The 57,118-nt window shown below is 30.2% G+C and carries 64 protein-coding genes, 1 tRNA gene and 3 pseudogenes (2 of these 68 cut by a window edge); 60 read left to right on the top strand and 8 right to left on the bottom strand.

The window, feature by feature from the left end; translation table 11 throughout:
* The 14 genes from FYJ26_RS03050 to FYJ26_RS11225 all read left to right on the top strand — a co-directional run.
* Positions 1–613: the 3' portion of a phage replisome organizer N-terminal domain-containing protein gene (locus FYJ26_RS03050; RefSeq protein ID WP_154539488.1), read on the top strand. The gene continues 239 nt to the left of window position 1, outside the view; 613 of the gene's 852 nt are visible here — the last part of the coding sequence; the start codon falls outside the window, past its left edge; the stop codon is at positions 611–613.
* Between the two features lie 89 nt (positions 614–702).
* Complete coding sequence (locus FYJ26_RS10790; RefSeq protein WP_229771202.1) at positions 703–894, top strand: hypothetical protein; 192 nt, start codon at positions 703–705, stop codon at positions 892–894.
* A 3-nt stretch (positions 895–897) separates the two neighbouring features.
* Positions 898–1,269, top strand: coding sequence for a RusA family crossover junction endodeoxyribonuclease (locus tag FYJ26_RS03040; RefSeq protein WP_326831229.1), 372 nt, complete (start codon positions 898–900; stop codon positions 1,267–1,269).
* Positions 1,270–1,516: 247 nt separating this feature from the next.
* Complete coding sequence (locus tag FYJ26_RS03035; protein ID WP_154539484.1) at positions 1,517–2,056, top strand: hypothetical protein; 540 nt, start codon at positions 1,517–1,519, stop codon at positions 2,054–2,056.
* 349 nt (positions 2,057–2,405) lie between these two features.
* Positions 2,406–2,591: a hypothetical protein gene (locus FYJ26_RS03030; RefSeq protein WP_154539482.1), complete on the top strand. Its 186-nt coding sequence runs from the start codon at positions 2,406–2,408 to the stop codon at positions 2,589–2,591.
* 153 nt (positions 2,592–2,744) lie between these two features.
* Positions 2,745–2,972 carry a type II toxin-antitoxin system RelB family antitoxin gene (gene relB / locus FYJ26_RS03025; RefSeq protein ID WP_154539480.1) on the top strand — a complete coding sequence of 76 codons (228 nt, stop codon included), beginning with the start codon at positions 2,745–2,747 and terminating at the stop codon, positions 2,970–2,972.
* Complete coding sequence (locus FYJ26_RS03020; protein WP_154539478.1) at positions 2,962–3,228, top strand: type II toxin-antitoxin system RelE family toxin; 267 nt, start codon at positions 2,962–2,964, stop codon at positions 3,226–3,228. Before relB (FYJ26_RS03025) ends, FYJ26_RS03020 begins: the two co-directional genes overlap by 11 nt.
* 225 nt (positions 3,229–3,453) lie before the next feature.
* Entirely contained in the window at positions 3,454–3,960 is a 507-nt protein-coding gene (locus tag FYJ26_RS03015; RefSeq protein ID WP_154539476.1) for a terminase small subunit, read from the top strand.
* A complete protein-coding gene (locus tag FYJ26_RS03010) occupies positions 3,947–5,266 on the top strand; it encodes a PBSX family phage terminase large subunit (protein WP_154539474.1) in 1,320 nt (439 codons plus the stop codon). Before FYJ26_RS03015 ends, FYJ26_RS03010 begins: the two co-directional genes overlap by 14 nt.
* A gap of 8 nt (positions 5,267–5,274) precedes the next feature.
* Positions 5,275–6,630 carry a phage portal protein gene (locus tag FYJ26_RS03005; protein WP_154539472.1) on the top strand — a complete coding sequence of 452 codons (1,356 nt, stop codon included), beginning with the start codon at positions 5,275–5,277 and terminating at the stop codon, positions 6,628–6,630.
* Positions 6,630–8,231, top strand: a complete 1,602-nt coding sequence (locus FYJ26_RS03000) for a phage minor capsid protein (RefSeq protein WP_154539470.1) — start codon at positions 6,630–6,632, stop codon at positions 8,229–8,231. The genes FYJ26_RS03005 and FYJ26_RS03000 overlap by 1 nt, the downstream gene beginning before the upstream one ends.
* Entirely contained in the window at positions 8,228–8,443 is a 216-nt protein-coding gene (locus tag FYJ26_RS02995; protein ID WP_154539468.1) for a hypothetical protein, read from the top strand. Before FYJ26_RS03000 ends, FYJ26_RS02995 begins: the two co-directional genes overlap by 4 nt.
* 1 nt (position 8,444) lies before the next feature.
* A complete protein-coding gene (locus FYJ26_RS02990) occupies positions 8,445–8,771 on the top strand; it encodes a YjcQ family protein (protein ID WP_154539466.1) in 327 nt (108 codons plus the stop codon).
* 62 nt (positions 8,772–8,833) lie between these two features.
* Positions 8,834–8,959 carry a hypothetical protein gene (locus FYJ26_RS11225; protein ID WP_268234515.1) on the top strand — a complete coding sequence of 42 codons (126 nt, stop codon included), beginning with the start codon at positions 8,834–8,836 and terminating at the stop codon, positions 8,957–8,959.
* On the opposite strand, the gene FYJ26_RS02985 is transcribed toward FYJ26_RS11225, so the two are convergent.
* Positions 8,925–9,284 (bottom strand): hypothetical protein, encoded by a 360-nt coding sequence (locus FYJ26_RS02985; protein WP_154539464.1) that lies wholly within the window; start codon positions 9,282–9,284, stop codon positions 8,925–8,927. The genes FYJ26_RS11225 and FYJ26_RS02985 overlap by 35 nt on opposite strands.
* Positions 9,285–9,427: 143 nt before the next feature.
* On the opposite strand from FYJ26_RS02985, the gene FYJ26_RS02980 reads away from it, so the two are divergent.
* The 32 genes and pseudogenes from FYJ26_RS02980 (at position 9,428) to FYJ26_RS02825 (ending at position 33,390) form a co-directional block, all read left to right on the top strand.
* On the top strand, positions 9,428–9,568 hold the full coding sequence (locus FYJ26_RS02980; RefSeq protein WP_154539462.1) for a protein phosphatase: 141 nt from the start codon (positions 9,428–9,430) through the stop codon (positions 9,566–9,568).
* Positions 9,569–9,660: 92 nt separating this feature from the next.
* A complete protein-coding gene (locus FYJ26_RS02975) occupies positions 9,661–9,858 on the top strand; it encodes a hypothetical protein (protein WP_154539460.1) in 198 nt (65 codons plus the stop codon).
* A 97-nt stretch (positions 9,859–9,955) separates the two neighbouring features.
* Positions 9,956–10,882: a BRO-N domain-containing protein gene (locus FYJ26_RS02970; RefSeq protein ID WP_154539458.1), complete on the top strand. Its 927-nt coding sequence runs from the start codon at positions 9,956–9,958 to the stop codon at positions 10,880–10,882.
* A gap of 45 nt (positions 10,883–10,927) precedes the next feature.
* Positions 10,928–11,011, top strand: a tRNA-Tyr gene (locus FYJ26_RS02965).
* Between the two features lie 81 nt (positions 11,012–11,092).
* The gene (locus tag FYJ26_RS02960; protein ID WP_154539052.1) at positions 11,093–11,659 is read left to right on the top strand and encodes a phage scaffolding protein; all 567 of its coding nucleotides are present in this window, start codon (positions 11,093–11,095) and stop codon (positions 11,657–11,659) included.
* A gap of 10 nt (positions 11,660–11,669) precedes the next feature.
* Positions 11,670–12,719, top strand: coding sequence for a phage coat protein (locus FYJ26_RS02955; protein ID WP_154539456.1), 1,050 nt, complete (start codon positions 11,670–11,672; stop codon positions 12,717–12,719).
* Between the two features lie 19 nt (positions 12,720–12,738).
* Positions 12,739–13,140, top strand: a complete 402-nt coding sequence (locus FYJ26_RS02950) for a head-tail connector protein (RefSeq protein ID WP_154539454.1) — start codon at positions 12,739–12,741, stop codon at positions 13,138–13,140.
* Positions 13,130–13,486 (top strand): hypothetical protein, encoded by a 357-nt coding sequence (locus tag FYJ26_RS02945; protein ID WP_154539452.1) that lies wholly within the window; start codon positions 13,130–13,132, stop codon positions 13,484–13,486. Before FYJ26_RS02950 ends, FYJ26_RS02945 begins: the two co-directional genes overlap by 11 nt.
* Positions 13,486–13,836 carry a minor capsid protein gene (locus FYJ26_RS02940; protein WP_154539450.1) on the top strand — a complete coding sequence of 117 codons (351 nt, stop codon included), beginning with the start codon at positions 13,486–13,488 and terminating at the stop codon, positions 13,834–13,836. Before FYJ26_RS02945 ends, FYJ26_RS02940 begins: the two co-directional genes overlap by 1 nt.
* Complete coding sequence (locus FYJ26_RS02935; RefSeq protein WP_154539448.1) at positions 13,833–14,258, top strand: hypothetical protein; 426 nt, start codon at positions 13,833–13,835, stop codon at positions 14,256–14,258. Before FYJ26_RS02940 ends, FYJ26_RS02935 begins: the two co-directional genes overlap by 4 nt.
* A complete protein-coding gene (locus tag FYJ26_RS02930) occupies positions 14,258–14,818 on the top strand; it encodes a hypothetical protein (protein ID WP_154539446.1) in 561 nt (186 codons plus the stop codon). The genes FYJ26_RS02935 and FYJ26_RS02930 overlap by 1 nt, the downstream gene beginning before the upstream one ends.
* 78 nt (positions 14,819–14,896) lie before the next feature.
* Positions 14,897–15,274 carry a hypothetical protein gene (locus FYJ26_RS02925; RefSeq protein ID WP_154539444.1) on the top strand — a complete coding sequence of 126 codons (378 nt, stop codon included), beginning with the start codon at positions 14,897–14,899 and terminating at the stop codon, positions 15,272–15,274.
* Positions 15,258–15,872: a Gp15 family bacteriophage protein gene (locus tag FYJ26_RS02920; protein WP_154539442.1), complete on the top strand. Its 615-nt coding sequence runs from the start codon at positions 15,258–15,260 to the stop codon at positions 15,870–15,872. Before FYJ26_RS02925 ends, FYJ26_RS02920 begins: the two co-directional genes overlap by 17 nt.
* A gap of 17 nt (positions 15,873–15,889) precedes the next feature.
* Positions 15,890–16,582 carry a phage tail tape measure protein gene (locus FYJ26_RS02915; protein ID WP_229771201.1) on the top strand — a complete coding sequence of 231 codons (693 nt, stop codon included), beginning with the start codon at positions 15,890–15,892 and terminating at the stop codon, positions 16,580–16,582.
* 496 nt (positions 16,583–17,078) lie between these two features.
* Positions 17,079–21,047 (top strand): annotated as a pseudogene (locus FYJ26_RS02910) (phage tail tape measure protein); the annotation flags it as partial.
* Entirely contained in the window at positions 21,044–21,712 is a 669-nt protein-coding gene (locus tag FYJ26_RS02905; protein ID WP_154539440.1) for a hypothetical protein, read from the top strand. The pseudogene FYJ26_RS02910 and the gene FYJ26_RS02905, both read left to right, overlap by 4 nt.
* Positions 21,706–25,560 (top strand): phage tail spike protein, encoded by a 3,855-nt coding sequence (locus FYJ26_RS02900; RefSeq protein ID WP_154539438.1) that lies wholly within the window; start codon positions 21,706–21,708, stop codon positions 25,558–25,560. The genes FYJ26_RS02905 and FYJ26_RS02900 overlap by 7 nt, the downstream gene beginning before the upstream one ends.
* Positions 25,560–25,775, top strand: coding sequence for a hypothetical protein (locus FYJ26_RS02895; RefSeq protein WP_154539436.1), 216 nt, complete (start codon positions 25,560–25,562; stop codon positions 25,773–25,775). The genes FYJ26_RS02900 and FYJ26_RS02895 overlap by 1 nt, the downstream gene beginning before the upstream one ends.
* Positions 25,768–26,190 carry a hypothetical protein gene (locus FYJ26_RS02890; RefSeq protein ID WP_154539434.1) on the top strand — a complete coding sequence of 141 codons (423 nt, stop codon included), beginning with the start codon at positions 25,768–25,770 and terminating at the stop codon, positions 26,188–26,190. Before FYJ26_RS02895 ends, FYJ26_RS02890 begins: the two co-directional genes overlap by 8 nt.
* A complete protein-coding gene (locus tag FYJ26_RS02885) occupies positions 26,187–26,408 on the top strand; it encodes a hypothetical protein (protein WP_154539432.1) in 222 nt (73 codons plus the stop codon). Before FYJ26_RS02890 ends, FYJ26_RS02885 begins: the two co-directional genes overlap by 4 nt.
* A 134-nt stretch (positions 26,409–26,542) precedes the next feature.
* A complete protein-coding gene (gene relB / locus FYJ26_RS02880; protein ID WP_154539430.1) occupies positions 26,543–26,767 on the top strand; it encodes a type II toxin-antitoxin system RelB family antitoxin in 225 nt (74 codons plus the stop codon).
* Positions 26,760–27,023 (top strand): type II toxin-antitoxin system RelE family toxin, encoded by a 264-nt coding sequence (locus FYJ26_RS02875; protein WP_326831228.1) that lies wholly within the window; start codon positions 26,760–26,762, stop codon positions 27,021–27,023. The genes relB (FYJ26_RS02880) and FYJ26_RS02875 overlap by 8 nt, the downstream gene beginning before the upstream one ends.
* Positions 27,024–27,092: 69 nt before the next feature.
* Positions 27,093–27,605: a hypothetical protein gene (locus FYJ26_RS02870; RefSeq protein WP_154539428.1), complete on the top strand. Its 513-nt coding sequence runs from the start codon at positions 27,093–27,095 to the stop codon at positions 27,603–27,605.
* Positions 27,606–27,662: 57 nt separating this feature from the next.
* The gene (locus FYJ26_RS02865) at positions 27,663–28,418 is read left to right on the top strand and encodes a peptidoglycan amidohydrolase family protein (protein ID WP_154539426.1); all 756 of its coding nucleotides are present in this window, start codon (positions 27,663–27,665) and stop codon (positions 28,416–28,418) included.
* A gap of 198 nt (positions 28,419–28,616) precedes the next feature.
* Entirely contained in the window at positions 28,617–28,964 is a 348-nt protein-coding gene (locus FYJ26_RS02860; protein ID WP_154539424.1) for a toxin-antitoxin system HicB family antitoxin, read from the top strand.
* 119 nt (positions 28,965–29,083) lie between these two features.
* A complete protein-coding gene (locus FYJ26_RS02855; protein WP_154539422.1) occupies positions 29,084–29,278 on the top strand; it encodes a type II toxin-antitoxin system HicA family toxin in 195 nt (64 codons plus the stop codon).
* 32 nt (positions 29,279–29,310) lie between these two features.
* A complete protein-coding gene (locus FYJ26_RS02850) occupies positions 29,311–29,748 on the top strand; it encodes a type II toxin-antitoxin system HicB family antitoxin (protein WP_154539420.1) in 438 nt (145 codons plus the stop codon).
* Between the two features lie 77 nt (positions 29,749–29,825).
* The gene (locus FYJ26_RS02845; RefSeq protein ID WP_154539418.1) at positions 29,826–30,206 is read left to right on the top strand and encodes a hypothetical protein; all 381 of its coding nucleotides are present in this window, start codon (positions 29,826–29,828) and stop codon (positions 30,204–30,206) included.
* 697 nt (positions 30,207–30,903) lie between these two features.
* Positions 30,904–31,086 (top strand): hypothetical protein, encoded by a 183-nt coding sequence (locus tag FYJ26_RS02840; protein WP_154539416.1) that lies wholly within the window; start codon positions 30,904–30,906, stop codon positions 31,084–31,086.
* A 111-nt stretch (positions 31,087–31,197) separates the two neighbouring features.
* On the top strand, positions 31,198–32,112 hold the full coding sequence (locus tag FYJ26_RS02835) for an ORF6N domain-containing protein (protein ID WP_154539414.1): 915 nt from the start codon (positions 31,198–31,200) through the stop codon (positions 32,110–32,112).
* A 367-nt stretch (positions 32,113–32,479) separates the two neighbouring features.
* On the top strand, positions 32,480–32,665 hold the full coding sequence (locus tag FYJ26_RS02830; RefSeq protein ID WP_154539412.1) for a hypothetical protein: 186 nt from the start codon (positions 32,480–32,482) through the stop codon (positions 32,663–32,665).
* Positions 32,666–33,198: 533 nt separating this feature from the next.
* Positions 33,199–33,390, top strand: a complete 192-nt coding sequence (locus FYJ26_RS02825; protein ID WP_154539410.1) for a hypothetical protein — start codon at positions 33,199–33,201, stop codon at positions 33,388–33,390.
* Between the two features lie 485 nt (positions 33,391–33,875).
* Here the strand turns inward: FYJ26_RS02825 and FYJ26_RS02820 are convergent, their stop codons facing one another.
* Positions 33,876–34,148 (bottom strand): hypothetical protein, encoded by a 273-nt coding sequence (locus FYJ26_RS02820; protein ID WP_154539408.1) that lies wholly within the window; start codon positions 34,146–34,148, stop codon positions 33,876–33,878.
* Positions 34,141–34,428, bottom strand: coding sequence for a DUF2089 family protein (locus FYJ26_RS02815; protein ID WP_154539406.1), 288 nt, complete (start codon positions 34,426–34,428; stop codon positions 34,141–34,143). Before FYJ26_RS02815 ends, FYJ26_RS02820 begins: the two co-directional genes overlap by 8 nt.
* A 554-nt stretch (positions 34,429–34,982) precedes the next feature.
* On the opposite strand from FYJ26_RS02815, the gene ispE reads away from it, so the two are divergent.
* The 6 genes from ispE to murJ all read left to right on the top strand — a co-directional run bounded on the left by ispE (position 34,983) and on the right by murJ (position 42,571).
* Positions 34,983–35,819 carry a 4-(cytidine 5'-diphospho)-2-C-methyl-D-erythritol kinase gene (gene ispE / locus FYJ26_RS02810; RefSeq protein WP_154539404.1) on the top strand — a complete coding sequence of 279 codons (837 nt, stop codon included), beginning with the start codon at positions 34,983–34,985 and terminating at the stop codon, positions 35,817–35,819.
* Positions 35,812–36,561, top strand: a complete 750-nt coding sequence (gene murI, locus FYJ26_RS02805) for a glutamate racemase (protein ID WP_154539402.1) — start codon at positions 35,812–35,814, stop codon at positions 36,559–36,561. The genes ispE and murI overlap by 8 nt, the downstream gene beginning before the upstream one ends.
* 54 nt (positions 36,562–36,615) lie before the next feature.
* Positions 36,616–37,521, top strand: a complete 906-nt coding sequence (locus FYJ26_RS02800; RefSeq protein WP_154539400.1) for a Ppx/GppA phosphatase family protein — start codon at positions 36,616–36,618, stop codon at positions 37,519–37,521.
* A 4-nt stretch (positions 37,522–37,525) separates the two neighbouring features.
* Positions 37,526–39,697 carry an RNA degradosome polyphosphate kinase gene (locus FYJ26_RS02795; protein ID WP_154539398.1) on the top strand — a complete coding sequence of 724 codons (2,172 nt, stop codon included), beginning with the start codon at positions 37,526–37,528 and terminating at the stop codon, positions 39,695–39,697.
* Positions 39,698–39,930: 233 nt separating this feature from the next.
* A complete protein-coding gene (locus tag FYJ26_RS02790) occupies positions 39,931–40,929 on the top strand; it encodes a M15 family metallopeptidase (RefSeq protein ID WP_154539396.1) in 999 nt (332 codons plus the stop codon).
* Between the two features lie 115 nt (positions 40,930–41,044).
* Positions 41,045–42,571 carry a murein biosynthesis integral membrane protein MurJ gene (murJ, locus tag FYJ26_RS02785; protein ID WP_154539394.1) on the top strand — a complete coding sequence of 509 codons (1,527 nt, stop codon included), beginning with the start codon at positions 41,045–41,047 and terminating at the stop codon, positions 42,569–42,571.
* A gap of 118 nt (positions 42,572–42,689) precedes the next feature.
* On the opposite strand, the pseudogene FYJ26_RS02775 reads toward murJ, so the two are convergent.
* The 4 genes and pseudogenes from FYJ26_RS02775 to FYJ26_RS02760 all read right to left on the bottom strand — a co-directional run.
* Positions 42,690–42,931, bottom strand: a pseudogene (locus FYJ26_RS02775) (transposase); the annotation flags it as partial.
* 12 nt (positions 42,932–42,943) lie between these two features.
* Positions 42,944–43,402: pseudogene (locus FYJ26_RS02770) on the bottom strand (DDE-type integrase/transposase/recombinase); the annotation flags it as partial.
* Between the two features lie 333 nt (positions 43,403–43,735).
* On the bottom strand, positions 43,736–45,475 hold the full coding sequence (locus FYJ26_RS02765) for a VWA domain-containing protein (RefSeq protein ID WP_229771200.1): 1,740 nt from the start codon (positions 45,473–45,475) through the stop codon (positions 43,736–43,738).
* Entirely contained in the window at positions 45,453–46,364 is a 912-nt protein-coding gene (locus tag FYJ26_RS02760) for an AAA family ATPase (RefSeq protein ID WP_154539388.1), read from the bottom strand. The genes FYJ26_RS02765 and FYJ26_RS02760 overlap by 23 nt, the downstream gene beginning before the upstream one ends.
* A gap of 101 nt (positions 46,365–46,465) precedes the next feature.
* On the opposite strand from FYJ26_RS02760, the gene FYJ26_RS02755 reads away from it, so the two are divergent.
* The 3 genes from FYJ26_RS02755 to FYJ26_RS02745 are packed head-to-tail and all read left to right on the top strand — an operon-like array spanning position 46,466 to position 50,521.
* Positions 46,466–46,909, top strand: a complete 444-nt coding sequence (locus FYJ26_RS02755) for a MarR family winged helix-turn-helix transcriptional regulator (protein ID WP_154539386.1) — start codon at positions 46,466–46,468, stop codon at positions 46,907–46,909.
* Complete coding sequence (locus FYJ26_RS02750) at positions 46,906–48,669, top strand: ABC transporter ATP-binding protein (RefSeq protein WP_154539384.1); 1,764 nt, start codon at positions 46,906–46,908, stop codon at positions 48,667–48,669. The genes FYJ26_RS02755 and FYJ26_RS02750 overlap by 4 nt, the downstream gene beginning before the upstream one ends.
* On the top strand, positions 48,662–50,521 hold the full coding sequence (locus FYJ26_RS02745) for an ABC transporter ATP-binding protein (protein ID WP_154539382.1): 1,860 nt from the start codon (positions 48,662–48,664) through the stop codon (positions 50,519–50,521). The genes FYJ26_RS02750 and FYJ26_RS02745 overlap by 8 nt, the downstream gene beginning before the upstream one ends.
* A 44-nt stretch (positions 50,522–50,565) precedes the next feature.
* On the opposite strand, the gene FYJ26_RS02740 is transcribed toward FYJ26_RS02745, so the two are convergent.
* Complete coding sequence (locus tag FYJ26_RS02740) at positions 50,566–52,398, bottom strand: acyltransferase family protein (protein WP_154539380.1); 1,833 nt, start codon at positions 52,396–52,398, stop codon at positions 50,566–50,568.
* A gap of 352 nt (positions 52,399–52,750) precedes the next feature.
* Here FYJ26_RS02740 and FYJ26_RS02735 point away from each other — a divergent pair, with 352 nt between their 5' ends.
* The 5 genes in view from FYJ26_RS02735 to FYJ26_RS02715 are tightly spaced (at most 54 nt apart) and all read left to right on the top strand, a layout consistent with a single transcriptional unit that may run on beyond the window.
* Positions 52,751–53,920, top strand: a complete 1,170-nt coding sequence (locus FYJ26_RS02735) for an ABC transporter substrate-binding protein (RefSeq protein WP_154539378.1) — start codon at positions 52,751–52,753, stop codon at positions 53,918–53,920.
* Between the two features lie 54 nt (positions 53,921–53,974).
* Positions 53,975–54,862, top strand: coding sequence for a branched-chain amino acid ABC transporter permease (locus FYJ26_RS02730; protein ID WP_154539376.1), 888 nt, complete (start codon positions 53,975–53,977; stop codon positions 54,860–54,862).
* A gap of 1 nt (position 54,863) precedes the next feature.
* Positions 54,864–55,850, top strand: a complete 987-nt coding sequence (locus FYJ26_RS02725) for a branched-chain amino acid ABC transporter permease (protein ID WP_154539374.1) — start codon at positions 54,864–54,866, stop codon at positions 55,848–55,850.
* Positions 55,840–56,631, top strand: coding sequence for an ABC transporter ATP-binding protein (locus FYJ26_RS02720; RefSeq protein WP_154539372.1), 792 nt, complete (start codon positions 55,840–55,842; stop codon positions 56,629–56,631). The genes FYJ26_RS02725 and FYJ26_RS02720 overlap by 11 nt, the downstream gene beginning before the upstream one ends.
* Positions 56,624–57,118, top strand: the 5' portion of a protein-coding gene (locus tag FYJ26_RS02715; protein WP_154539370.1) for an ABC transporter ATP-binding protein. The gene runs 213 nt beyond the window's last position; only the first 495 of its 708 coding nucleotides appear in the window; it begins with the start codon at positions 56,624–56,626; the stop codon falls past the right edge of the window. Before FYJ26_RS02720 ends, FYJ26_RS02715 begins: the two co-directional genes overlap by 8 nt.

Raw genomic sequence — 57,118 nt, 5'->3', positions numbered from 1 at the left:
AACATTTGAACAGTTTGAGATGATAAATCTTGGCGATGATGGTCTTATAAGTATTGCTAATTGGGAGAAACACCAAAATATAGATGGTATGGAAAGGGTTAAAACTGGAAATGCTGAAAGACAAAAGCTTTATTATTGGAGAAAAAAACTTTTAAGTGTTGGTATTAACGCATATCAAGATGGTTTTACAGAAGATATAGATGAACTTAAGAAGATGTATGAGGATAAAAACCTAACGTTAGGTCTAACATCATCTCACAGACCAGATATAGATAAGAATAGAATAGATATAGATAAGATAAGAATAGATAAAGAATTAGACAATAATAATATAACTGGTTTATCCGAAGAGGAGAAGAGGACTATTATTTATTATTATCGTTTTATTAAAAATAATACTAGCACTAATGATTTAGGTATGATTGTAAACTCTGTTAAAGAGTATGGTTGGCAGGAGGTTATATATATTCTTTGGTATCTGAAAGAGGAGCAGAAGGCTAATATTACAAGTTTTAAGTATGTGAATACTGTTCTTAGGAGAAAAAAAGATTTAGATGAAGGAATAGTTGAGTTTATTTCTAAGAGAGAGCTTAAAATTGTTGAAGGGATATGATGAAGATGTTGTTTTAGAAAGTTATAGTAACTGTCAACTAATACTTGACTGTTACTATAATTATGATGGTGATTTAAGGGCTGATTGTGATGATAAAACAAAAATTTGACGTGAAGCTAGCAGTAGAAGATATAGATATAATTTTAGAATTGATTGATTGGATATATAAGCCTAATCAAAGTGATGTAAAATACAGCGATAAAAAAGCAAGGGCTTTGAATTTATACAAGTATTTAATGTGGACTAAGAACGAAATAAAAAGGGGTCAAGGAGGATGTTGAGAAGTGCAGCTGGTTTTGTATGGCAATCCTGCCACTAAGAAAAACTCTATGCAAATTTTTAGGAATAAAAAGACGGGGCAATCTTTTTTGTCTCAGTCTGCTAGGTACAAGGAATATGCAGAAGATTGTGGCAGACAAATTACGGGGAAATATAAGAAAGGGATTGATTATCCTATTAATCTTAAGTGTGTTTATTACAGGAAAACAAAACATAGGGTTGATCTTATAAATCTTTTGGCTGCTACTTGTGATATTTTGGCAGATTATGGGGTTATCAAGGATGATAATTGTAAAATTGTTGTTGGGCATGATGGTTCTAGGGTTTTGTATGATAAGAATAATCCTAGGGTGGAAATTGAAATAAAGAGGGTTTGAAGGCGAGGATAAGAAGGATTGAAGGAGGTGTTAGGTGAGGTTATGTTGTGTTTGTTTAAGTTTTGTTATATAGGTTTGCTTTTGTCTTTTGTAGGTTTGCTTTTAGCAAAGCTGGAGGAGAATAGGTATGTTGATTTTATGGCGGGGGTTGTTTTAGGTTTTGTTTTATCGATTTTTTTGATGTATGTAAGTGTTTATTCTTATTTGGGTTGATTTTGGAGGTATTTAAGGGGTAGGTGACATTTATATGGTTTTGGCGATTGATTGGTCATCTATCTTTTTGATTCGCTTAGAGCTTGATTTAGGAGGTTTAATGGATTATAGAGGTAATTTTGAGAAGAGGAAGAATCGTTTTAGGGTTGATTTTGTAAAGGCGTTTTTGAAAGGGTATGGGTGGTCTTTGGAGGTTAGGGAGGAGATTAAGCAAGAGCTTGGTTGTAAGAAGGACAGGCTGGATATGCTTAGGACTGGTTGGTCTAGTTCTGTGCCGGTTCATGGTGGTGGGTCTAGTCAGGAGGATGCTATTTGTTTTATTCTCGATGAGGTTGGTGATTTGGAGGATGTTATGGAGGAGATTAAGGAGGTTTATAGACCGATAAGGCTTGCTATTAGGTCGCTTGATGATTGTATGCTTATTAATATTGTGCTTCGCTTGTGGGTGTATAAGGATGAGTCTTGTAGGTCTTTGGCTAAGAAGTATAAGGTTTCTAAGAGTGCTATATGGAACAAGAGTAATGTTGCTTTGTTGTGTATTTGGAGGTTTTTGGTTAATTATGATGAAGATTAGGGTGGTTTTTTCCGCTCTTTTTTTATTTGATTTTTTTCAAAAAAAGTGTTGATTATTATATAAGTTGGTAGTATAATATAAGTATGAAAGGAGGAAAGTATAATGGTTAAGAAAAATAAAAAGAGCCTTAACGTCAAAGAATTCGAACTTGAGATAAGATTCTTTGGGTTAAGGCTCATAATCAAAATAGTTAGGGGTTAAGCCCCTAGCTTTTGATACCATTATACTAATAAAATTATGAAAATCAAAGTAGATTTATCTTGGGAAAAACCAAGCATTAGAGAAGTCTTTGAATCCTTAGCTATGATTGGAGCCATCGGATTAATAATTTATTTATTAAGGAGGTAGTATGACTGAGAACAAGACAAGTGATGCTCAACTTAGGGCTAGCAGAAAATGGGATGCTAAAAATCCTGATGTTAAGAAAAAGTCTAGAAACAAATCGGGTTGTAAGGCTTATATTAGGGATTGGGCAAATGAAGAGGATTTGCTTGAAGTTGAAGAATGGATTAGGCTAAGAAGAGAAAATTTATAAAAGGTGGACAAAAAAGGTTTTTTGTGGTATACTTTTTGTAGGATTAGAAGTGTATATTTTTTTTAAGGCGAACGAATGGGTTCGTCTTTTTTATAGCTTATTGACTTTCTTATCATGATGTATTACAATGTAAACAAAGATAAGGAGGATTTTATGAGTGTTGTATCATTAAGGTTAAATGAAGAAGAAAATAAGCTTTTTAAAACTTATTCTAAGCATACTGGTAAAAGTTTATCTGAACTTTTCAAGTCAGCTTTGGCTGAACAAATTGAAGATGAACTTGATTATGAAACGGGGATAAAGGCTTTAGAAAATTTCAAAGAAAATCCAAAGACTTATTCTATTGATGATTTGATTTCGGAACTTGAAAATGACTTATAGGCTTTTGATTTCTGATGATGTAAGGAAAAAGATTAAGAAGATGGATAAGCATTTAGGTCTTATGTTAGCTAGGGATATGAAGGCTAAACTAGATGGTCTTGAAAATCCTAGAAGTATTGGTAAGGCTCTTGTTGGTCAATATAATGGACTTTGGCGATATAGGATTGGTGCTTATAGGGTTATTTGCGATATTAGAGATGATGAACTTATTGTTGTTGCTATTGATATTGGACACAGAAAAAATATATACAAGTAAGGCGAGTTTAGGCTCGTCTTTTTTTATATAAATTTATGAGCTAAGCTGCCAAATGTTTCTCCTAAAATTATTATATTATTTTTTTAAAATGTGCGTTTGTATGTTTTTTTCATTTGTTTTTTGGCAGCCTAGTTGATGGATTTAAGAAATATTTAAATAACATTTTTAAGACAAGTTGTAAAAGGCTTGTCTTTTTTTGTACATAAAAGAAAGAGGTGATGTACTTTGAAGAAATTGACAATTAAACAAAAGAAGTTTGCTGATGAGTACATCAAGACTGGGAATGCTACTGAAGCATATAAGAAAGCTGGTTATAAGTATAGTAGCGATAATATGGCTAGCGTTGAGGCTCATAAATTACTAAGAAATCCTAAGGTAAAAGCTTATGTTGATAAAAAATTATCAGAGTTAGAAGCTGAGACCATCGCTGAATCAAAAGAAGTCCTGCAGTACCTAACTTCTGTTTTAAGAGGTGAAACCCACGATGAAGTTTATTATAAGACTGAGTTTGGAGGAGAAGCCTTGGGGCAAGTAAAGGTTCAGAACAAAGATAGGCTTAAAGCTGCTGAACTTCTAATGAGAAGATTTGGGCTTAATGATTCTGATCTTGAAAAAGAAAAACAAGAAATCCAAATTCAAAAGACTAAGACAGAAATTGAAATCATGAAAGGTATATCAGAAGAAGTTGAAGATTTAGACGATATAGATGGGATGATTTATGGAAAATATTAGAAAAAGAAAAACAATCCCTTTTAATTTTTCTGATAAGCATATTGATTATATAAGAAAGTGTGCAAGTAACACTTATAACATAGCAGAGGGGGCTGTAAGAGCGGGTAAGACTGTAGATAATATCTATGCTTTTGCACACGAATTACGAACTACAAAGGATAGAATCCACCTTGCCACAGGTTCTACTGGGGCTAATGCTAAGCTTAATATTGGTGATGCTAATGGTTTTGGTTTGGAGTATATTTTCCGAGGTCAGTGTAGATGGGGAAAGTATAAGGGGAATGAGGCTTTAATTGTTAAAGGACTTTTTACTAATTTTAGGGAAAGGGTAGTGATATTTGCGGGGGCAGCTAAGGCTGATTCATACAAGAAGATTCGTGGTAATTCGTTTGGTATGTGGATTGCTACGGAGATAAATTTACATCACAAAGATAGTATCAAGGAAGCTTTTAACCGTACTGCTGCAGCTAAAAAGCGTAAGTTTTTTTGGGATTTGAACCCGTCAAGTCCTAATCATTATATATATTTAGATTATATTGATAAATATCAAAATATGTTTGATGAAGGGGTTGATTTTGGTGGATATAATTATAAACATTTTACAATCGATGATAACATCAATATTTCAGACCAAAGAAAGAAGGAAATAAAGCTACAATATGACCCTAATTCTGTTTGGTACAAAAGAGATATATTGGGACTTAGGGTTGTAGCTGAAGGTCTAATTTATAAGCAGTTTGCTGATAGTCCTGATGATTATTTAATTGAAGAAAAACCTCACGAACTACAGATGATACAAATTGGAGTGGACTTTGGTGGTAATAATTCGAAGCACGCTTTTGTATGTACAGGTATAAGTCGAGGATTTAAAAAGGTATATGCGTTAAGGTCTGAGAGATTAGAACCTGATAAACCTACAGATCTATACAATCAATTAATAGATTTTGTAAGAGTTATCCAATCTACTTATGGTAATGTTGATCTTGTTTATGCTGATAGTGCTGAACAAGTTTTAATCAAGGGTATGCAAAAAGCTCTATTAGATGCAAATTTGAATATAAAGATTAAGAATTCTATCAAAAATCCAATCAATGACAGGGTAAGGCTTGTCAATACTTTGATTGCTTCTGATAGATTTTTTTATACAAAGAATTGTGAAAGCTTAGTAGATGCTTTATCTACTGCGGTTTGGAAGGAAGAGGAAATGGAAGATATAAGGCTTGATGATGGGACAAGTGATATAGATACACTTGATGCCTTTGAATATTCTATTGAGAAATTTATAAAAGTGTTGATGAATACATAGGAGTTTATATGTTAGATAGAGAAATTAGAGAAAGGCTGGGTAGTCTTTCTAATAACATTGACAATAATTATAAGATTTGGCTTGATTGCTATCATGGAGAGCCATATTGGTTAAAAAATGATTATGATATTGATAAGTCCCAATCTTTGAATTTGTGTGCATCTATATCAAGCGAGCTTGCAAGACTTGTAACAATGGAGCTTGAAACAAAGGTAGATGATGAGAGCATTGATTTGATTTATCAAAGATTTATAAGACATATTAGAAAGTTTACTGAATATGGATTAGCCTTAGGTGGAATTATCATAAAACCTTATGTAGAAGACTATTCAAAAAAGCTTATTGATATTGATATAGTACCTGCTAATAAGTTTATAATCTTAGGGTTTACAAGCTTTGGAGACATCAACCACATTGTTTTTATAGACAGGATTAAGAAAAAAGATAAGAAAGATAAAGATATATATTTTACAAGATTAGAAGAACATCAAATTGATGATAAATATATAATAACCAATACTGCCTATATGTCTAATACTGCTGAAACTTTGGGCGATAAGGTTAATTTAAACCTAATAGATGAGTGGGCAGATATGGCAGATGAAATGATTGTAGAATCGGATAGACCTTTATTTTCATATTTCAAAAATCCTCAGGCTAATAATTTAGATCTAGATTCTAATGAGGGTATATCTTGCTTTGCTAGAGCTTTATCTTTAATCCAAGATGCAGACGAGCAATATCAAAGGATAATGTGGGAGTATGAGGGCAGTGAGCTTGCAATAGATGCGGATATAACAGCCCTTAAAAATACTGATCAACTTCCAGTTGGAAAAGAAAGATTATTTAGAAATTTAGGATTAGATATGGGTTCAGGTAACAAAGATTTCTATAATGTATTTAGTCCTGCAATTAGGGATTCATCTCTTTTCAATGGTTTAAATGGAATAATTAGAAAGATTGAATTTATTTGTGGACTTGCCTATGGAACACTTTCTGATGTAGAATTTACTGCAAAAACAGCAACTGAAATTAATACAAGTCAGCAAAGATCATATTCCACAGTAAAAGATATACAAAATGAATTAGCAAGGTGTCTTGAAGATTTTGTTGATATATTAAAATATTGGTTTAAGGAATTATCAATTCCATTTAAGGATAATTGCCAAGTATCCTTTGATTTTGACGATAGTCTTGTAGTTGATTCTGAAACAGAACAAAAAATAAGGCTTCAAGAAGTGGCAGCAGGAATTCTTAAGCCTGAAGCATATCTTAAATGGAGATATGGTGTAACTGATGATGAGTTAGGGGAAATTCAGGCGAATGTTACTGAAAATAGAGATGATATAGCTGAGGAAGAATAATGCTTAGTCCAGAATATATGGGAAGAGTAACTGATAATTTAATAGAGTTATACCAAGATTTAGAAGATGAAATAATTGAAGATATAGCAAATAGGATAAGTAAGAATGGGTATTTAACGGCGACAGCCCAAAGGCAAGCAGAAGTTTTAATTCAGAATGGATATACTACAAGTGAAATTGAAAGTTTAATTGAAGATAGGCTTGAAGAAATTGATGGAGAGCTTAATAATATTATTGATATATCAGCTATTAAACACTATGAGGATGAACAAAAGGCTTATAGGTTAGCTAATAAAGAGATGGTGGATTATAGTAAGAATAGGAATGTTGAAAATACTGTAAATGTTGCTAGGGATAGGCTTATAGAAGGTAATGGGAATATTACTAAGTCGCTTGGGGTTGTAGTTAATGGTGAGGATATACTGTTAAATGATTTTTATCGAAAAACATTAAATCAAGCGGTTTTTAAGGTATCAAGTGGTGCTTTTAGTCGTGAGCAAGTGGTTAGAGGGTTAGTAAATGATATTTCTAATTCAGGTATTAAGTCTATTAATTATATGGGGAGTGGACGTAATTATACATTAGAATCAGCAAGTAAGATGATTGTAAGAACTACTTTAAATCAAATGACGGGTGAGATATCTATGGATAATGCAAAGGATATGGGGCAAGATTTGATGGAGATATCGGCTCATGCTGGAGCTAGACCAAGCCATGCGGTATGGCAAGGGCAAGTTGTTTCTATATCGGGTGAGAATAGTAAGTATTTAAGCTTAGATGATATTGGATATGGAGAAGTTACTGGATTTATGGGTGCAAATTGCAGGCATAATTGGTATCCATTCTTTGAGGGGATATCAGAAAAAGAGTGGACTAAAGAAATGCTTGACGATATAGATCCAGAGCCTTTTGAGTTTGATGGAAAGGAATATACTTATTATGAAGCAACCCAAAAGCAAAGACAGATTGAAAGAGCTATAAGAAAATATAAGCATAGGGTTATGATGTATGAAAGGCTTGGAGATGATGAAAGTAGGCTGATTGCACAAGTAAGGTTACAAAGGCAAAGACAACTTTATAAAGATTTTAATAAGGCTGGTAATTTAAGGGCTAAGCCTTATAATTTAGCTAAATATGGGTATAATAGGAGTAAGGCAAGTAAGGAAGTCTGGGCGGCTAAAAAAGCACAAAAGAAAGCCAACGAGATTTATAATCTAGGGTCTGATAAAAAGAATTTAGATATATACTTAAAAGATAGACCTCTTAGAAAATATATAAAAGAGAATAAAGACTTTGATAAATTAAAAGTCGGAAAACAAGAGAACCATTTAAATAATATGGAAAACATCAAAAAGAAGTCTCAATTTAAAAATACTATTGAAGAAATAGAATTAGTCTATAAAGAAAACAGGGGCAGTGGAGAATTTATTAGAAGAGATAAATCTCAATTGACTGAATTAATTGAGGATAATAGACTTGATGGATACTGTATTAATAGAGAAGGTAATGTAGTTACTACAATGAGGGCAATAATACATTATTCTAAAAATGGATATCATATAGTCCCAACATTAAGAGAATTCAAGGAATTAAGAAGATGAACAAATATACAGGATTAGAAAATCTTAAAAAATATTCTAATAAAAAAATAAGAGTTATTACTAAAAATCAAAATGTATTTACTGGAGTTTATTCTATATACACACCAGCAGGTGATAATGATCCTGAAATAGAAAGTATAAGCTTAGAAACCCCAAAAAGATATTACGATATTAATACACCTGATATCATAAATATAGAGGTGGTAGATTGATATGATTGAAAACTTTAAAATAATACTAAAAATTCTAACATCTTTAAATAAATCGCTTGACGAAGAATATTTTGATCCAGACTTAATATCAGCTAGTACACTAGGTATTACAGAAATCAGAAGAAACAATCTTCTTGAAATGTTATATGATGCTGGCTATATTAAAGGATTATCTATTAAATATTACGTGGACGGAGATTTTGTAGTTACTAATTTAGATAAAACTAAAATAACTTTAAAGGGTTTAGAATATTTAGAAACTAATACTATTTTTAAAAGAATTCAAAAAGCAGCTAAGGGAATTAATGAAATGATTCCTGGAGTATAGAAATATTAAATTAAGCACACTAGCAATTGTTAGATGTGCTTTTTAATTATAGGAGATATTATATGTATAAGGACGAAGAAAAAATCAAAGAGAGAATAGAAGAAATAGATGAGAATATAGTTATACCAATAGTGGTGTCAATTTTCACAAGCCTTATAACCAATGTCCTTCTGTTATATATTTTATAACAAAAGTAGTTAGAATTGTTGTTATAAAAGAAACTAGAATCGGGGTTAAGATTGAATGTTTGAAAAACTTAAACCTTTCGTAACGCTTAATATTTTCATAGTCTAAACCATATTTAGTGATTTTTACCATAAAGTCTCCAGATACGTATGGTTTGTATTTTATTAAGCCTAAATCATCAAGAAATTTAAGATTGATTAATAGTTCATTAATATCAAATGTGGATATTACTTTGTTTTTCAAGAATTTGTCTGAATGTATTATATCAGTAGTATTCATTTTCTTTAACTCTTTAAGAATCTTTTTAGAGTTTTTGGATAGGTACATAACTTTAACTCCTTTTTTAGTCTATTATACATTAATTAAAAGGAATATTTAATTATTTTCTTGACTTATGTGGGTACATAATGTATAATATAATTACAATAAGAAATTAACTTATTGAATACGAGCGAGAGAAAGGAGAAAATATGGACGAAGATATGAATACAAGCGAACTTCTAAAAGAGGTTGTGGAAGAAAATCAAACAAGAAAGATACTTGAAATTTTAAAAGAAAGTAAAAATCTTGAAGAAGCAATCAAAAAAATAGAAGCTTTACTAAATAAGTAAAACTTCTAAAACTTCTAAAGTACCAACGGGGACTCGCTCCCCTGTTGATACTTACATTTTACTTTAAGAGCGAGAGAAAGGCAAGGCATTATGTGAGTAAAGAAAAAAAGAAAATGGGTAGACCAATAGTTGGAGATGAACCTAAAGATATACAAATAAAATTCAGAATCTCAAAAACGGATAACGGAAAGTTGAAAAAAATATCTAAAATTACAAAGATGAATAAATCTGAAGTACTGAGAAATGGAATTGACATACAATATAACCAATTAGAAGATAAAAATAAGTAATAAAAAAGCCCCGTGGGCAAACACGGAGCAAAGTAGTGTAATAATAACCACTCATTGTTATTATACTACTTTAATATCAAAAATAAAGGAGTATAAAATGTTAAATTTAATGAAATATAATAGTAATGATGTTGAGATAATAAAATATAATGACAAAGTACTTTTTAATCCTTATGATGTTGGAAACTGTTTGGATATGAAAGAAGAAACAGTTAGATACCATATAAGAAATTTTAATGAAAATCAAGTTATAAAAATAAAAAAATCAGATGTTGGTTCAACAAACAATTTGAATATTCCACCATCTGGACGTAGTTTTTTAACTGAAAGTGGAGTATATAAATTATCTTTTAAATCTAGAAAACCAGAAGCAGAAAAATTCACTGATTGGGTAACTGATGAAGTGTTACCAAGTATAAGAAAGACTGGCAAATATGAAATAGATGGCGAACAACTAGAACTAGAACCTTATAAGCTAGAAAAGAAAACTTACAAGGGTAAACCTGTTATGACTGTAAGAGATATAGTTTATTTAACTGGACAAAGTAGAGATTCTTTAAATTGGACAATTAAAAGAGATGGTTTAGGTTTGTTACTTCAAGGTAGATCTCTTGAAGATTTTAGAGAAGAGAATAATTTTATTTCAAAAGCAACAAGAAGAATAAATATTCTTTATTATGATGATGTTTATGAGCTAACAAAAAAGCATAATATACCTGGGGAAATGAAATGTGAAATAGATGATTATTTTAATGATCCAAGTATTCCTATAGGAGAAAAGAAAATCAAAGTAAAGGATGTTGAAATTTTACAAAAGGTAGAAAGATTAAAATGTTTATATTTTCTCATTCAAAGAATGGGTATTGATGATAAGATGAAAGGCGACATGACTGAAATTATTTCTGAAAGATATGTTGAATTTGGATTTCTTAATAATAAGTGCAGAAGTTTAAGTATTAATAGTCTTGAGGGCTGGAATTTTGATTGTGTGTATGGAGATTTTAAAAGAATGATTAGAAATTAATTGAATAATATTAAATTAGGAAGCTTTCGGGCTTCCTTTTTTTATGGGAAGATACCGAAGTGGAAAACGGGACGGTCTGTAAAACCGTCAGCTTAGCTTTCGTGGGTTCGAATCCCACTCTTCCCACCATGGTCAAAGCAGACCTAAAATGCAAAAAAACAAATATCTAAGTCAGAGCAACGACTTAAAAAGCTTAAAAGGAGATGTTTTATGAAGACGGAAGAATTAAAAGAGATAGGTTTAAATGATGAACAGATAGCGGCAGTTTTTAAGTTAAGAGGAAAAGAAGTTGAAGATTATAACCAACTTAAAAATAACTTTGAAACTTTAAAAACTGAAAATGAAAATTTTAAAAATCAAGTTGCAAGTGCAAATGAGCAGATAGAAGCGTTTAAGGATATGGATATTGAATCAATTAAGGCAAGTGCTGAAGAATATAAAAACAAGTATGAACAGGCACAAATCAAAGCTAAAGAGGATATGGACAATATAACTTTAAATAATGCTATAGATTTAGGCTTGGTTAATGCTGGTAGTAGAAACTTAAAGGCAGCTAAGGCTTTACTTGATATTGATAGTCTAAAGGATTCTAAAAACTTAAATGATGATTTAAAGGCACAAATTGAGGGGCTAAAAGAAAGTGATTCATACCTATTTAAAACTGAGGAAGAACCAAAGCAAAGAAGCATGGGTAAGTCTGGATCTATAGGAGAAAAGGAATTAAAAGATATGACTTATGAGGAAATGCTTGAAGCTAACAAGAAAGGTATTTTATAGGAGGATTTAGATGCCTAAATTATTTGATAAGACATATTTTAATGCAGAAGTATTTGAAAAATACGTTGATACAATCGAAAGAGAAAGAACTAATGAATTACTTAATTCATCCGCAATTGTAGAAAGAGCAGATTTAAAAACTAGAATGGATGAACAAGTTGGGGGAAATATTATTGTTACTCCAATCGCTGGAATTCTTTCTGGAGATGCTGACAATTACGATGGACAAACAGATATTAAGTCTGATTCTACAAATACTTTTTATCAAAAAAGAGTTGTAATTGGTAGAGCTCACAGTTGGACTGAGAAAGATTTTGTGTTTGATATTACAGGTGGACATGATCCAATGAGAACTGTAGCTAATCAATTATTAGATTGGTGGGCGGATTTAAAACAAGATTCATTGTTAGCTATTATTGAGGGGATTTTTTCTATGACTGGGGGAGAAAATAAGAAGTTTGTTGATACACATACTTATAAAGAGGATGTGTTTGGTCAAGTTACTTTAAATAATGCTTTACAACAAGCTTTCGGGTCTAGGAAGAAGAGTTTTGCGGCGGCTATTATGAATTCGGCGGTATCAACTCAATTAGAGAATTTAAATTTAATTCAATATGCAAAATATACTGATTCTAGAGGAATTGAGAGACCTTTACAATTAGCTAATCTTAATGGTAGACCAATTATTATTGATGATTCACTACCTGTAAGCAAAGAGGGAGAATATACAACATATATCTTTGGTCAAGGTGCTTTTGAATATACAAAAGCAGGTGCTAAAGTACCATATGAAACTGATAGAAACCCAATGAAAAATGGTGGAGAAGATACTTTGTACACAAGAGACAGATTCTGCTTTGCACCAAGAGGAATTTCTTTTACTGAAAGCTCTATGGTTTCTCTATCACCAACTGATGAAGAATTAAAGAAAGGTGCTAATTGGGAAGTTGTTAAAAACGAAGATGGAGCTTTTCCACTTAAACAAATTCCAATAGCTAGAGTTATTACTAAGTTAGGGGCAGATAAAGCAGTTTCAACTACACCATCTGGGACTATTTAAAGTAGGAAGGGGTTAATGTATGTTAACCTATAAAGAGTTTAATGATAAATACCCTGAGATTGATGTATCTGAGGGTATTTTTTATTCACTTAATAGAAGAATAAGGACAAGGATAGATTTTTTTACATTTGAGAGAATTAAAGATGATGATGTGAGGTTACAAAAAAGAATTGATGATGTAGTTTGTGATATCATTTGTGAGCTTTATTTTAGCGATATAGGGATTAAAAAAGAAAAGGAAGGTAATTCCCTATCTAATATTAAATCTGAAAGCGTAGGCGAATATAGAGTCGAATATGGCAGTAAGAATGAATTAGATACAGATAAGAAGATTAATCTACAAGATAGATTGATTGATGATAGGATAAGGGAAGCTTTTATTCATACAGGTTTAATGTTTAGAGGATATTATGAGAACTAACGCAAGCGTGACAATTATTAAAAGAATGGTGGTAAATAGGCAGGATGTTTATTCGGAGTTGGGAACTTATCCTTGCCATTGGGAAGAAACAAGGGGGATAAATGCAAATCGTACTGGAAGAAGTAGAGACGATATTGATAAGATAACTTGTTATATTCCTAATCATTTATTAAGAATGGTTGATGTTGAAGATTTAATAATAAGAAATGATAATTTAAAAGAAATAAAGCAATTAAAAACATTTAAAGAGTATGAGAAAGAATATGGAGCTAGAAAAATAACAGTCTGTGATGTGTTTGATTTTGGCTCTAAAAATATGCAATATACAAGGATAGGGGCGAAGTGATGATAATATTTAATAGATTTGAATTTAATCAGGTGCAAGCCCTAAAGAAAAGAGATTTAGAAACGGGTGGAAAGGTGCAAAGCTTTATAGATAGCGAATGTATAAGATTAATGGCACCTTATACACCTATGGATATAGGAACTCTTATAGGTTCGGCGACTGCTCAGACTGCAATAGGAAGTGGGAAGATAGTACAACAAACGCCTTATGCCAAGAGATGGTATTATGAAAGAGCTAATTTCCAAGGTGCACCAATGAGAGGGAACAAGTGGTTTGAAAGGATGAAAGCAAGCCATAAAGATTCGATTTTAAGGGGTGCTGCAAGTATAGCAGGAGGTAGAGCAGGTTGAAAACAATAATCGAAAGTATAAGAGAGTATTTTTTAGAATGTCCATATTTAGAAGATGATGTAAGGCTAAATATAGATTTTTTAGGAGATAAGGCTCTTGAATATGGAATATACACTGAACCTATTAATCCTTTGATTAAAAGATATGTAGATGGCGATGAATTAAAGCAATTTGCTTTTATATTTGCCACTAAAAGCGTGATGAGTGGGGATTTAATTACACAGTTAGAAAATTCTGCTTTTTTTGATAATTTGATTGAATGGATTGAAGAACAAAATTATAAAAAAATATATCCTAAATTAGATGGAGAAAGATATCCTACTAAATTAGAGATTGTAACGAATGGATATTTGTCTAGTGCTGATGTAGGGACTGGACAGTATCAAATACAAATGCGATTAGTATATATGGAGGTTAATTAATGGCTACTAATACAAAAGAATTACAAAATTTAAAAGAATTTAAGGGGTTAGTTTTAAGGGCTGATGTGGTTTCTTTTATGGAAATTGGTGAAAATTACTATAGAATGAAAGGTTTTACAGATTTACCAACTTCAAAGGAAACTGAAGAATATTCGAGAAAATATGTAGATGAAAAATCAGAAAGAACTTCTGTAACTGGTATGACTTCAACTACTGATTTTACACTTGATAGATATAAAGACAATCCAGTACACAATAGAATACAAGAGGTTTTTGATAAAGAACAACTAGCAGATGACGCTACAGTTAATATTGTTACGGTTGATTTTTCGAAGAAATTAGCTGAGGGAAAATTTTATGCGATTAAGAGAAATCATACTATAGTGCCTGATTCAGCGGGAGATGGTACGGATGCATATCAATATTCTGGATCGTTTAAAGCAAATGGTGCACCTATTGATGGATATGCAGAACTAGGAGAAGGAGATAAGGATTGGTTAACTATTAAATTTACTGAAGGAAGTCCATCAGGTTCTGTTTCGGGAGTTGGATCACATTAGATAGGTAATAGTTAAAATTATAAGGGGGCGTAAGCTCCCTTTTTTATTGGAGAATTTAAGGAAAAAGGAAATATAGATATGGTATTTAAGAGAAAAAATAACAACATAAAGTTTGAGTTTGAATGTATAGATGGAGAGATTCTTAAATTTGAAACGATATTAAGTGAAGATTTAGCTAATAAGCTTATAGATATAGGGAAGATAGATTACAAAAATTTAAGTGATGAGGAATATAAAAATATTTTAATTAAGGCATATGATCAAATCCTTGGCAAGAATGCGATGGATGATATAAAAGAATTGGTTTTTGGTGGAGATGATTTAAGTTTAGTAGATATTATCGATATAGGGGTTTATATAGCTGGGGAAGTGAATAAATATAATGATAAAATAAATAACCTTCATGGTGTGTTAGATAAGTATAATGGTGAAAAAATGAATGCTTTATCTAAGTAGTGGTTTACCCACTTTTATTAAAGTTAATGATGTAGAAATAAACATAAATACAGATTTTAAAATTTGGATAGAATATGAAACTATAATGCTTGATAATGATATTAGTTCGATTGAGCAGATAGAAAAAGTTTTAGATTTATGTTTGAAAGATGATATACAGTTAGAAAGTTTAGGAGAACTTGAAGAATTGTTTAATGGTCTTTTATGGTTTTATGGTTGTGGAAAAGAAAGAAAAGAGAATAAGAAAGACAAAGATGATAAGGAATCTAATTCTAATAGTTCAAAAATGATTTATTCATATGAACATGATTGGTCTTATATTTATTCTGCTTTTAGAGAATGTTATAACATTAATTTATTTGAAGAAAATCTACATTGGTGGGAATTTAAATCACTTTTTGAATCTTTGAATGATAAGTGTTTATTTTCTAAAATTTTATCTTATAGGTCTATGACTATATCTTCTAAGATGAGTAAGGAAGAGAAGAAATTTTATAGGGAGATGAAAAAAATTTATGCTTTACCTGATATGCGAAGTGAGGAAGAAAAAGAATCTTCTTTTGCAAGGGCTATGATGGAAAGTATGAAAATTGAATAAGAAAGTGGGGTGAGAATATGGCTAGTGATGGTAAATTGCTATTTGATACTAAACTTGATACCTCAGGTTTTAAGTCGGGTTTATCTGCGTTATCAGCTATGGCGAATGCTGCTGGAAATGGTTTAAAGGATATAACAAGCAAAGCGGTAGGTGCGGTTAAAACAAGTATGAAGGCTGCTGGATTGGCTGTGGGTGCTTTTGGCGGATATTCTATAAAGGCTGGTATGGATTTTGATTCAGCAATGAGTCAAGTTGAATCTATTTCGGGAGCTTCGGGGAAGCAATTACAGGCTTTGAGAGATAAAGCTAAGGAAATGGGTGCTACTACTAAATTTTCTGCTACACAGTCGGCTGAGGCTTTAAAATATATGGGTATGGCTGGCTGGTCTAGTCAAGAAATGTTAGATGGGTTGCCTGGAGTTATGAATTTAGCGGCAGCAAGTGGCGAAGATTTGGGATTGGTTTCGGATATAGCTACGGATTCATTGACGGCTTTTGGGTTAACGGCGAAAGATACCAATAGGTATGTTGATATTTTGGCGGCAACTTCGACAGCATCAAATACTAATGTATCAATGCTGGGGGAGTCTTTTAAGTATGTAGCTCCATTGGCTGGGTCTTTAGGTTATAAGGCACAAGATGTTGCGGTTGCTTTAGGCTTGATGGCTAATGCTGGTATTAAAGGGTCGAGTGGCCCTGCTATTAAGTAATTAATAGAAAAACAAACCTTTTGAATTCGGGGAAAGCTAAGTTATATAATGGATAATGCAGGAATTAAGAGTATAATATACTATATAGAAAGGCATTATCTAATGAAAAAATTAACTCACGCAGAAGTGCAATCTAGAATAGATGAAGCACATGGAAAAAATAAATATATATTATTAGAAGAATATAAAAACAGGAGAACTAAAATCTTAACTAAACACACAGAATGCGGTTATACTTATCGAATCTATAATATATTATATAATAAGCTAATCCCGAGCTAAGCCTAGTAGAAATACTAGGAAAGTGTAACGACTAGATTAAGTAAGCTAAGTAAACTAACACGATGAAAGTCGTGTTTTTTATATGCAGAAATATCCACGAGCGGAAGGCACCGTACTATTAAATTAGCGGTGAAGATATAGTCTGAACTTATAGGAAACTATAAGAAGTAAAAGATAAAGAACTTTTACGATAACATAAGCACAAGCTGGTACTTCCTTAAAGGCGGCTTTAGCAAGGCTTGCAGATCCGACTAAACAAGTGCAAGAGCAAATGAATGCTTTGGGGATTTCGATTACTGATTCAAATGGGAAAATAAAACCATTTAACCAATTGATGAGGGAAATGCGTACGAGTTTCCAAGGGTTAAGTGAGGATCAAAAAATTCAGGCGGCGTCAACGTTGTTTGGTAAAGAGGCTATGGCTGGAATGTTAGCTATTTTAAATGTTAGTGATGAAGATTTTGATAGCTTAACTAATTCTATTAATAATTCGGCTGGTGCAGCTGAAAGAATGGCTAAGACTATGAATGATAACCTAAAGGGGGATATAACAATACTTATATCTGCTTTAGAGGGTCTAGGTATAGCTTTATTTGAGAATGTAGATACACCTTTTAGAGAGGTTGTACAATCAGTAACTAAACAGGTTGATAGGCTTAATACAGTTGTACAAAGAGATATAAGTCAATTGCCTAAAGTACTTGGGGATATGATAGCTGAGGGTGCGGTTTATATAGCTGAAAAAGCACCTAAATTTATTGAGGCTGGAAAAGGTATAATTTTATCTTTTTTACAAGGATTGCAAGATAATTCGAGTAAATTGGCAGATAGTGCAACTAAAATAATAACAAGTCTTGCGTCAGCTTTTATGGAAGTGGGGGCAAAGCTTTTTGAAGTTGGAGGAGAAATTCTTGTAAAATTAGGCGAGGGTTTAATAGATAATGCACCTATATTAGTACCAAAGGCTATAGAAATATTAGGAAAACTTGCTGAAACTTTTAATAGAAATGCGGTTAAACTTTTAAAAGTGGGGATAGATTTATTAAAAGCTATAGCACAAGGAATAGTTAATAATCCTGATGTGGTTGTTAAGGCGGTTCCTCAAATTTTAATGGCTTTATCTATTGCTTTTGCAGCTTTCAAAGGTCCACAAGTAGCTAAAAAGATGATGGCTTCGCTAGTTAAAGGGCTATTAGGGGAAAAGCCTGCTGTAAGTAAAGCTTCTGATGGGATTATGGATACTTTATATAGGAGTTTTACGACTAAAGGAAATGAGCTTAATGAGGCTGGTGGAAAGTTAATATCTAAATTAATTGATGGTATTAATGCTAAAAAAATACCAATGATGAATGCTGGAGCAAAAGTTATTGGTCCACTTATAGATGGAGTATCTAAGGGGGCTGGTAAGCTTAATGCGACTGGTGGAAAGATTATTGATATTTTATCTGCGGGAATGAGTAAAGTTGGTGGCTCGAAGTTTATTACTATTGGTAGTGGAATAATAAGCAAACTAATTGGTGGTATGACGAGTGGATTTGGTGCTATAGCTGGTGTTGTGGCAAAGATAATACCATTAATAGCGGGATTGTTGTCTAATCCGGTTGGGCTTGTAATTGTAGGAACGATTTTAATTGGTGCTATTATAAAAGGGTTTAATGTTGACATAAATAAGTTGGCAAATAGTGCTGGTAAGATAGTAGGTTCTATCGCTAATAAAGTTAAGCAAGGGGCTTCTAAACTTATTGATGTGGGAAAATCATTAGTTGGTAAAATTGGTGATGGAATCAATGCTGCAAAAGGTTTATTCGCAGAAATACAAGCTAAAGGCTTAATAGGAGTGTTAGGAGATAAGCTTAAGGCTGGAATTAATAAGCTAAAGTCTATTGGTAAAAGTTTTATTGAAGGTATTAAAGAGGGCTGGGACGAAAATGAAAATAAAGTTTCGGACAAGGCTAAAGAATTGCCTGAAAAAGTTAATAGCGAAGTAGATGGGTCAAAAACAAAACCAACTGGCGAAAATATGGTTGGTGGAGTGGTTGATGGACTTAAAGATGGAACTACAGATATATCAACCGCCTATAAAGATTTGATTAATAATGGAATATCAGATACGGATGCTAGAGCTATTTTAAGACAAGAAGGCAAGGCGAGTGTAGATGAATATGCTCAAGCGATTTATGAGGGTTCAGGAAATGTAAGAAGTGCATATACAGCTATAAGAACATCAGGTCTTGATACTATGGAAGCTGCTGAAAAGTTTTTTGAAATTGCAGGTCTAAATATTGATGGATATGTAAATGGAACTGAAGAAGGTGGGCAAACATATAGAGAAAAGCTAAAAGAGTTGATGGACGGTGGAATGAGTGAAATCGAAGCCGTTGAAGAAATGACCAATATAGCTAAGAAGAATATGGATGGCTACAAAGCTGGAGCTTCTGAAAGTGGTACAAGTATAGTTGATGAATATAAGACTATGATTGATATGGGTCTTAATGAACTTGAAGCTTTTGATGAAATGTTTGTAAAAGGTCAAATAAATGTTGATGCTTTTGGTCGTGGTTCTTCCGCTGGAAAAGAAGCTGTAATAGGAATATACCAACAATTAAGAGAATCTGGACTAACACAATTACAAGCTATTGAAGCACTACAAAATATAGGTCTTTTAAATATGAAAGGCTTTGGAGCTGGAACTAATGCTGGAAAAGTAAATGCTGAACAAGCTTATCAATCTTTAAAGCAATTAGGATTAGATGAATCAAATATAGCTGAAATATTAAGAGGTATAGGCTTTGCAAATGCTGATGCTTTTAGTCAAGGTATAAGTTCTGGTCAAGGTAATGTTTCAACTGCTTATACTAATACATTTTCTAATCCTTTAGAAGCAAGGTCAAGTATGTTAACAGGAACTGCTAATGCTCAAGGTTTTAATACTGGTACTTCGTATGCTGATGGTATAGAATCAACGACTATGGATGTAACGTCTAGGTCTCAAATGCTAGGGGCTAGTGCGGTTAACAATCTTAAAGGTGGCGAAGGTGTAGCAAATTCAAAAGGTCAAGAAGTAGGTGCTGAATATGCGACTGGTATTGGGCAATCAAAAGCGGGAGTTGATACAACAGCCATTGGGGTTGGACAAAGTGCGGCGACACAATTAAATAATCAACAACAAGCTTTTGCTAATGCTGGTAATGAATCTATGGATAGTTACCAAAATGCTATAAGTGTAGGTGCTAATAAAGTTACTAATGATATAGGTGTGATGGGAAATAATATTACATCTTCTTTAAGCAATACTACTAATGCAGTTAGAGCAAGTGCTAATTTGATGATGAATAGCTTAGTTTCATCAGTTTCTAGTGGAGCTAGTAGAGTAGATACTGTGTTTAGAAGTTTAGGAAATAATGTAGGTTCTACTTTTACAAACTTAACATCTAAGGTATCAAGTCAATCAAGGCAAATGATGAATAACTTTACTAACGCAGTTACTCAAGGAACTAATAAAGTTAGAAATTTATTTGAAGCTATGACTAATAACATGAAGTCAAAGATGAATAGTACTTCAAGCCAAGTTAAAAGCCAGGCTAGATCTATGATGAATGGTTTAGTATCAAGTGTTAGGAGTGGGGCAAGTCAGGCAAGGTCTACGATTTCTTCTATGTGTTCAAACATGGTTGGTATTGTAAATTCCTATAGTGGCTCATTCTCTTCTGCTGGATATAATCTTATGGCTGGATTAAGAAATGGTATTTATGGGGGTAGGTCTGGAGTAATATCCGCTGCTATTTCCGTAATGAGGTCGGCTGTAGCTGCTGCAAAAAGAGCTGCAAGTATACATTCACCTTCCAGAGTTTGGAGAGATGAAGTCGGTGCAATGTTAACTAGAGGTCTAGGAATTGGTATAGAAGATGAGGAAGGTTTTGTAGTTGATAAAATAAAATCCACTATGGAAGCTATAAGGAATAAGGCTAAAAATGCAGTTTTATTTGATAATAATAAAATGGGAGCAAATTTAGCATATAGTTTTGCTGGTGGTTATATACAAAATAAACAAGAAGTTGAAGTACAAGTTACTAATGGAGCTATAACAAGCGTTATAAACCTAGATTCTAGAGAAATCGGAAAGGCTGTAGCTCCAATCGTAAGCCAAGAAATAAGTAAGGATGGAAGACGTAGGAGAGTATGAAATCAATTAACTTAATAAGAGATTTAAAGATATATAATGCTCATGTTTTAGCCTATCCTGAGATAGGGAATACAGAGATTGAGCGTGATACATTTGAATCGGATACAGGCTTAATATTTTATAGTGAAAAGAGGTTGGCATTTACGCCAGTCTCTTTTGTTATAGAGTTTAAAGGTGGTAAAGATGAAATAAGGAAAAATAGAAATAAGTTATCTAAAGAGTTAGAATTAGCTAAAGTAACGTTTAATGATGAGGTGTACTATAAAGGCAGGTTTTTAGCAGAAAGTGTAGATACAAGATATTATTTTCAAAATGTAACTTATAAAGGTAAGGCAATAGCAATGTTGAATGTGCAAGAAATTGTTGTACCTATTAATAAGACTATAAAGATTTATAATAATGGGAATCTACCCACACCTTGTAGGTTATGTTTGAATGGAAGTGGTGATAATATAAATATTAAAGGATTTGATGATGATATAAATATAAAAAAATTATTAAATGAGATTATAATCGATTCTGAGAGAGGGGTTTATAGCTTAGAGGGTAATAGTTTTATTGATATAAAAAGCTTTCCTTATATTGAGGATAAGGTGGAAATATTGGTATCAGGTAGTGGGGATTTTATTTGTGTAATTGAGTTTGAGGGTAGGGTTTTATGTTAGTTTATGAAAATAAAACAAAGAATAGAAGTTTTTTTTCTTTTTTTAAACATTTAAAAATAAAAAGTGAAATAAATGAACTTGACCGACTTATATTTGAAATACCTAAAGAATATAGATACCTTTTTAATGTTGAAGCTTATGTATTGGAAAATAAACAATATTATGATATCAAAAATATTGAACCATATTATGATGGATATAAGGTTGAGTGTGAGCAAAAGATATTAGAGTTTAAAGAAAAGTTTAATAAAAGTATTAATTTCTCTTATAAGACAATAGAAGATGTTTTAAAGGCAATTGTAGTATCTCTAGGATATACTTATAAGATTATAGGTAAAATAGATAAAAAAAGAGTTATAACGGGAGATCACAAAAGTAGTTGGGAAATTTTTCGAGAAGCTATAAAAAAATATGGTGTTGAGTATAGGGTTGATAATTATAATAAGGTTATAACTATAGCGGAAAAATTAGGAAATGATAAGGGAGCATACTTTATAGATGATTTTAATATAGATGATAAAGATATATCTGTAGAATCGTTTGACTTTGCTACAAGAATTATTCCTGAAGGAATGAATGGTCTTAAAATTAATCAAATTAATGATGGAAAGGATTATATAGAAGATAAGTCTTATTCTGATAGGACTATAACTTATTATTGGAAAGATAAAAGATATACTAATATTGAAAATCTTAAGAAAGATGCAGAGGAGAAGTTAAAACAGTTAGCTAGACCTAAGATTGATATTAAATTAAAAGTTAAGGATTTATCTAGTGCGATAGATGTGTATGCTATAGATTATGATGTTGGGGATTTAGTTTATTTAATAGATAAGGATAGGAAGACGAAAGAAAGGTTTAGGGTTGTTTCTATTATTAAAAGACCTTATAAGCCATTTGAAAATGAGATTTCTCTAACTAATAAGCCTGTTGATTTAATAGATGATAAAGAAAAGATAATTGAATTAACAGATAAAATGTGGGAAGAAACAAGGGGCAGATTTGAAACTACTGATAAATCTATTGAAGCGAGTGTAGCGACAGCTAAAAGGTATACAGAGGATAGTTTTAAGATTTATAAGAGTGAAAGAGAACAGACGGATAGCAAGATATATGAAGTTATTAAAGAAACAACTACTTATATTGACCCTGAAACTGGTCAAACAAAGCCGATTGTAAATAGGCAGTTGGAAATTGATAAGAGTTTGAATGGAATTAATATTTCGATTGAAGCTCAGGGGAAGATAAATAATAAATTTACTGAAGAAATTAAAGATAGATTATCAAAGGATGAAATTTTAAATGATGAGGAAATTATAAAAGTTTTAAAAGGAAAAGATGGGAAAGATGGTCTACCTGGAAAGCAAGGGACACCTGGTCGAGATGGTAAAGATGGTATGCCAGGTAAAGCTGGAGCTGATGGGAGAACATCATACATGCACTTTGCCTATGCTGACAGTCAAGATGGAGCTGTTGGATTTACATTAACAGCAACTAATGGCAAGAAGTATATAGGCTTTTATACAGATTTTGAAAAAGCTGATTCTATAAATCCTAGTAAATATGAATGGTCTAAGTATGTTGGAGATGATGGAAAGCCTGGCAAAGATGGAAGTCAGGGAATACCTGGTAAGGCTGGAGCTGATGGTAAGACACCATATTTTCACACGGCATGGGCTAATAATTCTACAGGAACTAGTGGATTTTCAACTTCTCAAGCTGGTGATAAGGCTTATATTGGTACTTATACAGACTATATTAAGTCTGACTCTACTGACCCTAGTAAATATACTTGGCAATTGGTTAAAGGTAATAAAGGGGATAAGGGAGAGGCTGGAAAGCAAGGGATACCCGGTAGAGATGGAGAATCTAGTATATATACTTGGAATATGCTCCGCAATAGTCGAAACTTCACAAAATTAACAGCATATAAGGATTGCACCTATAAAATTTTAGATAATAAATATAAAATATCAAATACTAATATTAATGATGGTATTCATGTTACAACTTCTGGAGGAGATTCACTTTTAAAGGTTTATTTAGGATTTTCTAACGATGATGTTGACGAATTAATAGCTGGAGAAAAGTATACATTTTCACTTTACGTATTAAATTTATCAAATCAAAGCTTCTTTTTAAGAATAAATGGATTCCTTTTTGAGCGTTATGAAATAATAAGTGGGTACTCGGGTCGTATAAGTATATCAGGTGTGTATTTAAAGGATTTAGTTCCACAAATACAATTCCAGGCGTCTAATAAAGATGATAGGTTAGATTTAGTTTATGCTGAATTGAAAGTAGAACCAGGTGAGATAAAGAATACAAGTTGGACACCACATAAAACTGAAATAAATGGCAAAGATGGCAAAGATGGAAAGACAGGCAAGATAGGTCAAAATCTTTTGAGAAAGTCTAATGTGCCTATTGTAGATAATGTAAATTATGTAGGAGGCACATGGAAACTATGTGAAAGTTTAAAAGATGATGAGCTTGTAACTTTTACTTGCAAAATAAAGACACAAAAGAGAGATGGCTTTAATTTATATAATTCAGGTGGTTCTATAATTCTTAAAGGTAAATATATTTATCCAAGCGATGATTATATAATAGAATCTTTTACTTTCCCTTGGAAGACTTTTGCTGATGTATCTTGGGGAGCAAAACATTATGAACAAACTAACCCACCATATATTAATTTATATGTTTGGAGTAATGGTAATGGAACTGATAAGAATAACAATAAAGTATCGATAGAATGGGCGGTATTAAGCCGAGGTGATATTCCCGCTATTGAGTGGTCTCCTTGTTATAAAGACCTAGAAGACATAGTATCAGTAAGCCAAGAAGAAATTGAAAGAGAACTGATAAAAGTAAAAGCAGATTTTAAAATAGAAAATGACAAAATAAAGGCAAATGTAGAATCCCTAAGTGTGGGGACTATAAAAGAATTTGGGAAACTAAGAGATGATTTTGATAAATCAATAAATGACGCTAAAAACAAGGTATATCTAGGCACAAAAGAATTTGTAGAAAAGAACTTTACAAGCAAGGAACAAACAGATAGACAAATAGCAAATATAGCTGAACAAATAAAAGTAACAGTAGGAGAGAGATTTGATAGCCTACAAACAACAATAATCCAAAATAAAACAAGCATAAAACAGCTAAGTGATAGTATAAATTTAACTGTATCAAGCGTTAGAAAAGACATAGATACTAATAAGAATGATATAAGGCAAAGAGTAAAAAAGAGCGAATTAATATCTGAAATAAACTTAACACCGGGTACAGCCCTAATAAGAGCTGATAAAATAAGATTTGAGGGGGCAAATATAGATGTACAAGGAACATTTAGCACTTTAAACGGGTCTAATCAGGTAGGGGTTTATATTAACTACAATCAAATTCAATTTAGAGATAATCGTTGGAATGGTAAGACATTTGGAATGATATCAGTTTCGAAATTTATAAATCATAGTGGAATGGATTTAAATATAGGACATTATGCAACTGGATCTTTGGGGATTGCGTATTTTGAAAATGATTTATGGCATAATTATATAACCTTTGATAGGTGGGGGTTAAGTCCTGATAAGGTATATAACGATAGCAGTATTATTTTTAACGAAAACGCAAGTATGCAATATAACGCCCTAAGATTTGGAAAGATGGAAATATTAGCCAGCTCGTCTAATGTATTAAAAATTAAACACATTGATAAAAAATTAGGATATTTATTTTATTTTGGAGATAACGAAACCAATTTTTATTATTATTACGCAGCAGATAACAAAGACCATCTACAACCTGTAAGTTGGGATAGTCCGAAAGGAGAGACATTATAATGGATAAGTTAACACAATTGTATATTGACGAACTGGCACAAGCCACACATAAAAGCTTGCTATTGCAAGCAGAGGTAGAAAAGCTACAAGAAGAAAATAAAAAACTACAAGAAGATATAGACAAAATAAGAGAAGAAAACAGACCGTTAGTATTAGACCAACCAGCAGAAAAGACAAAAGAAAAAAGTGAAGCAAAAGAGGTAAAAAATGTTTAAAATTGAAAAAATGTATTATAGTGGATTGAATGAAACAAAAGTAAGACTAATGCAAGAAGATCCATACAGGGATTTTGTAGTAAGCCTAATAGGAGATAGGACAAAAGATAACGATGATATCCTAAGGCAAGAGGCTATATCAATATTAAATCTAGAATTAAATCCGACCTTTGCAATAGGAGAAATAAAAAAGGAATTAATAAAACAAAAAAAGATGATATTAGACCTACAAACTACCATAGTAGGTGGAAATCTGACAGATAGTAAAATAGATGATATGTTAGGGGATATAAGCGATAAATTAGGGGTGGAGGAAACACCAAAAGAAAAAGAAACCCCTAATCCAACTGAAAGTAAAATCACCATAGAAGACCCAAAAAATCTAGATACAGATAAGAAAGAAGGACAACAATGAGTATAGCTTTTTTAAGAGTAATAACATCAAATTTTGTATATAGAATGTATTACAAAGGTGAGGATTTAGAAGATATAATGAATTCTTTTTCGAAAGTTAAAAATAATGAAAAATTAAAAGCGATAATAAGAAAATCTGTAGAAATATATATAGAAGAAAATAAATTTGACTTAGAAATAATAAAAATGAAAAGATTAGCGGGAATATTAAAATATTAAAATATAAAAGAGTAAAAATGCGAACATCCGATATTCCCCCACTCTAAGACAGACATATATTTATTTGCATATATTGACAAGGCTATACTCTTAATGTATAATTGTATTACAAGTAATACAATAGGGAGGTCAATATGGCAAGTATATCTTTTAGAGTAAGTAAAGATGAAGAAAGGCTAATTAAAGATTATGTAAAAGTTAACAATCTGAATTTATCTGAAACTTTAAGAAATTTAATACTAGATGAAATTGAAGATGATTTAAAATTAGATGAAGAAAGAATATTGGAAGCCCAAAATAGGATAGGTAAAGAAAAAGCCTATGACCATACAGAAGTCTGGGAGAAGTTAGGTGTATAAAGTAGAAATCTTAGAAAGTGTTTATAAAAAGCTATCTAAGATGGATAAGCAGACAGTAAGAGTAATTAAGAATTGGGTGATAAAAAACTTAGTAAATATAAAAGACCCTAGAACCAAAGGAAAAGCTTTAAAAGGTAATTTAAAAGGCATATGGAGATATAGGGCAGGAGATTATAGGATATTTGCTAAGATAGAAGATGACAAAATGATAATCTTTATTATCGACCTAGGACACAGGAGAGAAGTTTATAAATAGAGTAGTTGGCAATTAAGACAGTTTAAAAACTGTCTTTTTTAATATAAAAATAAAGAAAGGAGTTGATAAATGAGTACTCCAACACCAACAGAAGTAAATACAATAATAACCGACAATGGGGCATTACAGGCAATAGCAGTATTTGTTATTGCTATTTTAGTGTTTTATTTTGTCGGAAAGATTTTAATGGAAAGACAAAAAATAAAACAAGAACAAAAAATGAAAGACGAAGACCGAGCGTTTGAAAGAAAACAAAGGGAAGAGGACAGAAAGGAGCAAAGGAAAAGAGATGAGAGAGAAGAAAAAACAAGAGAAGAAAATACAAAAGCCTTGCAGGATTTAATAAAAGAAGTGACAAAAGCAGTAGAAAATAGCAACGCTAGTGTTTTAGCATTAGGGGATAAGTTATCAGTACATGAAAGCAACGCTAATTGTAGCTTTAAAGAAGTAAATGAAACTATAAAAGAATTAAAAGATATGCTTAATATAGCTATAAACGTGCAAGATGACCTTGCAAAAAAAGAAATGATAGAAGAATTAGACAAAAAAATAGATAAACTTTTTGACGAATTAAAAAAATAATAGGGACTAGGCTACAAACCTAGTCCTTTTATATAACAAAAAAATAAGGAGGAAATTATGGCAAGTGTAGAAAATATGATTACTTATGCTAAAAGTAGATGGCATGTACCTAAGTATGTAATGGGTGGTGGAAGAATAGGAGCAGAAGCCTCTTATAACTCTAATACAGATGATTGCTCATCTTTTGTTTATAAGTGCTTAAAAAAGGGCGGATTTATCCCAGAAACAATGTGGAATGGCTCTACCGAGGATTTATTTAAGCTTGCTAGACAAGGCAAATATCTTAAAGAAATCTCTTATAAAGAGGTAAGACGAGGTGATATATTCGTAAAAGGACGTGAGGGTGGTTCTGGTGGTGAATATGGACATACAGGTATATTTTTAAGAAAAGGTGAAATAATACATTGCAACGCTGGGCAAAATTGGACAGTAACAACAAACAACGAATCCGAGGGATATTGGTATTATTTAGACAATAGCTATTATCCTGTAAGATATTTTAGACCGATAGGCAATGTAGATAATACTACAGAAAGAACAGAAATAAAACAAGAAGAATATAGTGGTGGAAAGAAATTTATTAAAAACGAAAATTGGTATGGTATAACCCAAGCTGTATGTAACGTAAGAGCGGATGCAAGCACAAACTCTGCAATAGTTGCACAATATGGCAAAGGACAAAAAATAAACTATGACAGTGTGTATGAGGGTGATGGTTTTAGGTGGATATCTTATATTGGATATTCGGGCGAAAGAAGATTTGTAGCTTATAGACAATTAACAGGAGATACTACACCTTGGATAAAGTTTTAATTGACTTATAGTATTATATGTAGTATTATTTAATTAAAGAACAAACCCATTTATACTAGAACAGTTTAACCACGCTGTTCTTTTTTTATGCTTAATACTTGAAATATGATATCATATATAGTATTATATAAATAGGAAGGAGGTATAAATGGGTAAAAAAGTGGTTAAACTCATTATTAACCCACCTATTTATGACATATGAAGAAGGATTTGCAATACTATTTATCATTACCATATACTATAATTACTAAAGAAATTAATGATGAAACAGGTCATTATTATGCTGGTAGAGTGGAAGAATTATACGATGTAAAAACAGTTGGTGGTACAATAGAAGAATTGTATAAAAATATTCGTGAATTATTAGAAATGGCAATTGAAGATAGAATCGAAGATGGTGAAGAAATACCAGAACCAATTGAAGAAAAATACTCTGGTAGGATATTAGCAAGAATCCCTAAAAGTTTGCATAAGTTTTTAGCGGAGCAAGCACAAAAAGAAAATACATCATTAAATCAATTAATTTTGTATAAATTAAGTAAATAAGTTTTAAGCGATTACATAAGTAGTCGCTTTTTTAATGAGAAAATATTAAAAAGGTTTTAAAAATTATTTGACACTATGCGTATTAATGTGTATAATAATAGTGTAAGGAGGAAATCATTATGCCAATGACGTCAAAGCAAATGATTAAGTTCTTAAAGAAAAATGGATTTACCTATATACCATCTGGTGATGGTTCTCACAAGAAATTCAAAAACTTTAAGACAGGTAAGATTACAACAGTACCTGACCATGGAGGAAAAGACCTACCTAAAGGTACAGAAAATGTAATCTTAAAACAAGCGGGGCTAAAATAGCCCCTCCTTACTAAATTTAAAGGAGTGTATTTATGTTTATATCTTATCCAGCTGTATTTTTAAAAGATAAAGAAAGTAATGGCTATACAATTTTATTTCCAGATTTACCAGGATGTATTTCATGTGGGGATGATATAAAAGATGCCTTATATATGGCTAATGATGTCTTGGGTGGCTACTTATTTGATGATTATTCTAAATTAGAAGATCTACCCAAATCATCAAGGTTAGAAGATATTGACATTATGAATAGCATTGATGAAAATGGTAAAGAATATTTTTCTTATGAAGGAAGTTTTAAATCATATGTAGGTCTTGATTTGACAGATTATGTTAAAAAATATGATAATAGAACGGTAAAAAAGAATGTAACTATACCATCTTACTTAAACGAAATGGGGAAAAGTGCTAATATAAATTTTTCTAAGCTTTTAACAGAAGCTTTAGAAAAGGAATTTGAAATAGAATAAATTAAGTAAATAAAAAAATTTTAAGCGATTACATAAGTAGTCGCTTTTTTAGTGTTTAAATTTAAAGGAGTTTAAAAATGGAAAATATATTAAATAATTTAGGTCTAACTATTGTTACTATAGCTTTATTTGCAGTAATTAAAATTGCTGTAGATCAAGTTAAAGAGTATACAAAAAATAATATTAAGAATGAGAAAGCAAAGAGGGCTATTGATAAGGCTTTGGAGATTGTAACTCTTGCTGTTAATACTACTAATCAAACTTTTGTAAAAGAGTTAAAAGATAAAAATGGATTTGGTAAAGGAGAAGCAGAAGAAGCTTTTAATTCATCTAAAAGGGCAGTATTAGATATGTTGGATAAAGAAACTAAAGAAATCTTAGAGGAAGAGTTTGAGAATACTGATAAGTTTTTGAATTCTGCTATTGAGTCTAAGGTTTGGGAGAGTAAGAGAACTTGAAAAAAGATTAAGGGGGTATTATAATGTTTGTAAGAGAAGCAACCTCTTAGACCACAAAAAAGCCCTTGATCAACCCTCAAGGAAATTAGATAAGATACGATTCTTCATGAATCAAAGACAAAAAAAGACGGTAGCTGCAACTACCGTCTTGTCTTTTACTTGTTTTTGCTTTTCTTATTAATATATCTTAAGATAAGAGCAACTAACAAGGGAAAAATAAAATTTTCCATTAGATAAGATACTATCTCCATATAATCACCTCCTTTATAGGAGATGATAATATAATAGCATATATTATTATGGTTTAAAAGGATATATATTATCAGTCCCCTTAAGTGGGGGCTTTTTTGTGCGAAAAAATAAAAAAGTTTTAAAAAGTGCTTGACTTATGGGTAGCCTTATATTATAATATAATTAACAAATAAGAAAGGGGGCAGTAAAATGACAAATGAACAGTTTCAAAAGGTAATTCAATTGATTTTAATAATACTTGAAAAAAGTAAAAATCTTGAAGAAGCCAAAGAAGAAATAAGAAAGTTACTATAAGGCTAGGGGCTTAGCCCCTTAGCTAATTGTTAGGAGGATATTATGACAGATAAGGAATTTAAAGAGTTTTTAAAAAGTGTTTTGGAGCTTTTAGAAGAAAGTAAAGACTTAGAAGAAGCTAAGAAAAAACTAAAAGAAAAATACTTAAAATATGAAAGATAAAAAGAAAATGGGTAGACCAATTAAAGGTGATTATCCAAGAAATAAAAGACTTTCGTTGAGGATTTCTGAAAAAGAGATGAAAGATATAGAGTATTGCTCAAAAAAATTAAAGAAAACAAAAATAGATACTGTAATGGAAGGTATTTATTTATTAAAAGATAAAATTAATTAAAATAAAAAAAGAGATAGATTGACAAATGAACAAAATAGGCAAACTATCTCTTAGGTAACGACATATAAAATATCGTTACTCTTATTATACCATATAGGAGTTAAAATATAAATGAACAACATAACAATTAACAATAACAGTATAGAAAGAAAATTATACAATAACCAACCAGTAGTAACTTTTAAAGATATAGACTTGGTGCATGAAAGAGTATCAGGAACAGCAAGAAGAAATTTTTATAAGAACCAAAAACATTTTATAGAAAATGAAGATTATTATCTTGTAACTGTTGAAAATGCTAAATGTACGAAATTCGTACATTCAAATATACCACCTAAAGGGCAATACTTTTTCACAGAAAGCGGATACCTAATGTTAGTAAAATCTTTTACTGATGATTTGGCTTGGGAGGTTCAAAGGCAATTAGTAAATTGTTATTTTAGAGAAAAAGAACAAACTTATCAACAATTAGAACTAGAGCCTTACAAACTTGTTAAGAAAACATATAAGGGTAAGCCTGTTATGACTGTAAATGATTTGGTTTATTTAACTGATTTTGAAAAATCTACTTTAAATCTTCACATTAGAGCGTATAAGATAGGAACTTTACTTGAAAAGTCTGAATTATATAAATTTAAGCTTGAGAATACTAATATTTCTAATAGAATAAGTAGTTTATATGTTTTAAACTTTGATGAGGTTAAAAATATTTTGAAATATTTTGGTCTTTTAGATAAGTGCAATAATGAAGTTGATAAGTATTTCAATATTTTTGAAGTAAAAGAAAATAAGGATAGCAAGGCTATTACTCTTTTAAGATTTTACAATTTGATAAACCTTGAAAGGTCATTGAATATGTTTTTTGTGGATAAGAAGTTAAAAGAAGATTTGACTGAGGTTATTTCCAAAAAATATATTGAACTTGGTTTATTGGATAAGCCTTGTAGAAATTTGAGTATTAATACCTTAGAGGGGTGGAATCTTTTTGTAAAGAAAGATGAATATAAAAGAGATTTGATTAAGTAATTGTAGAATGACCACTGGCTTTTTACTGGTGGTCTTTTTTTGTGTGCTTGTTTTTTATAAAAGCACTTGATATATTTTACTATCGATAGTATAATATAAATATAGAAAGGAGGTAAGCAATGGATATTATTGAAAAAATAATAAGCCTTGTAACTGCGATAGTAACACTAACAACTGCTATCATACAGTACAAGGCAAGCAAGAAGGATAAATAATTATCCTTCCCCCTTATGGGGTCAATAATATAATACTTCATCCATTGTTAAAAGCAAATGACTTTAAGGATTATAACTTTAATAATATCAGTAGTAGCTTTAGTTATCTCAATAAAAGCTTATAGCAATTCTAAGAAAAGGTAGGAGAATGTATGAATAAGAATAGTAGTCAAACAGAAGCTAATAAAAAATGGCAGGATAAGAATAGGGAGTATACAAGATATCTTAACGCTAGGAGTGCAGCTAGGGGGTTTATAAGAAATAAAGCTACACTTGATGATTTGGAGGAGTTGAGATTATTGATTTCTGAAAGGGAAGAAAAGTTAAAGGATAATTAAGTTTAAATAGCCGCTATTTCATTATAGTGGCTATTATTGATTTAATAAATTTTAATAAAGCCATACGCTATATATAGATATTTTTTTGTATTTTATATGTAATTGCTTATTTTTAAATTAAAGTAATAGGATAAGGTATACTCACTAAATAAATTGTCTTAAATCATAAAATATGAAGTGTTATTGGAATTTCAAGAATAAAAAGCATAATAAAAATAATTTATCAAAATATTTGACAATATATACCCTATAGGGTATACTAATAATGAAAGGAGGATAGTATAATGATTGAATTAAAAAAATGGAAAATAAAGACTTTGAAAATTACCATTACAATCTTTATTTTCCAAATTGAACTAGAAATAGTTAAAGGCTCTTAAGCCTTTGACTATTCACAATCATTATACTTATGAAATTATGAAGTTCAAATTTGAATGCAAACTAGTAAAGCCTACAGTTGAAAGTACAATTAATTTCATTATATTTATATTAATTGTTATCTTGATTAAAAAAGTATATTTCTAGGAGGTATTATGTCAGAGAATAAAACAAGTGAAGCACAAAGAAAAGCCAATGAAAGATGGAGAGAAAAAAACAAAGAGAAGAATAAAATCTATCAATTAAGGTCTCAGGCTAAAAGATTTATTAATGAATATTCAGATGAGAAAGATCTAGATGATTTAATTGAATTGTTAGAGGAAAGAAGAAAAATATTAAATAAATGAGGGAGCTTGTTTGCTCCCTATATTTTACTATTGTCTTTTTGTTACGTGTTACGATTGTTGTTACGTTATTTAATATTATATATGGTAATATGGTTTTAACGGTTTTAATTAAATATTCATTTTTCTATATATAAAGCTATATATGGTTATATAGAATTTAGTTTATGAGAATCCTCAATGCCGCGCCATTTTTTGCAAGATAGCTTATTTTAAATGTTTATAGGCTGTCTTATTTGTGACTTGCCATTGTTTTCAGAACCTTTCTGTAGTTGTTATATTTTAATTTTTAAAGGATAGTATAGGTTTACACTATATTTTGTCTTTTTAATATCCATAATTGAATGTTTTGCGGTATTTCTTTCATGTTTCATCTTTTAAGTTTTTAAACAAATAAAAAAACAGTAAACCTTTTTTGATTTACTGTTAGACTCATTTGGATTAAGTTTTTTAATCACAAAATCAGTTGCAACGTTAAATTTATGCTATTACAAATTCTTTATTTTCATTTTATCAGCAGCGGTATTTTTTCTGATAAAAAAACAATCCTCAATGTAAAAACAAATTATCATAAGCGCTTGTAATAATGATGGGAATGCTACTAATGTTAGAGAATATGGAATTGCAACTATAATAGAAATAGTCCAAACAATAATTGGCAAAATCCATCTGTTCATTTTCTTCTTTTTTACAAGTTGAATCTCAAGTCCTGCAAATATAACTCCAAAAATTATAACAAGTATCAATAATTCTTTATTCATTTTCTTGACTCCTTTCCCTATATTTATCAATTAACTTTTTTGTTGTGTCATAATCATATTTATCCTGTAATGCTAAAGATTTGATAAATTTAATATATGGATCTTCATCTGTTTCCATAAGCTCTATTTTTTCAATTAGCTGATTGAGATTATTTCTAATAATGTGATAAGAAGTATCATAATACTTCGCTATACTCTTCAATGAACCTGATTCTAAAATAAATTGCTTTATAAAGGATATCTCATTGTCATCAAGATTAAATATCCAATCATTTTTCATAATCTTATCACTCCTTTTTGTTTTATTTATTATATCATATTTTAAAAATAATTCAAGTTTTTGCTATATTTTTAAATTTTATTTAATTAATATTTTATTTTTTTGTATTTCATATTCTCCTTATTGTAGTTCTAATATTTAATTGTATAAGTTTCTTTTTCTCTTTAAAAATTTTGTAGCTTTCAATATGATTTTCTCTATTATTTAAGGATAAGATTTTCAAAAACTCCTATTAAATTTTCTTTTTGTGGCGAAGTAGATTTATTATTTTATATTTTTGGCGTTTTGTAATTGCCATTTTTTAAATTTATTTTCTAATTATTTTCATAAAGAATATATTTTTTGATTTTTCTTTCTGTTTTTTATATTCCTTTAATGTAACATTATTAGTTGAATATGACAATGCGGTTTTTATCTTTCTTATCGTTTAAGCAATATCTAAATAAATTCTGATTTTTACTAAATTTTCTTTAATACGTTTTTTACATGCTGATTAGCTAAATAATCAAGTTTTTATTGGAAAATCCTTGTGGTATAATTGTAATGAGGTAATTATGGAAAGAAAATGTTATGCTAAAATTAACTTAAGCCTTGATTCTCTTTACAAAAGAGAGGATGGTTATCATGAGATTGATAGCATTATGACAAGGATTAGTTTATATGATAAGTTAATAATAAATAAAAATAAAAATGGAAAGTTAAATATTAAAACAAATAAAAAAGAATTAGATAATATTAGTGATAATCTTATATATAAGGCTTGGGATTTACTTAAGGACAAGGTAGAAGATCCAGGTCTTGATATTGTACTTGAAAAAAATATACCCATAGCAGCGGGTCTTGCAGGAGGTTCAACCAATTGTGCAGAAACTTTAATGGCTTTAAACGACTTATGGAATCTAAATTTATCCATGGAGGGTTTATTTAATTTAGGAAAAAAACTTGGTGCAGATATACCTTTTTTCTTTTTAAAAAAGTCAGCAAGAGCTCAAGGTATTGGTGAGATTTTGACTCCATTTGATATAAATCTTGATATGAAAATACTTCTTATAAATGATGGGACTCAAATATCATCTAAGTTTGTTTACGATAGGCTTAAAGATTATGGCACAATTGATAATATTAAACTTATAAAGGGTCTCGAAAATTCTCGAAAATCTGTTGTAAAAAAATTTGAAAATGTCATGGAAGATGTGGTGTATGAAGCATATCCTCATCTTAGAGAAATAAGAGATAGTCTTTATAATTTTAAATGTGAAAAAGCTCTTCTAAGTGGGAGTGGTGCAAGTATTTTTGCTATATTTTTTGATGAAGATGATATTAGTAAGGCATATGAAAATCTAATAAATAAGTATAAATTTGTAGAAAGGGTGAGTTTAATAGATGACTAATATAGGAGTTTTTGACTCGGGACTTGGTGGTCTTACAGTACTTAGAGAGTTAGTAAAGGAAAAAAGGGCAAACTATTACTATCTTGGAGACAATAAAAATATTCCATATGGTAATAGGACTAGAAAAGAAATTAAAGACTTATCTAAAAAAATTGTTAAATTTTTAGATAAGAAAGATATAGATTTTTTTATAGTTGCTTGTAATACTATGTCTGTTCTTGCCCTAGATGACTTAAAAAAATATTTTAATAAAAAATTCATATCTATATCTGAAGCAGGTGTAAAAGAGGCTTTAAATGTCGATGGTGATGTTTTTGTAATGGCAACAAAAGCTACTTGTGAAAGGCATTTTTATAAAGAAAAAATTGAGGAAAATTCAAATAAAAAAGTTTATGAAGTAGCTTGTAAAAAATTAGTAGATTATATAGAAAGCGGTTATATAGAAGGTGAGAAGCTTGATAGAGATCTAAAAAATTACTTAAAGCTTGCTAATGAGAAAAAAACAGAGAATATAATTTTGGCTTGTACTCACTATCCAATTATTGAAGACCAGATTAGAAAAAACTTGTTATATGAAGCAAATATAATTGATCCTGCTAAGGTTCTTAGTGAAAATATTAAATTCAAGGAAAGCAAAGATACAAATATAGAGATTTATATGACTGATGCAAATGATGTAACTGAAAAGATGGTTCAAAAAATTATGAATATGGACATAAGTGTAAAACAAGCCAATATTTAAAAAATATTACATAGATTTTACATGAATTTAAATTAAATAAAAAGGGGAATATATATGATATATGCAGTTATAGATATAGGATCAAATACAATTAGGCTTTCTGTTTATAAGGAACGAAATGGCAAAATTTATAATCTTTTTAATGAAAAAGAGGGAGCAAGTCTAAGGTCATATATAGAAAATGGAAAGTTAAATGATAAAGGAGTAGAAAGGCTTCTTCAAACTTTAAATGAATTTAAGTTACTTATTAATAATTTTGATGAGATTGACAATGTTTATCCATTTGCTACAGCTACAATTAGAAATTCTTCAAATAGGACTGAGATTTTACAAAAGGTAAAAGATGAGATTGGTTTTGAAATAGAAATTATATCTGGTGAAGAAGAATCAAAGCTTGCCTTTATTGGTGCCAACTCATCCCTTGCTATTGATAAGGGAGTTTTAACTGATATTGGTGGTGGTTCTAGTGAAGTTGTGATTATTGAACAAGGAAAGGTTATCAAATCAACTTCTTTAAATACAGGTTCACTTTCAGCCTATAATGATTATGTAGATTTTTTATTTCCTAATAAAAGGGATATGAAGAATATAGAAGCAGAAATTGAAAATTCTTTAGTTGAAAATAAGTTTTATAAGGAATATCATGATACACTTTGTGGTGTAGGTGGATCAGCAAGAGCTAGCCTTAAACTTTATAATGAATATTATAATTTAGATAAGTCTAATTCAAGTATGGATAGAAAAAAGCTTAAAGATATGACTAAGGATATTATAGATTATGATAGTAAGAAACTTTTAAATTTGATTTTATCTGTAAAAGCTGATAGAGTTCATACTCTTATACCAGGAATGATTATACTTAATAAGATTGCTAAGTACTTTGATTCAGACATTATAAATATTAGCCAAACAGGTGTAAGAGAGGGGTATGTATATAGCAAAGTTTTAAGAAAGGAATAATTTTATGGATATATCTTTTACTCAAAATAGAGAATTATCATGGCTTAAATTTAATGAGAGAGTTTTAGATGAAGCAGACGATAAAGAGGTTGAACTTTTTGAAAGGCTTAAGTTTTATTCAATTTTTGATACAAATTTAGAAGAGTTTTTTATGGTAAGAGTAGGATCTTTAGAAGATTTGACCAGACTCAAGAAAAAAGCTGTTGACAATAAGTCAAATATGACACCTGAAAAGCAACTTGAAGCTATAATGATTGAATGTAAAAGATTATATCAAAAAAAAGATGAAGTCTATAAAAGGATTATTAATGACTTTAAGAGTGAGGGAATCTTTATTAGCAAGGTATCAGACCTTGATAAAAAAGACTATGATACAGCAAGATTCTATTTTGATTCAAAAATAGAGCCCATCTTAAATTTTCAAGTGGTAGATAGGGTAAGGCCATTTCCAAGACTACCAAACCTATCAATAAATGTTATTTTTAACCTAGTCAAGGAAAGACTCAACAAAAAAGATAGGAATTACTTTGGAATAATTTACGTACCAGATAAGATTGATAGATATCTTAAGGTAAGCCAAACATCAATTGTATTACTTGAGGATATAATTAAAGAGTTTGGAGAAAATGTATTTGATAATTATAAGTGCCAATCTAAACACATAATGTCAGTTACAAGAAATGCAGATATTTCCTATGACGATGATGATTATGATGTAGATCTTGATTATAGGTCTTATATGAAAGATGTGCTTAAAAGGCGCAAAAGACTTCAACCTGTAAGACTTGAATTAGATGAACAGATAGAAGAAGAGGTATTTAATCTACTTTTAGAAAAATTATCTCTTAAGAAAGAAAGTGTTTTTATCACATCATCTCCCATGAGGGCAGGATTTATTTATGATATGCTAGAAGATATGCCTCAAAGTCTTATTGATAAATGCTCATATAATAGATTTTCTCCACAAGAATCCTTTATGGTAGATAAGAATAGGCCAATGATTGATCAAATAGATGAAAAAGACATACTCTTATCTTACCCCTATGAGTCAATGGATTCAGTAATAAGACTTTTAAATGAAGCAAGTGAAGATGAATCAGTTATATCTATTAAAATAACCTTATATAGGATAGCAAAAGATTCAGAAATTGCTAAGGCCTTAATAAGGGCAGCTGAAAATGGTAAAGAAGTATTTGTTCTAATGGAACTTAGGGCAAGATTTGATGAAAATAACAATATAATATGGTCATCTAGACTTGAGAATGCTGGTTGTAAGATTGTATATGGTTTTGATGATTATAAGTGTCATTCTAAAGTTTGCCTTATAACAAGGATTAAGAATGATAAGATAAATTATACATCCCAAGTTGCAACAGGCAATTACAACGAAAAAACTGCCAAGCTTTATACTGACTTTTCTTTTATGACATCAAATAAAGAAATTGGCATAGATGTTAAGGAAGTCTTTGACAATATAATGATTGGAAACCTTGAAGGAAATTATAAGCATCTTTTAGTTTCTCCAAAGCCTATGCAAGAAAGACTAGATGAGTTAATAAATGAGCAAATTAAAAGGCAAAAAGAAACAAAAGATGGCTATATAAGACTTAAGATGAATTCTATATCAGATAGAAAACTTATAGATAAATTATCTGAAGCCTCAAACGAAGGGGTTAAAATTGATCTTTTAATCAGAGGAATTACTTGTATTTTACCAGGAATTAAAAATAGAACAGAAAATGTTAATGTTCATCAAATAGTAGGAAGATTTTTAGAACATCACAGAGTATATCAATTTGGGAAAAGTGATAATTGTAAATTGTTTATATCATCTGCTGATTTCATGACAAGAAATATAAGAAATAGGATGGAAGTTGCTTGCCCTATTTATCAAAAAGATATAAAAAAGAGAATACTTGAATTTATGGATATAATGTTTGCAGACGATGTAAAGACTAGGATGATGAACTCTAAAGGTGAGTATAAAAAGGTTGAGAAAAAAATAGGCCTTATTGCTCAAGAAAAATTCATAGAAATTTCCATAAAAAGAGCTAGAGAAAAAAATAAGGTTAAGGAATCCAGAATAATTCCAAATAATATAAATCATAATAAATTCAAAAATTCTAAAAATAAGAAAAATAACTTTTTTGATAGATTGAAACATTTATTTAAATAACTATAAAAGCTGCTATTTCAATAGCGGCTTAAATTTTAAAAAAATATTCGATAAAATATGATTATAGTCTATATATTTATTCTTACTTGTGTTATAATAGATTTGAAGAAATATTTAATAAATTTTTAAATGAATTTTACTTATAAATTGAAATATATTTATAGTTTATTTAAAAATTTCCCTTTAGATGTAAATTTTTATTATATTGAAATAAATGTAAGGAAGATAAAAGAATGGCTAATAAAAGCATTAGAGATTTAAGACGCAAAAAAAGAAGAGAAAAAAAGAAAAGACTAAAAAATAAGATAATAAAAGTAGGAATAGGCATAGGACTTTTAACCGCTGCCTTTAACATAGATTTAAACTCTGATAAAACAGAAATTCCAATAAGAAGAAGTGTTGAAAATAGAACAGCACAAGCAAATAAGAAAGATGAGATTGAAAAAAAGAAAGAAACTAAAACTCAAATAGCAACACCACTTGGCTTTGAGAAAGTTGAAGTAAAAGATGGGCTTAAAATTGAAAATGATGGATATGAAAATGTTCAAAAATCATTTGTAAGAGCTTTAAATACCCAATATTGTTATCAAAAACCAGAAGATTTTACAAAAACTGACCAAGTTATTGAAAAGGGAGATTATGTAGCTTACTATGGAACTGAAAACTCTTTTTCTAAAATTAAAGTTGGTGACAATTTTTACTATGTAAATAGATATGGATTATCTAAATTAGATGAGGAAAGTCAAATAAATGTAATAAAGGGAATAGTTTTTGTAAATGAGAACAATCCCTTGCCAAAAGACTTTAGACCAGGACTTGATGCTACAAGTAAGAGTGCCCTAGCTACTATGATTAATAATATGCAAAGAGAAGGTCTAGATTTAAGAGTTGCATCCGATTATAGACTTCCAGAGACAGAAGAAAAATTAAATAATCAAGACCATGTAGATAAAGATTTACCTTTTACAAGTGAACATCAAACAGGTACAGCTTTTGACTTTTTTACTGATGAGGATAATAAATATTCTGAAAAGTTCAAAGATACAGATGAATATAAGTGGCTTAAGGAAAATGCTTATAAGTATGGTTTTATAGAAAGATATCCAAAAGAAAAAGAGTCTATTACAAAGCACAAGGAAAGGTGTTGGCACTTTAGGTATGTTGGTGTAGAAAATGCCAAATATATGTATGATAATAACCTTTCACTTGAGGAATATTTGAAAATCAAATAAAAATTAAAGCACAGGAAGGAATTCTTGTGCTTATTTTTAATTTATTATTATAATTTGATATAATATCTAAGTGATACTAAATTATAATAAATTTTATAATTAAAGAGAGGTAATTATGGGACAAACTGCTTTTATGTTAATGTTAGTTACAATTCTATCCAAAGTATTTGGCTTTGCTAGGGAATCTGTAATGGCATATTTTTATGGTACAGGGGATGTTGTAGCGATTTATGCTGTAGCAAATACTCTACCAGTAGTTATAGCAAACTTTGTTGCAAGTGGTATTATTTATGGATTCATACCCATATATACCAAGGCTAAAAATGAAGAGGGAGAAGCTGCAGCAGAAGAGTTTACTTCAAATATTTTTAATATACTTATGATATTTGGACTTGTTGCAGTAGTATTTGGCTTTATTTTTGCAAGGATATTTTGTAAGATATTTTCGCCTGATCTTGAAGGTGACCTTTTAGATATGGCAGTTATATTCACAAGGATAATAATGTTTGCGATATTTGCATACCTTTATTCTGCTGTATTTAGGGGATATCTAAATTTAAAGGGTAATTTTTTTATTCCAGCAATTACAGGAATAATAATGAATGTAATTATCATAGCTTTTACTATAGTAAGTGGTCTTAGCAAAAACCCATATTTTCTTGCTGTAGGTTGTCTTCTCGGTAATGCATTACAATATATATTATTTCCTAAAACTGCAAGAGAGCATGGATATAGGCATATTAATAAAATAGATATACATAATAAGTATATAAAATCACTAATAATGATAGCAGTTCCGGTTATAGTTTCTTCAGCTGCAGGTGAAATATCTCTTACAGTAGATAACTCTATGGCATCTTACTTTTTTGGGAATGCTTCAATATCATTTCTAAGATTTTCAAAAACCTTACTTGCTCTTATAACAGGTGTTATTACAGTTTCAGTGACCACATCTATATTTCCAACTATTTCAAATCTTGGACAAAGTGGAGATATTAGAAATATGAAAATTCATTTAAAATCTGCTATAGTTACGACTATGCTTTTAGTAATTCCAGCAACTCTTGGAATGATGAGCCTATCTGAACCTATAATCAGGTTGGTATTTCAAAGAGGAGCCTTTGATGATGATTCAGTTATAAAAACAGCATCAATGCTTGTAATGTATGCACCATTTGTAATATTTCAGTCCTTATCTGATGTAATAGATAAGGGATTTTATGCAGTAGGAGATTCCAAGACTCCAGTTATAATTGTGGTTATTCAACAAATAATAAATGTTATATTTAACTACATTTTACTTAAGGTGTTTGGATTAGAAGGTCTTGCACTAGCTACAACATTTTCTGCAGGTCTTGGAGCCTTGATGATATTTTATAAGTTTAGAGATAATTTTGGGTCTATGAATTTTAAAACCAGCCTAAGATCATTAATAAAAATTGCAATATTATCTATAATGATGGGTCTTATTGCTCACTTTTTATATAAAAGCTTGAACCCTAAATTAGGCTATGTAATTAGTTTATTTATATCCATAATTATAGCTGGTATTTTTTATTTATTTACCATACTCTTGGCGAGAATTCCAGAGGTAATGAAGCTTGTAAACCATATTTACCATAGATTTTTAAAAAAGAAATAATAAAAAAAGACTGAAAAAAGGATTAAGGCGACCCAAAAAGTTGTACCAAATACCAGATTGAGTTTTTACTTACTCTGGTATTTATTTACCTTTCCTACCCCTAGGGATAGGAAAATTTTCATGCTGCATTCTTTTTTCTAAATTCTACTGGACTTAAATATCCTAATTTCTCTTTTATTCTTTTTTCGTTGTAATATTAATATATTTTTCTATTGTTTCTTTTAATTGTTCATATGAATAGAATTTTCTACCATAATATATTTCTTGTTTTAAAATTCCAAAGAAGTTTTCCATTGGTGAGTTGTCTAATCAATTGCCTTTTCTTGACATTGATTGAGTTATTCCATTTGACTTTAATTTGGTTGTGTATTGTTTTACTTGATATGCCCATCTTTGATCTGAATGAAATATTCTCTCTTCTTTGTTTTCATTGGTTTTTTCTATTGCTTTATCTAGGGCTTTTAATATTGGTTCTAGATTTGGATTTTTTGATATTTCGTAGCTTAATATCTCGCTGTTGTACATGTCTAGATATGGATTTAGATAAAGTTTCTTTATTTGATATGTGCCTGATTTATCCTTTTCTAAATACTTGAATTCTGTTGTATCTGTTATTATTTGTGTATATGGTTTATTTGTTTTAAAAGATCTTTTTATTTTGTTTTCTGCTATCTTGCCTACAGTTCCTCTGTATAATGAATATTTTCTTGTTTTTTTGGAAAAGCTCTTTACTTGTATTTTTAGTTTTTGTACTAGTCTTTGTACTTTCTTTTTGTTTATGATTAATCCTAATCTTTTTAACATTGCTGTTATTCTTCTATATCCATAGTTTGGATTTTTTTCTGATTTCTAATATCTTTTTTTCTTCGTTCTTAGTTTGATTTTTTTAGGCATATTTGAAGGTCTTCCTCGTTTTTTGATTTTAGTCCTTCATAGCCTTGAGATTTGTACGCATTTACCCATTTCCTTACTATGCATTCTTGTGGTATTTTATATTTTTAGCTAATTGACTGTATCCTATTGTGTTTTTTAGATACTCTTTTACGACCATCACTTTAAATTCTGTACTGTATTTTGCCATTAAAAAACTGACCTCCTCTAGTTAGTTTTTTGGTCTAACTTTTGGGGGTCAGTTCAGATTAAATAATCCGTCTTTTCAGTCTTTTAATTTGTCATTATATTTTTCATATATATTGATACAACTTTTGAAAAATTTTCAAGTTTAGTAATTCTACAAAAATCAGTTCCATATATTAGTTTGGCATTTTCTATATCTTCATCTTCACCTGTAAAAACACCAAGGACACTTATCCTATCACTTTTAAGCTTTCTAATTTCTTTTGCAGTATCATCTACAGCCTTTTTTTCTATATATTGATCTTTTATCTTGGCATTTACATTATTTATATTGTGTTTTTCATCATTTGGTCTACCGTCTGAAAGAATTATAAGAATTTTTCTTACATTTTCATCCATATTTTCATTAATAAGTTTATGAATAGTCTTAAAGGCTAAACCATCTCTATTAGAACCTGATGCAAAAAAGTTAAATATTTTGTCATTTTTCCCTTTATCCTTATAGTCCCTATAAAGATTAAATACTGTGTAGTCTCTTAGGGTTGAAAAAGACATGATTCTTATAGGAATGTTGACTTTGTCCATAGCACTTGCAATTATATAAGCTTGATCTGCCACAACTTCTTGTCTTTTTATTTGGCTAGCTGATCCATCTATTAATAAATCAATTTGAAATTTAGGCTTAGGATCTTTATTATTTGAAAAAAAGATTTTAGAGTCATTTAAAATTTCTGCTTTCCAAACATTTATTGAATCAAGAAGTCCATAGTTTTTCCTATAAAGCTCATCTTCTTCATAGTTAGAAAGTGAATTTTCTATAGTTCTTTTAAGCTCATTTATAGCTCTATTATTTATAGATAGGTTTATTTCTATATATTTTTTATTTTTATCACTTTGTTTTTTTCTAATCTTTTGATTAAATCTAGCATTTGGACTGTCTGTGTATTCTCCATTTGTAAAGTATAGTTTTTTACCTTTATGGATTCCTTTAGCAAGTTCTCTTTCTAGAAGTTCTTGTCTTTTCTTACTTATAGAAAGTTTTCCATAAAAATCTTCTATGAAATTATCTTCTCTTTTATTTTTCTTATCATCCCCTTCAAATATAAAGATATCCTTATTAGTATCTTTCTTTTTTTCTTCAAAATATATATATCCATTAAATTCTGCAGATTGGATTTCAAATTGGTCATTTATATTTTTTTCAATCTCAGAATCATCTAAATCCTCTTTATCAAAATTTTTGGGTTTTTCTTCTTCAATCATTTGATCAAAGAGTTCATTATATTGTTCAAATCTTTCAAACAAAAAGTATTTTTTAAAAAGCACATCCAAATCTTTTATAATCTCAGGACTTTTGTAAGTATTTATTGAAAAAAGCTCTTTATAAAAATCTCTTACAATTTTTCCCTCTTTTATAGTCCTACCAAATACTTTTTCATAGTAGGCTTTTTCAATCTGTTCAAATACATTTTCAGTTTCTTTTTTATATCTATATTTATTGAGGATAAAATTAGCATAAGATTTTCTCAAATCTTCTATCACTAAATTTCTTTCTTTAAGCTTTCTAAAAGCTAAGTCATCTAATAAAAGTAGGCTAATATTTTTAAATTCTTCAAAAAATGGATTATCATTTTTAAGATAAGAGAAAAAGGATGAAAATAGGTCAAGTCTAAAATTTTTAAATTTGAAACCTTCTATTATATTTTTATAATTTTCATCCATTGGATAGTAATTTTTTGGAAAGATTGAATAATCACCAGCATAATCCCAAATAACGTTCATAGCCCTTAATTTTTCAAAAGTATCAGTCATTAAAGACGCTCTCATATATATTTTTTGGTAGTTTATTATCAATTGTATCTCTTACAATTTCTCTTTCAAATTCATCAAATGACTTGTTGATAAGCCCCATCTCTATGGCATCATAAGGGTTAAGACCAATTCTCATTGTTTCTATTGCTGAAATAAGGCCTCTTAAATCTACAGACTTAGTAGAAATTTCAGAATTTTCGCTTTTTTCTTGTAGAGATTCAAATATATCTATAAAAGTATTAAGGTATTTTTCTTTAAGTTTTGGGAATTTGTCTAATAGTAGAGATTTTAAATTCTCCCTAGTAATATTAGGCATATTTATTACCATAAATCTTGAAGCAAGAGCTTCATTTATCTCGCGTGTTCCAACATAACCATAGTTCATTGTTGCAATAAACCTTGTCTTGTCATGAAGTTGAATCTTATCATAACCAGGAATATCTATAATTCTCCTGTGATCAAGTGTTGCATGAAGAACCGATATAGCTTCATTTTTTGCCATATTTATCTCATCTAAGACTCCAAAGCCGCCTTTCATTGCACATTCATATACTGGTCCTTTTCTAAACACTACTTTTCCATCTTTAAATGTATCAGCACCAATAAGAGAATTATAATCGGTATTTACATGAAAGGAAATATCCCGTGAAGGTCTGTTAAAAATATAGGAAAGATTTTGGGCAAGGATATTTTTACCTGTTGCTTTTGGACCTGATAAAAGAATATTTTCACCAGATAAGATTGCAGTTATTGCCTTATTTAATATATTTTTACCATAATATTTAAATTCAGGTTTTCTTATCCTTTCTTGATCTTTATCCTCTATATCATTGCTATCTCTAAAATCCATAATTTTTTCTATTAATTTATCATCTATATTTAATTCTTTTAAATAATTTATCATATTTCACCTCAAGTGCTATTATACAACAAAAATTCAACATGGCTATTGACAAAGTCCATTTTAGGACTATAGTAATATATATGATTATAGAAAGGATATAGATGGAAAATCAAAAATCACTTTATATTTTTAAGTTGTTTTCTCTAATTAGGAAAGTGCAGGGATTAAAAAGCCAAAGCTTCAAAGATATGAATGCTAATGGCATAAAGACTGCTATTTTTTTAACCCTAATTTATGAGAAAGGTGTAAGCCAATCTATGATTGTAGAAAAAATGGCTGTTGCCAAACAAACTATAAATAATATAATTATGGAATTATGTGAAAAAGAATATGTAAAAACAGTCACTGATGAAAGTGACAAGAGACTTAAAATTTTAGTTTTGACAGAAAAAGGAAAACAATATGCCAGAAATTATCTTAATCCACTTATCGAATTTAATGCAAAACTTTATGATAGGTTGGGGGAAGAAAAGATAAAGAAGATGGCAGATGACTTTTCTGAACTTGCTGAAATTTTAATGGAAGTAAATAGGGAGGTAATTTGAATAGTTTAAAGGAATTTTTTGTCAATTTCAAATATTTGATGCCTGCTGTTGGAGAGTATAAGAAAAATGCCAAGATCTCTATGGTTGCAACAACAATAGAGACAATTCTAGAGCTTATTGTACCTACCATAATGGCATTTATAATTGATATGGCAGTAAGTAAGTCGGATATAAAGATGACATTTATCTTAGGTGCAGTTATGATTTTAGTTTCACTATTTTGTATGTATGCAGGTATGGTTGCTACAAAACATGCTTCTGCAACATCTTCAGGGTTTGGTGCAAACCTAAGAAAGCTCGCATTTGGTAAAATCCAAGAATATGGTTTTGAGGATTTAGAAGAGTTCCAAACTTCATCTTTAATAACAAGGCTTACAAGTGATATACAACAAATTATATTTTCAGTATTTTTAGGAACAAGATTTATAATTAAGACTGTAGTTACAGGTATCGTTGCCGTAATTTTATCTGTAAATGTATCAGCTAAGCTATCATTATTATTCTTAGTTACCATGCCACTTTTAGTAATAGCCATATTTTTCACTATGTCGAAGGCTATACCTGGATTTAAACAATTTAGAAAAGAATTTGATAAGCTAAACCTTATTGTTCAAGAATCTTTAGCAAATATAAGAGTGGTAAAGTCATTTGTTAGAGATGATTTTGAGATTAAAAAACTTGCAAAACAAAACTTTACCATGTATAAGCTAATAGACAAGGCAAGTGGTGCAATGAGTTATGTTGGTCCAATTGCAAATATAATAATGTTTGGAACAATGGCATCTCTTGTGTGGTTTGGTGGTAATGAAATTATTAGTGGCAAAATCCAAGTAGGAGAGTTAATGAGTTTTATTATGTATGCTATGATGCTTTTAGCTGCCTTTATAGGAATCTCTATGGTTTTAATGCAAATGATGGCATCAAGTCCAGGAGTTGTCCGTGTAGCAGAGGTAATAGAACATGAGCCATATATGAAAAATCACGAAAAAATTGATGGACTTGAAGTTGAAAACGGCTCAATTGATTTTTCTAATGTATCATTTAAATATAAAGAAGATTCTGACAATTATGCCTTAGAAAATATAAATCTCCATATAAAAGAGGGAGAGTCCATAGGTATTTTAGGACCAACTGGTTCTGCAAAATCAAGTCTTGTCCAACTTATACCGAGACTTTATGATGTTAGTGAAGGGGTTGTTAAAGTTGGTGGAGTTAATGTTAAAAATTACGATATCAAAAAGCTTAGGAATGATGTAAATATAGTTTTACAAAAAAACACCCTATTCTCAGGAACGATTGAAGATAACATTAGGTGGGGCGATACTGAAGCTAGTTTTGAAGAAGTAGAAAAGGTTGCTAGAATTGCTTGCGCCCATGACTTTATAAAAGAAAGAGCTGATGGATATCAGTCAGTTTTAGGTCAAGGTGGAACAGGTGTTTCGGGTGGACAAAAACAAAGAATTTGTATAGCACGTGGACTTTTAAAAAAGCCAAAAGTTTTAATCTTAGATAACTCTACAAGTGCAGTAGACACAAAGACTGAAAGTCAAATAGTTGAAGGAATAAATTCTTATTCTGATAAACTTACAAAAATCATAATCTCTCAAAGAGTATCTTCATTTAGACACTGTGACAGGATTATGGTTATGAGAGAAGGTAGAATTGAGGCTATAGGTAGCCACGACGAACTTTATAAGGAAAGTGAATTTTATAGAAAAACCTACGATATGCAACAGAAGGGAAGTGATATAAATGAGTAATAAATTAAATTCCTCAAGAAATCAGAATTCTTTCAATGGTGGTATTGTAAGATTATTAAAATATCTTTTCAACTATAAGTGGCAAATGATAGTGGTAATTATATCTGTAATAATTTCTACCCTAACTCAAATTTTGGGTATGTCTTTACTTCAACCGACAATTGACGAGATGATTTTAAATTCAAATATTGATGGACTTAAGAAAAATGTTTTGATGATGGTTGGGCTATTCATAATATCTGCTATAACATCTCTTATTTTTTCAAGGTTAATGGTTAGGGTAAGTGAAAAAGCTATAAAAGATATAAGAAATGAACTTTTTGAGAAAATTCAAAGTCTTGAATTAGAATTTTTCGACCAAAATACTCATGGGGAAATAATGTCAAGGTTTACAAATGATACAGATATGTTAGGTCAATCTCTATCATCATCTATCCCAAATCTTCTTCAATCACTACTTTTATTTATAGGAACTTTTGCTATAATGTTTGTTATAAACTTTAAGCTTACAATCCTTACACTTTTGACCATAGGTCTTATGCTTTTTATATTAAAAAAGATAATAACAAAATCAACAAGACTATTTTCAAGAAATCAAGTTGAACTTGGAAAGATGAATGGTTTTATAGAAGAGACTCTTTCAGGTCAGAAAGTTGTAAAAGTGTTTAACTTTGAAGAAAATTTAAAAGATAGGTTCAATAAAACGGCTGATAGAGTAAGAGAGCTTATTTGGCAAGCTAATACTATAACGGGGAAGATAATGCCTTTTCTTAAAAATGGTATCAACATATCTTATGCCATAATATGTATGGTTGGAGCTGTTTTAACAATTCTTGGACAAATGACAGTAGGCACACTTGCTACATATCTAACATATGTAAGGCAATTACAAAATCCAATTGCAACAGTAAGTCAACAAGCGAATGTTATGGCTCAAGCTATTGCAGGAGCTAATCGTATATTTGAAATACTTGATATGGAAGCTGAAAGTGATGATGGAGATATAGACCTTGTTCATGCAACTATTGATAAAGATGGAAACTTTCATGAAGAAAATACCCTTACAGGAATCTACGCTTGGAAGAGGATAGTTAATGGAGAAATAAAATATAAAAGGCTTGAAGGAAAAATTGACTTTGAGCATGTAGACTTTTCATATGATGGTAAAAATAAGATATTAAAGGATGTAACTTTTTATGCAAATCCAGGTGAAAAAATAGCCTTTGTTGGTTCAACTGGTGCTGGAAAGACAACTATAACCAATGTTATAACAAGATTTTATGACATAGATAAGGGTTCTATAAAGGTAGATGATATAGATATTTATCAAATTAAAAAATCCGCCTTAAGAAAAGCTTTTGGGATGGTACTCCAAGATGTAAGCTTGTTTACAGATACTATTTATGAAAATATAAGGTATGGTAGACTTGATGCAAACGATGATGAGATAAAGGCTGCAGCTAGGATGAGTAAAGCTGATTCATTTATTTGTAGGCTTCCTCATGGTTATGATACAAAAATCCATGGAAATGGGTCATCCTTATCGGATGGTCAAAATCAACTAGTATCCATATCTAGAGCAGCTGTAGATGAGCCATCTATGTTAATTTTAGATGAGGCTACTTCATCAATAGACTCAGCAACAGAGCTTATAGTAACAGATGCCATGGATAATCTTATGACAGGTTCTACATCAATAGTTATAGCTCATAGGCTTTCAACAATAAAAAACTCTGATGTAATAATGGTAATGGATAATGGTAGAATTATAGAAAGAGGAAACCATGATTCTTTAATGGCTAAAAAAGGCACATATTATCAATTATACACAGGAAAGCTTGAACTTGATTAAAGATAATAAAAAATACACTTGTTTTCAAAAACAAGTGTATTTTTTTATTTACTATAAGCATTTAAAATTGCTCTTTCTATTAAGTTTCTGTATGCAATAGAACCTTCTACATTTGGATGAACAAAGTCTTTTGCAAACAATTCAGGTCTTTGTTTAGCATACTTATACCAATCAACCAAATATACATTATCATTTTCCTTACAAAATTTTTCAATATCTTTATTAATTGAACTTTCCCAAGATTGACTATGTACAGTATTTACAAAAAATAATTTTTTTTGCTCAGATATTTTCTTTAAATCAACCAAATTTTGATATTCAAGTTGACCATTAGAACCAAGCGCTATTAAAACTATATCGCCAAGACCAGTGCTGTTTTTTATATTGGTCAAAATTTTAGGACCATCTATCATATCTCTTCCAACTTCACCATCAAGGTAGAGATTTGGGTTAAATTCTCTTAGATATTTATCTATATTTATTAAAACAGAATCTCCTACTGCTGTCACAGACTTACTTTTTAGGAAAGATTTTTCATAATCAGTAAAATTAAAGTCATCGTATGATTTATTTTTTATTTTTTCATTATTAAGTTTATTATCAGTACTTAAATTAGATATATCATTAGAATTTACCTTAGACTTGTTTTTATTATAGTCCTTATTTTTTTTGCTAATTTCTTTTTTGTTTTTACTTATATTCTCCTCTAATTGTTTTATATCATTATCTTTAGGATTGTCTATAAAAAATGCAGATATATTTAAAAGAGCAAGTATTATTAAACTTACAAAAAAATAGGATTTTTTATTTTTTAGCTTTTCATAAATCTGATAAGTAAGCTCAGACAATACTATTACTATAATTACTTGCAAAATATAAAAATATATGACATTGACTCTTGAGGATGCAAGAAAATATGTTATAAAGGTATTTATTACATATTGCCATATATAGATATAATAAGATCTTAGTCCTATATAATATAGAAAACTTCTAAAAAAACCAAACTTTCTTTTGTTTATTACAATAATATTTGATGTTTCAAAGGAGAACAAGGTTCCAATTAAAATAGCCTGCAAAATTGTATAAGCTGGCATTATTAGCCTATAAGTATAGATGGAATTTCCATCTACTAGAAAATAAGCTATAAAGGTAAAAAATAGAATTGGACCTATAAAATAATAGAGGGTTTCTTTTTTATCTTTTAACAAAAGACTTAAGTTTATAAATTTATCTTTAAGAAGGTATACTATAGCACCTAAGAGAAACGCATAAATTCTAGTGTCTGTTCCATAATAAACCCTTGATATATTACCTTTATCATAAGAAAAATAAATCATTAAAAGCATACTACAAAGACTTAAAAATGAGAGTATGCATAATCTTTTGTTTTTACTAAACTTTCTAATCAAATAGCTTACCAAGGTAAAAATCACTATAAATTGAATTTGCATAGATATATACCAAAAGTGAGTAAACATTGAAAAGTATCCATTTTGCTTAAAATAGGATCCTCCTACTAGTATTTGATATATATTTTGGAATGAAAGAGCACTCGGTATGCTTGATTTTATAGAATCATGAAAAACAGTTTTCGAAAAAATTAAGGAAACTAATAATGATACTATCAAAACAAAGTACAAGGCTGGCATTAAGGATTTTAATCTTTTTTTGATATATCTTATGTAATCTTTTAACTCATTTCCTCTCAAACTTTCCAACTTAAGCATTATTAAAAATCCACTCAATACAAAAAAGCTATTCACTGCAATAAAACCGCCACTTAGTGAATGAACTCTGGTGTGGAAAATTGAAATTGCAATAATAAAAATAGCTCTTAGAAAAGTGAATGAATCAATATATTTAATTTTATTCATTATTTCCCCCATGTGTATCATTATAATATTTAGTTAGATAAATAGCAAGATATAGAGAGATATTGTAACACTTGTAACAAATTAGAATCAAATATTCAGTTTAAGTATAAATAATCAAAAAAACAAAAGTATATTCTATAATATATTATAAAAATTCATTGAATATAAGCTGTATATATTTAAATATTGAAACAAGAAGATAATATAAGTTATAAAATCCTAAAAATAAATGATTTATAGGAAAATATAAAAAAGATTTGACAGATATTCAAAATTATGCCATAATTATTATTATAAATTTTTATTTGTATTTATACTTATTAAAAGAATAAATATTATGGAGGAAGAAAAAATGGGAAAATCAAAAAAATTAATGGCATTGGCATTTGCATCGATATTTGCACTTGCGGGATGTTCAAGTGGATCAAATGATTCTAAAAGTACTAGTGAAGATTCTGATACTATAAAAATAGGGGCAATTATTCCTCAAACAGGACCCGTTTCTAATTATGGTAACTCATCAGAAAAGGGAGCTTTAATAGCGATAGACGAGATAAATGAAGCAGGGGGTATCAATGGTAAGAAAATAGAATGGAAATCTTACGATGATAAGGGAGAGATTACCGATGCGACTTCGGCTTATAATAAGCTAAAAGGTGATGGAGTTTCTGTAATAGTTGGAGCAATAACATCTAAACCAGCTCTTGCTGTTGCAGAAATTGCTAAAAAAGATGGTATACCAATGATTACACCAACAGGTACACAAGAAGATATAACTAAGGATAAGAAAAACATCTTTAGGACATGTTTTACAGATCCTTACCAAGGAAGACTTCTTGCAAAGTTTGCTTCAGAAAATCAAAAAGCTAAAAAGGTAGCTATTCTTAGAAATACATCATCAGATTATTCAAATGGGATAGCAGATGAGTTTAAAAAAGAGGCTGAGAAGCTTAATCTTGAAATTGTAGCAGATGAGTCTTATGGAGAAAATGATACAGACTTTAAAGCTCAACTTACAAAAATTGCAAGTGCAAAACCTGAAGTATTGTTGGTTCCTGATTACTATGAAAAGATTGCTCTTTTAGCACCTCAAGCAAGAGAAGCTGGTATTGACGCTAAATTTATAGGTGGCGATGGTTGGGATGGGGTTATAAGTGTTATGGATAAGTCTCAACTAAACTTAGTTGAAGGTTCATGTTTTTCAAACCACTTTGCCTTAGATAGTGAAGATGAAAGAACAAAAAAATTTGTTAGTAAATATAAAGAAAAAAACAACGAAGATCCATCATCATTCTCAGCACTTTCTTATGATACAATTTACTTAGTAAAACAAGCTATAGAAGAAGCACAATCTATCGAAAGTGACAAAGTTGTAGAAAAGCTTAAAAATATTGAATTTGATGGTATAACAGGTAAGTTCAAATTTGACGAAAATAATAACCCAATCAAATCAGCATCTATGATGGAAATAAAGGATGGGACTTATAAATTTAACTCAACAGTTAGCCCTGATGAAAACTAAATTTTGATAGGCTGTTGCATTTTTTGCAACAGCCCTTAATTTTAAGGAGAAAGTATGAATTTTTTAACCCAGTTATTTAATGGTCTACAATTAGGATCTATATATGCTCTTATAGCTTTAGGTTACACTATGGTTTACGGCGTTGCAAAGCTTATAAACTTCGCCCATGGGGATATCATAATGGTTGGAGCCTATACAATTTTTTTTGTAGTACAGACAAAATTATTTCAAAGTGGACTTCCACTTTATCTTTCAATAATTCCAGCGATTGTTGCATGTACATTATTGGGAGTTGTGATTGAAAGAATAGCTTATAAACCTTTGAGAAACTCATCTTCTATATCCATATTAATAACAGCTATAGGAGTTTCTTTATTTTTGGAGAATTTATTTGTAAAGTTCTTTACAGCCAATGCAAGACCTGTGGCATCACTTTTTAGTAAAGAAAGTATAAATTTACTTGGTATAAGATTATCATTTCAAACTGTATTTACTATAATAATTACAATAATATTAACTACTATATTGCAATTATTTGTATCAAAAACAAGTCTTGGTAAGAGTATGTTAGCTGTAAGTGAGGACTATAAGGCATCAAGTCTTGTAGGGATAAATGTAGATAACACTATGACAATGACCTTTGCAATAGGTTCAGCTCTTGCAGGTGTTGCAAGTCTTCTTTATGTAGCAAGTTATCCACAAATAACTCCTTTTATGGGATCAATGCTAGGAATTAAAGCTTTTACAGCCGCAGTAGTAGGAGGGATTGGTTCAATTCCTGGAGCGGTTATAGGTGGTTTTATATTAGGAATGATAGAAGTAATGACAAGAGCTTATCTATCAAGCTCCTATGCAGATGCTATTGTTTTTATGGTATTAATTGTAGTTCTTATAGTAAAACCAACAGGTATACTAGGATCTATGGAGAAAGAGAAGGTTTAATATGGATAAAAATAAGAAAATTTCGTATATAGCAACAACTCTTTTAATTTTACTTACATTTGTAATAATACAAGCTTTAATTATAGGAGGAGTTATAGACTCATATTGGCAAGCTATATTATTTTTCCTTTGTATAAATATAATACTTTCCATATCATTAAATATAACAGTGGGAAATCTTGGACAAATTACCCTTGGTCATGCAGGATTTATGTCAATAGGAGCCTATACAGCAGGTATATTTTTAAAAACTGAATTAGTAGGAGGAGTCGGTGGTTTTATAATATCGCTTCTTCTTGCAGGCCTTGTAGCCTTTTTATTCTCGCTTATAATTGGTATACCAGTATTAAGATTAAATGGTGATTATCTTGCCATAGTAACTCTCGCCTTTGGTGAAATAATAAGGGTTCTTGCAGAAAATTTAACTATAACTGGTGGTGCCCAAGGTATGACAGGAATTCCTACAATCGATAGCTTCGCCTTAGTATTTTTTGTAACAGTACTTTCTGTAGTTTTTATGTACTCTATAATGACATCTAGGTTTGGGAGGTCAGTATTAGCAATAAAAGATAACGAACTTGCAGCCGAAAGTTCTGGAGTTAATACTACAAGATATAAGACTTTTGCTTTTACTTTATCAGCACTTTTTGCGGGTGTTGCCGGAGCTATATATGCCCAAACTACTGGAGTTATAGCAGCTGGTGTATTTAATTATAATAAGAGCTTTGATATCTTAGTAATGGTAGTTTTGGGTGGTATGGGCTCTTTTACAGGCTCTATAATATCAACTATTGTACTTACTATAGTTCCAGAAATTCTAAGAGCCTTTGCTGATTGGAGAATGATAATTTACTCAGTAATACTTGTTTTAGTAATGATATTTAGACCACAAGGATTGATGGGAAGAGAAGAGTTTTCTATATCAAGGCTATTAGCTAAGATAAAAAGAAAAAAAGCTTTAAAGAAGGAGAAAGATGATGGAAAATAGAAAATCAATATTAAAGTGTGATAATATATCTATCTCTTTTGGAGGACTTAAAGCAGTAAATGGTTTTAACCTTGATGTAAAAGAAGGAGACCTTATAGGATTAATAGGACCAAATGGTGCAGGTAAGACCACAGTGTTTAATATGCTAAGTGGTGTTTATAGTCCTACCGAAGGGTCGATATTTTTAGATGGTGAAAGTGTGGGGGGACTTGGTGTATATAAGGTATCCCAAAAAGGAGTTTCTAGAACCTTTCAAAATATAAGGTTGTTTGATTATCTTTCAGTAATAGATAATGTAAAGCTTGCTATGAACCAAGATATGAGATATAACGTTATATCAGGTATGCTAAGACTTAAATCTTACTGGCAAGAAGAAAGAGAGGCTACAAAAAGAGCACTTGAGATCTTAAAAATCCTAGATTTACAATCCTATGCCAACGATAGTGCAGGCAACCTCCCATATGGAGCTCAAAGAAAGCTTGAAATAGCAAGGGCTATTGCAACAAATCCTAAACTTTTGCTCTTAGATGAACCAGCTGCAGGTATGAATGCTATAGAAACTGAAGCTTTAATGGATACTATAAGAATGATAAGAGATAAGTATAAACTTGCTATAGTTTTAATCGAACATGATATGAAACTTGTATTAGGAATATGTGAAAGACTACTGGTGTTAAATCATGGAATAGTAATCGCAGAAGGTAATCCTAGGGAAGTTGTTAAAAAAGAGGAAGTAGTAAGTGCCTATCTTGGTTCAGGTTATGGAGGAGATAATGCTTAAAGTAGAAAATTTAAATGTATATTATGGAAATATCCATGCTATAAAAGATGTATCTTTAAAGGTTAATAATGCAGAGGTTGTATCACTTATAGGTGCTAATGGTGCAGGAAAGACAACAACACTTCAAGCTATTTCTTCCCTATTAGATAAAAGAAGTGGAAAAGTAATTTTTGAAAATTCTGACATAACAAATGCCAAGGCTTATAAGGTTACAAGACTTGGTATAGCCCAAGTTCCTGAAGGAAGAAGGGTATTTTCAAATCTTTCTGTCCTTGATAATATAAATTTAGGCTCTGTTGCAACAAAAATATCAGATAAAGAAAAAAATGAAAAGATAGAGAGAATATATGAACTTTTTCCTGTTTTGGAGGATAGAAAAAATCAAAAAGCAGGTACCTTATCAGGAGGTGAGCAACAAATGCTTGCCATGGCGAGAGCTATAATGACAAATCCTAAACTTTTATTGTTAGATGAGCCTTCTATGGGT

Source organism: Anaerococcus porci (assembly GCF_009696575.1).
Lineage (GTDB): Bacteria > Bacillota > Clostridia > Tissierellales > Peptoniphilaceae > Anaerococcus > Anaerococcus porci.
Note: the sequence above shows the minus strand (reverse complement) of the source record. Positions and strands in the feature narration are given on the sequence as shown.

Excerpts from the sequence above, each read along its gene's own strand:
- FYJ26_RS10790 (WP_229771202.1), top strand. The coding sequence starts at position 703 with ATGATAAAACAAAAATTTGACGTGAAGCTAGCAGTAGAAGATATAGAT.
- FYJ26_RS03035 (WP_154539484.1), top strand. The coding sequence starts at position 1,517 with ATGGTTTTGGCGATTGATTGGTCATCTATCTTTTTGATTCGCTTAGAG.
- FYJ26_RS03030 (WP_154539482.1), top strand. The coding sequence starts at position 2,406 with ATGACTGAGAACAAGACAAGTGATGCTCAACTTAGGGCTAGCAGAAAA.
- relB (WP_154539480.1), top strand. The coding sequence starts at position 2,745 with ATGAGTGTTGTATCATTAAGGTTAAATGAAGAAGAAAATAAGCTTTTT.
- FYJ26_RS03020 (WP_154539478.1), top strand. The coding sequence starts at position 2,962 with ATGACTTATAGGCTTTTGATTTCTGATGATGTAAGGAAAAAGATTAAG.
- FYJ26_RS03010 (WP_154539474.1), top strand. The coding sequence starts at position 3,947 with ATGGAAAATATTAGAAAAAGAAAAACAATCCCTTTTAATTTTTCTGAT.
- FYJ26_RS03005 (WP_154539472.1), top strand. The coding sequence starts at position 5,275 with ATGTTAGATAGAGAAATTAGAGAAAGGCTGGGTAGTCTTTCTAATAAC.
- FYJ26_RS03000 (WP_154539470.1), top strand. The coding sequence starts at position 6,630 with ATGCTTAGTCCAGAATATATGGGAAGAGTAACTGATAATTTAATAGAG.
- FYJ26_RS02995 (WP_154539468.1), top strand. The coding sequence starts at position 8,228 with ATGAACAAATATACAGGATTAGAAAATCTTAAAAAATATTCTAATAAA.
- FYJ26_RS02990 (WP_154539466.1), top strand. The coding sequence starts at position 8,445 with ATGATTGAAAACTTTAAAATAATACTAAAAATTCTAACATCTTTAAAT.
- FYJ26_RS11225 (WP_268234515.1), top strand. The coding sequence starts at position 8,834 with ATGTATAAGGACGAAGAAAAAATCAAAGAGAGAATAGAAGAAATAGAT.
- FYJ26_RS02985 (WP_154539464.1), bottom strand. The coding sequence starts at position 9,284 with ATGTACCTATCCAAAAACTCTAAAAAGATTCTTAAAGAGTTAAAGAAA.
- FYJ26_RS02980 (WP_154539462.1), top strand. The coding sequence starts at position 9,428 with ATGGACGAAGATATGAATACAAGCGAACTTCTAAAAGAGGTTGTGGAA.
- FYJ26_RS02970 (WP_154539458.1), top strand. The coding sequence starts at position 9,956 with ATGTTAAATTTAATGAAATATAATAGTAATGATGTTGAGATAATAAAA.
- FYJ26_RS02960 (WP_154539052.1), top strand. The coding sequence starts at position 11,093 with ATGAAGACGGAAGAATTAAAAGAGATAGGTTTAAATGATGAACAGATA.
- FYJ26_RS02955 (WP_154539456.1), top strand. The coding sequence starts at position 11,670 with ATGCCTAAATTATTTGATAAGACATATTTTAATGCAGAAGTATTTGAA.
- FYJ26_RS02950 (WP_154539454.1), top strand. The coding sequence starts at position 12,739 with ATGTTAACCTATAAAGAGTTTAATGATAAATACCCTGAGATTGATGTA.
- FYJ26_RS02945 (WP_154539452.1), top strand. The coding sequence starts at position 13,130 with ATGAGAACTAACGCAAGCGTGACAATTATTAAAAGAATGGTGGTAAAT.
- FYJ26_RS02940 (WP_154539450.1), top strand. The coding sequence starts at position 13,486 with ATGATAATATTTAATAGATTTGAATTTAATCAGGTGCAAGCCCTAAAG.
- FYJ26_RS02930 (WP_154539446.1), top strand. The coding sequence starts at position 14,258 with ATGGCTACTAATACAAAAGAATTACAAAATTTAAAAGAATTTAAGGGG.
- FYJ26_RS02925 (WP_154539444.1), top strand. The coding sequence starts at position 14,897 with ATGGTATTTAAGAGAAAAAATAACAACATAAAGTTTGAGTTTGAATGT.
- FYJ26_RS02920 (WP_154539442.1), top strand. The coding sequence starts at position 15,258 with ATGCTTTATCTAAGTAGTGGTTTACCCACTTTTATTAAAGTTAATGAT.
- FYJ26_RS02915 (WP_229771201.1), top strand. The coding sequence starts at position 15,890 with ATGGCTAGTGATGGTAAATTGCTATTTGATACTAAACTTGATACCTCA.
- FYJ26_RS02905 (WP_154539440.1), top strand. The coding sequence starts at position 21,044 with ATGAAATCAATTAACTTAATAAGAGATTTAAAGATATATAATGCTCAT.
- FYJ26_RS02900 (WP_154539438.1), top strand. The coding sequence starts at position 21,706 with ATGTTAGTTTATGAAAATAAAACAAAGAATAGAAGTTTTTTTTCTTTT.
- FYJ26_RS02895 (WP_154539436.1), top strand. The coding sequence starts at position 25,560 with ATGGATAAGTTAACACAATTGTATATTGACGAACTGGCACAAGCCACA.
- FYJ26_RS02890 (WP_154539434.1), top strand. The coding sequence starts at position 25,768 with ATGTTTAAAATTGAAAAAATGTATTATAGTGGATTGAATGAAACAAAA.
- FYJ26_RS02885 (WP_154539432.1), top strand. The coding sequence starts at position 26,187 with ATGAGTATAGCTTTTTTAAGAGTAATAACATCAAATTTTGTATATAGA.
- relB (WP_154539430.1), top strand. The coding sequence starts at position 26,543 with ATGGCAAGTATATCTTTTAGAGTAAGTAAAGATGAAGAAAGGCTAATT.
- FYJ26_RS02870 (WP_154539428.1), top strand. The coding sequence starts at position 27,093 with ATGAGTACTCCAACACCAACAGAAGTAAATACAATAATAACCGACAAT.
- FYJ26_RS02865 (WP_154539426.1), top strand. The coding sequence starts at position 27,663 with ATGGCAAGTGTAGAAAATATGATTACTTATGCTAAAAGTAGATGGCAT.
- FYJ26_RS02860 (WP_154539424.1), top strand. The coding sequence starts at position 28,617 with ATGAAGAAGGATTTGCAATACTATTTATCATTACCATATACTATAATT.
- FYJ26_RS02855 (WP_154539422.1), top strand. The coding sequence starts at position 29,084 with ATGCCAATGACGTCAAAGCAAATGATTAAGTTCTTAAAGAAAAATGGA.
- FYJ26_RS02850 (WP_154539420.1), top strand. The coding sequence starts at position 29,311 with ATGTTTATATCTTATCCAGCTGTATTTTTAAAAGATAAAGAAAGTAAT.
- FYJ26_RS02845 (WP_154539418.1), top strand. The coding sequence starts at position 29,826 with ATGGAAAATATATTAAATAATTTAGGTCTAACTATTGTTACTATAGCT.
- FYJ26_RS02840 (WP_154539416.1), top strand. The coding sequence starts at position 30,904 with ATGAAAGATAAAAAGAAAATGGGTAGACCAATTAAAGGTGATTATCCA.
- FYJ26_RS02835 (WP_154539414.1), top strand. The coding sequence starts at position 31,198 with ATGAACAACATAACAATTAACAATAACAGTATAGAAAGAAAATTATAC.
- FYJ26_RS02830 (WP_154539412.1), top strand. The coding sequence starts at position 32,480 with ATGAATAAGAATAGTAGTCAAACAGAAGCTAATAAAAAATGGCAGGAT.
- FYJ26_RS02825 (WP_154539410.1), top strand. The coding sequence starts at position 33,199 with ATGTCAGAGAATAAAACAAGTGAAGCACAAAGAAAAGCCAATGAAAGA.
- FYJ26_RS02820 (WP_154539408.1), bottom strand. The coding sequence starts at position 34,148 with ATGAATAAAGAATTATTGATACTTGTTATAATTTTTGGAGTTATATTT.
- FYJ26_RS02815 (WP_154539406.1), bottom strand. The coding sequence starts at position 34,428 with ATGAAAAATGATTGGATATTTAATCTTGATGACAATGAGATATCCTTT.
- ispE (WP_154539404.1), top strand. The coding sequence starts at position 34,983 with ATGGAAAGAAAATGTTATGCTAAAATTAACTTAAGCCTTGATTCTCTT.
- murI (WP_154539402.1), top strand. The coding sequence starts at position 35,812 with ATGACTAATATAGGAGTTTTTGACTCGGGACTTGGTGGTCTTACAGTA.
- FYJ26_RS02800 (WP_154539400.1), top strand. The coding sequence starts at position 36,616 with ATGATATATGCAGTTATAGATATAGGATCAAATACAATTAGGCTTTCT.
- FYJ26_RS02795 (WP_154539398.1), top strand. The coding sequence starts at position 37,526 with ATGGATATATCTTTTACTCAAAATAGAGAATTATCATGGCTTAAATTT.
- FYJ26_RS02790 (WP_154539396.1), top strand. The coding sequence starts at position 39,931 with ATGGCTAATAAAAGCATTAGAGATTTAAGACGCAAAAAAAGAAGAGAA.
- murJ (WP_154539394.1), top strand. The coding sequence starts at position 41,045 with ATGGGACAAACTGCTTTTATGTTAATGTTAGTTACAATTCTATCCAAA.
- FYJ26_RS02765 (WP_229771200.1), bottom strand. The coding sequence starts at position 45,475 with ATGAGAGCGTCTTTAATGACTGATACTTTTGAAAAATTAAGGGCTATG.
- FYJ26_RS02760 (WP_154539388.1), bottom strand. The coding sequence starts at position 46,364 with ATGATAAATTATTTAAAAGAATTAAATATAGATGATAAATTAATAGAA.
- FYJ26_RS02755 (WP_154539386.1), top strand. The coding sequence starts at position 46,466 with ATGGAAAATCAAAAATCACTTTATATTTTTAAGTTGTTTTCTCTAATT.
- FYJ26_RS02745 (WP_154539382.1), top strand. The coding sequence starts at position 48,662 with ATGAGTAATAAATTAAATTCCTCAAGAAATCAGAATTCTTTCAATGGT.
- FYJ26_RS02740 (WP_154539380.1), bottom strand. The coding sequence starts at position 52,398 with ATGAATAAAATTAAATATATTGATTCATTCACTTTTCTAAGAGCTATT.
- FYJ26_RS02735 (WP_154539378.1), top strand. The coding sequence starts at position 52,751 with ATGGGAAAATCAAAAAAATTAATGGCATTGGCATTTGCATCGATATTT.
- FYJ26_RS02730 (WP_154539376.1), top strand. The coding sequence starts at position 53,975 with ATGAATTTTTTAACCCAGTTATTTAATGGTCTACAATTAGGATCTATA.
- FYJ26_RS02725 (WP_154539374.1), top strand. The coding sequence starts at position 54,864 with ATGGATAAAAATAAGAAAATTTCGTATATAGCAACAACTCTTTTAATT.
- FYJ26_RS02720 (WP_154539372.1), top strand. The coding sequence starts at position 55,840 with ATGGAAAATAGAAAATCAATATTAAAGTGTGATAATATATCTATCTCT.